This is a genomic window from Ruegeria sp. H6 (assembly GCF_056532975.1).
Map to the genome: position 1 here is coordinate 169,208 of NZ_JBQFOA010000005.1, position 54,755 is coordinate 223,962.

Genomic DNA, 54,755 nt, shown 5'->3' on the forward strand with positions numbered 1-54,755 from the left:
AATTTCCACCCGGCTGCAGAATGGTTTTGACGCGACCCGACATGGTGGCCGTTCCCGAGGTCAGGTTTGCCGTCATCTGATCGCCGCTGATGATGCTGGGCCCTTGGGTCAGCAGCACATTGCCCTTCATGTTGATGACGCCTGAATCAATCGTGTATTCGGCCCAATCCCCCTCAGCCGCATCCGGCGGGCTGACGAGGACCACGTTATCCGTGGCCTCCATCCGTTCGATGGCCGAACGTTCCTGATTGTAGATGACCAGTACGCGATCCGCGGTCAGGCGCATCTCGCCCTGGATCACGATCACATTGCCCAGAAATTCGGCCGAACCGTCCTCTTGATTGACGTTCAGCGTTTCAGACGTGACCTCGACAGGAAGGCTGGGATCGGCATTGGCAGAGCCAAAGGCCACCTGTGCCTCTTGCGCGGATGCCGCGATGGACCCAAACATCAAGGCAGTACTTACTAAGGCGACACGCAAATCAAACACAGGTTATCTTTCAACTTTCTGAGGCTCGTATATCAGCTTAACGCCGTCTGTAAAAAGAATATGGACCGGTCCGTCCGTTTTTTCAGTCCCAAACGTCATGCGACCTGCTGTAAATTCGCCGATTGGGCCGGTTCCATCAACCTGACCCGGCGTATTTCCGCGAATTTCATCCAAAGATGTGTTCAACAGGTCCGTGGTGACCTGAATGCCATCAGCGGTGGTGATGACCACATCGCCGACAAAGGTTGCGGTGCCCTTGTCAGGCCGGATCGTGCCTGAATTTGAGATCATCGTGATCTCACCACCATTGCTCAGGCCGAAACGACCCTGAATCTCGGCCGCTGTCGGGTCGGCACCGTCGCGGCCCTGATTGGCCCGGCGTGCCTCGACCCGGACCTCTTCGCCCTTGCGGGTCACACCCTTATAGTCGGGGTTGGTGATCACCTGATCGGACAGACGCTCATCAATCGCCTCGCGCGAGAACGGCACCGAGACATTGGTCTCGATACTGCGGGACAACAGGAAAACGGTCGCCAGAAGGAAGATCGCAGCAAGCGGCAACAGCACTTTGAACAGCTGAACCATGCGGGAATAGCGATCCACCTCGGCCCCCTTTATCCCAATCCGACGCGCAGACAGTCGTGTATGTGCAGAATGCCCTCGGCCCGGCCACTCGAGGCCGGGTCGATGACAAACAAGCAGGTGATCTTGGGCGTCTGCATGGTCATCAACGCAACAGCGCCTTCGGCCAATTCATCCGGGCCGATAGTGCGGGGGTTTTCGGTCATGACCTGATCGACGGTCAAATCCAGCAGACCCTTCATGTGGCGCCGCAAATCCCCGTCGGTGACGATGCCCAGCAGGCGGCCATCTTCGTCGGTGACACCGACCACACCAAAGCCCTTTTGGCTCATGACCAGCAACGCCTCGCTCATAGGGGTGCCGGTCTCAACCACAGGCGTGTCCGTATGCATCAGGTCGCGCACTTTGCTCAGCTGCGCGCCCAGCTTGCCGCCGGGGTGGAAATCGCGAAAATTCTCGGGCCGAAAATCACGGTATTTCATCAGCGCAATCGCCAGCGCGTCGCCCATCGCCAGCGTCAGCGTGGTCGAGATCGAGGGCACCATGCCAAACCCGCAAGCCTCGCCCAGCGCAGGGATCAGCAGATGCACGTCTGCCTGTTTCATAAGCGTGCTTTCGGGTTTGCTGGAGAGCCCGATCAGCGGGATGCCGAACCGGCGGGTAAAGACCAGCAGGTTCGCCAGCTCAGGCGCCTCGCCCGAATTCGAGATGGCCAGAACCACGTCGCCTTTCGACACCATACCCAGATCGCCATGGCTGGCCTCGGCCGGATGCACGAAATAGGCAGGGGTTCCGGTGCTGGCCAGCGTCGCCGCGATCTTGTGACCGATATGGCCCGACTTGCCGATGCCGCTGACAATGATGCGACCCGTGGCATTCAGGATCAGGTCAACGGCTTCGGCAAACTGCGCATCAAGGCCGTCAGCCAACACATCCAGCGCGCGGGCTTCATCGGTGATAACCTGCTTTGCCGTTTTGAGAAATGAGTCCGGATCTGTCATGAGTGTGCAAAAATATCGGTTTCGGGCCAGCCTGCGAGGTCAAGCTTCGCACGCATCGGCAAGAAGTCAAAACAGGCCTGCGCCATTTCACTGCGCCCTTCGCGGGCCAGCCGACCATCCAGCGCCTCGCGCAGCCGGTGCAGGTACAACACATCCGAGGCGGCATAATCCAACTGTGCCTCTGTCAGGTTCTCGGCACCCCAATCGCTCATCTGCTGTTGTTTCGAGATATCGACACCCAGCAACTCCTGGCACAGGTTCTTGAGGCCATGCCGATCCGTATAGGTGCGCACCAGACGGCTGGCGATCTTGGTACAATAGACCGGTGCCGCCAGTGCACCAAATGTGTGATACATCGCGGCAATATCGAACCGGCCAAAGTGAAACAGCTTTAGCACGTCGGGGTTTTCCAGCATCGCACACAGGTTCGGCGCCGCGGTCTGACCCTGTTCAACTTGCACAATGTGGCTGTTTCCGTCGCCGCCCGACATCTGGATCACACACAGGCGGTCGCGATGAGGGTTCAGACCCATGGTCTCGCAATCGATGGCGACGACAGGGCCCAGATCCAACCCGTCCGGCAGATCGCGTTTGTACAGGTGGTTCGCCACTTCGCATTCCTTTGTGCAGTTTCGACCCCGAGATAAGAGGTTTGTCGCACAAACTCAACGCCGTGCAGACATGGCCCGGCAAGGGGTGGCAATTCTTGACACATTCCGAACCGCGCGGATAGGCAGGAAGACGCGTATGTGCTGCGCGATGACCCCAACCGACCGGTCACAAAATCCGGTCCTCAGGCCCTCATATATTTGGCAGAATACCCTATGCTCAGTGTTCTTAAAAACCGAACCTACCGTCATCTCTTTCTGGCACAGATCGTGGCCCTGACCGGTACAGGGCTGGCCACAATCGCGCTGGGACTGCTGGCCTTTGATCTGGCCGGCCAAGCGGCGGGCCTTGTGCTTGGCACCGCGCTGACGATCAAGATGGTGGCCTATGTGACGGTGGCACCGCTTGCGGCTGCCTTTGCTGAACGGGTGGATCGTCGAAAGCTGCTGGTAACGCTGGATCTTGTGCGCGCCGCGGTTGCCCTGTGTCTGCCCTTTGTCACCGAGGTCTGGCAGGTCTATATTCTGATTTTCATTCTGCAATCCGCCTCTGCCGGGTTCACGCCTGCGTTTCAGGCCACCATCCCCGACGTTCTGACCGATGAGGACGACTATACCAACGCCTTGTCGCTGTCCCGTCTGGCCTATGACATGGAAAGCCTGCTCAGCCCGATGCTGGCAGCTTTGCTGTTGCTGGTGGTCAGTTTTGATACACTGTTCATCGGGACCAGCTTTGGATTTGTGGCCTCGGCGCTGTTTGTCGTCTCGGTCCTGCTGCCGTCGCCAAAACCAAGCGAGCCGCGCGGTGTCTATGACCGGACAACGCGCGGCATCCGCATCTATCTGAAAACGCCCCGGCTGCGCGGGCTTCTGGCGCTCAGCTGGGCAGCCGCGTCGCTGAGCGCGATGGTCATCGTCAACACTGTGGTCATCATTCGCAGCGACATGGCGCTGCCCGAAAGCGCGGTGGCGATTGCGCTGGCCGGATTTGGAGGCGGGTCCATGGTTGCCGCTTTTGCTCTGCCACGCATTCTGCAGCAGGTCCCGGACCGCCGGGTCATGATTTCCGGCGCTGTCTTCGCCACGGGTACCATGGGTTTTGCTGCGGTCACCTCGGCCCTGATGCCGTTATCGTTGCCGCTACTGACACTCTTCTGGGGCTGCGTCGGTTTTGGCTATTCGGCAACCTTGACCCCATCGGGGCGGCTGTTGACACGGTCGGCGCATCCCGAGGACCGCCCGGCACTGTTTGCGGCGCAGTTCACCCTGTCGCATGCCTGCTGGCTGGTGCTCTATCCGACGGCAGGGTACCTGATGACCAGCTTTGGGGCCACCACAGCACTGGGCGTCATGGCGGTGTTCGCCATGTTTGGCATCGCCTGGGTGTTTGTCGTATGGCCGCGCTCCGAGAGCCGCGACATTGCCCATGAACACCCCGATCTGCCCCGTGATCACCCACATCTGGTCGGCAAAATCCCCCATGCGCATCCGATCATCATCGACAAATTGCACCCCAGCTACCCGCGCAAGTCTTGAGCCCGGCCCGCAACCCGTCCTAAACCAAGGTAAATAACCGGAGTCCCAATGGATCAGCTGGATCGCCGTATCATTGCGGCATTGCAACATAACGCGCGCGCCTCGACAACACAGATCGCGGCGCAACTGGATGTGGCACGCACCACCGTACACGAGCGGATCAAACGTCTGGAAGAACGCGACGTGATCGCGGGTTATTCGGTCCGCTTGCGTGAAACCGAAGACGCGCCGAAGGTTCAGGTGATCGTCCTGCTGGAAGTGCAGCAAAAGGAAACGACGCGCATCATCAAGCGGCTTGAGGCCTACCCGGAGGTTAAACTGTGCCTGTCAATCAACGGCGATTTCGACCTGTTGCTTTCGGCCGAGGCCCCGCGGATCGAGGACCTCGATATCCTCGTGGATGAGTTGGCCAAGATACCCGGGGTTCTCCGCACCAACACCAGCGTCGTGTTCGGAAGGCGCATCGATCGAAACTGATCGTCGATAACAGAATGTAAACCCAATACCGGCTAGCTTGCCCGCAGAACCACAATTCTCGGGTCGGCAGAATGCCAAACCACTGTATCGTTGTTGCCCTCATCCTTCTGAACCTGTGTGCGGCCCTGCCCGCAGCGGGCTTTACCGGCGCGCCTATGGGTATTTGCGACCGGGCGGCTCGGCAGGCTGCACAACGCGAAGGCGTGCCATTGGATGTCCTGCGGGCGGTAACGCGGGTGGAAACCGGGCGCACGCAGGACGGTCGACTGGAACCCTGGCCCTGGACCATCAACGTTCGTGGCAAAGGCTATTGGTTCGCGTCCGAGGCTGAGGCGAAATCCTATGTTTTCAATATCTTCAAGGCGGGTGAGCGCAGCTTTGACATCGGGTGCTTCCAGATCAATTATCATTGGCATGGGCGGGCCTTTTCGTCGATTGACGAGATGTTCGATCCCGGCGCAAACGCCGCCTATGCCGCCCGGTTTCTGAATCAGCTTCATGCCGAGCTTGGCAATTGGACCGCAGCAGTGGGCGCCTACCATTCCCGCACGCGTGAATTGGCGCAGGCATATACCGGGCGTTATGAAACCGTTCTGGCTCAGCTTGATGGCGGCGCAGGTCCGCCTGCAACAGGGCAACTGATCCCGCTTGGGCCCACGACCTCCGGTTCCGGGACCATGGGCTCTCTGGTGCCGGTTGGTGATGCCACCGTTGCTTTCATTGCATTCAACTAGGACCTTTTACGTGCCACGCATCGACATACGAACCCTGTTCTCTCCGACAGTTCTGCTGGCTCTGGCGCTGATGACGGTCATCGTCATGATGATCCTGCCGATGCCGGCGTGGGTACTGGATGTCGGGCTTGCCACATCCTTTGCACTGGCCATCCTGATCTTCACGCTGACCCTGTTCATCGAACGGCCACTGGATTTTTCTGCGTTTCCGACGATACTGCTGGCCTCACTGATGCTGCGGCTGTCGTTGAATGTTTCGTCAACCAAGCTGATCATCGGGCAGGGGCACACGGGCACCAATGCCGCCGGTGACGTGATCGAGGGTTTTGCCCAATTCGTCATGGGCGGCAGCATCTTTCTTGGCCTTGTGGTGTTCGGCGTTCTGCTGATCGTGAACTTCATGGTCATCACCAAAGGTGCCGCCCGCATGGCCGAGGTTGGCGCGCGGTTCGCGCTGGACGGGATGCCCGGCAAGCAGCTGGCCATCGACAGCGACATGTCCGCAGGCGCCATTGACCACCAACAGGCCAAGGAACGGCGCGAGCGGGAACAGCAGGAAACAACCTTTTTTGGCTCGTTGGACGGCGCGTCCAAATTTGTCAAAGGCGACGCTGTTGCCGGGTTGCTGATCACTTTGCTGAACCTTGTCATGGGGTTGATCATGGGTGTGATCGTGCATGGAATGCCGATCCAATCCGCGTTTGAGACCTATGCGATTCTGACGGTTGGCGATGGGCTGGTTTCGCAAATTCCCGCCGTGATCATTTCGATCGCTTCGGCGTTGTTGCTGGCCCGCGGGGGCACTCAGGGCGCCACAGATAATGCCATCTTCTCGCAACTTGGACGCCACCCTGCCGCTTTGGGGACAGTGGCCATTCTGATGGTGCTTTTTGCACTGGTCCCCGGGCTGCCCTTTTTGCCCTTCATTCTGGGGGCCGGGGTCTTGGGCTACGCTGCCTACCACGTATACCGGCAGCAAAGGGCACAGGCGGAAACCCCGGAAAGCAACACCCAAGAGGACGACATTCCGACGCCACAAGCCATCGGGGACATCCTGGACCTCGACGATGTGCATCTGGAGTTCGCACCCGATCTGGTCAGCATGGTTTTGAACCCCGGCACAGGTCTGGACGCGCGGATTGCAAACATGCGCACTTATGTGGCCTCGACCTTTGGCCTCATCTTACCCGAAATCCGCCTGACCGACCGCGCCGATTTGCCCACCGGGACGTATGTCATCCGGGTTCAGGGCGTCGAACAGGCACGCGGCGTCCTGAATCCTGATCTGGTTCTTGCACTGCTGCAGGACAATCTGGATCTTCTGCCCGAAGGAACAGATGTCACCGAACCCGTCTATGGCGCACCAGCACGCTGGATACTGCCCAAAGATCAAGAGGCCGCCGCCCTCAGCGGGGCCACGATTGTTTCACCGCCCGAAATCCTCGCGACCCATCTGCTTGAGATCATCAAACAGAATTTCTCGCGCCTGTTGACGCTGAAATCCCTGCGCCAGCTGCTGTCCGAGATGACGCGCCTCAGCGATCCGATCCGGGCCGAAGCCAATCGGAAACTGCTGGACGAGCTGATCCCGGACAAGGTGCCGATTGACACGCTGCACGCGGTTCTTCGACTGCTGCTGGACGAAAAAGTATCGATCCGCAACATGGCGCTGATCCTCGAAACCGTAGCCGAAGCCCGCCTCAGCACCACCCAGCCCGAAGGCATTTGCGAACTTGTGCGCCACCGTCTGGGCTTTCAGCTAGTGTCCGAGATGAAGCGCGAAGACGGCACCATCCCCCTGGTCCAGCTTGCCCCTGAATGGGAGGATACCTTCGCCACCTATCAGATGGACACGCAAAACGCCGGTCTCGACGTGGCCCTGCCCCCGGACCTGTTCAACAAACTCGCCGATGGCGTCGCGGATACGGTCGCGCGCTCGACCGACCATGGGGTGTTTCCGGCCGTGGTCACAACCTCGCGCAGGCGCAGATTGCTGCGCACAATCATGCACGCCCGCGGCATTGCCAATCCGGTCTTCTCTTTCGAGGAAATCGGGCTGGAGGCGCGGCCTTCACTGGTTGGAACGGTGCCCGCGTGATCGCATTGTCACCAGGGCTGCTGGATCAGGTCGGGGGCGGGCTGTGGCACATGTTCATCGTGTTTCTGCGCGTAGCTGCTTTGGTTTCGCTCCTGCCAGCCTTTGGTGAGCGCAACATCCCGGTGCGGGTGAAACTGGGCGTGGCGGTGGCCTTTGCGTTGATTGTCGCGCCTGCGGTTTCAACGGGCACGACGTCACCCAGCATTCAAAACATGGTTGCGCTGATCCTGACCGAAACGCTGATTGGCCTGCTCTTTGGCATCGGCTTGCGCCTGTTTGTGCTGGCGATGCAGACGGCGGGCTCTATCGCGGCTCAGGCGACCTCGCTGTCGCAGATTCTGGGCGGGGCGGCGACCGAGCCGGTCCCGGCCATGAGCCATTTTCTGACCCTTGCCGGGCTGGCTCTTGCCGTCCTGATGGGATTGCATATCAGCGTCGCGCAGTTCCTGATCCACACCTATGCCATGATGCCAGTTGGTACGGTCCCTTCGGCACCGCATCTGCCCCAATGGGGCGTCACACAGGTGTCGCGCAGTTTCGGCCTGGCCTTTGCGCTGGCTGCTCCGTTTGTCATCGCCTCGTTGATCTACAACCTCGCGCTGGGCGTGATCAACCGTGCCATGCCGCAGCTGATGGTTGCCTTCGTCGGCGCGCCTGCCATCACCTTTGCCGGCCTGTTTCTGCTGTTTGCAGGATCACCCCTGATCCTGTCGGTCTGGTCTGACGCCCTGTTTTCCTTTTTGCAGAACCCGGTAGGCAATTAGCCATGAGCGGAGCTGACGACGACAGCGACAAGTCATTCGAGCCGACGCCCCAGAAGCTGCAAAAGGCGCGGGATAAGGGCGAGATTGCCAAATCTACTGATCTGTCGGTTGTTGCCGCCTATGCCGGACTGATGATCGCGCTGTTTGCCGCAGGTCCGTACCTGGGCACTCAATTGGGTCAGGTCTTTGCGGTTCTGCTGGACCAACCCGAAGAGCTCGCGCGCCTTGTCATCGATGGCCCTGCGGCCGGGCCTGTCGGTGGCGTGCTTGGGTCCACCTTGCCGCCTTTGGCCATCCTGTTGGCCACGCCAGCGGTGGCCGTTCTGCTCAGCCTGCTGGCGCAAAGGGCGTTGGTATTTACACCCAGCAAGCTGAAACCCAAACTGTCGCGTATTTCCGTCCTGTCGAACGCCAAAAACAAATTCGGACGCGGCGGGCTGTTCGAGTTTGCCAAGAGTTTCGTCAAACTGCTGATCTACGGCATCATCCTGACCCTGTTCCTGAAGTGGAACCTGGACGAGATCCTGTCAGCCAGCGCCGCACCTGCGCAATCATCGATTGTTTTGCTTTCCAATCTGTTGATGCGGTTTTTGTTCATCGTGATCGCAATCGCGCTGGCGATTGGGATCATCGACTACCTCTGGCAACAGGCCGAACATATTCGCAAAAACCGCATGTCCCGCAAGGAAATACAGGACGAAACCAAGGATGCCGAAGGCGACCCGCATGTCAAACAGCAGCGGCGTCAACGCGCGCAGGAAATCGCCTCGCATCAGATGATGGCCGATGTTCCCAAGGCCGATGTGGTGATCGTCAACCCGACCCATTATGCGGTGGCTTTGCAATGGTCCCGGGCGATGGGGTCGGCACCGGTCTGCGTCGCCAAAGGGGTGGATGAGGTGGCTGCCGCCATCCGGGAAAAAGCCGCCGAGGCAGGCGTGCCCTTGCATTCGGACCCTCCAACCGCGCGCGCCCTTCATGCAACCGTTGAGATCGGATCTGAGATCGCGGAAGAGCACTACAGACCCGTGGCGGCCGCGATCTGGTTCGCCGAGGCCATGCGAAAACGCGCGAAAGGGCAGATCAGATGAAACGTGATCGATTAAAGCAGCTTGAGACCCTCACCGAAGCCGTGTTCCGCAAGGAGTTTCAGACCCTCGCGCCCATATTGCAGAAAGAGGCCAACCTGACCGGACAGCTCGCAAAACTGGATGAACAGAACCTCGAAGCTCGTCACGCCGCCCAGGGTATTCGCGGCTATTCCACAACCGGAACGGATGTTTTGTGGCTGAGTTGGTCCTCGGCGACAAGACGGCAACTGAATACAGAGTTGGCTCGGGTACGGTCCCAGAAACTGACCGCGCTTGATCAGGTGCGGCAGGCCTTCGGGCGCCAGCAGGCAGTGGCAGCGTTGCTAGCGCAGAAACCGCGAAAGCGACATTGAAACCGGGCGGGTGCCGGGTTTCAGTATTAGGCTTTCGTTCGGATCAACTGTCCTGACGGTTGACGCTCATGATCAGCACGCGAGAGACATCCTCGCCCAGCTCTTTCTGAGCCACATCCAACAGGGATCTTCTGAGAACCTTCAGATTGCCCGAGGCCGTGAAAGTGCCGTCAAACCCGCCACTATTGGCGTGGTCGAAAAGCACCTGCAGGAACGCATCCCTGAGCTTTGGTTCAACCTCATAGAAAGAATCAGAAAGGCCGGGCTTGGCCTCAAGGCTCAGCGACATGGTGACGAGGGCGGCGATCTCATCATCGGTGACAACAGGAACCACGAACTGTTTGGTCAGCTTCAGATATTCCTGCGCCTTTTCGTCTTTGTCGCCCTTTTTCTTGTCTATCTTCGCCTTGGCCTTGGCCGGTTTTTCAGCTTTGGCTTCTTTTTCGCCCTGCGGCTTGCCTGTCGGCGCCAGGGCAAACCCGGCTCCGACCCCGGCAGCAAGTCCGACGCACAGAAAAACAAGTGGCAAGAGTTTCTTGATCACGTCAGCACCTCAGAACGGTAGGATCGTGTCCAGAACCTGCTGACCATAGCGCGGCTGCTGAACATCTGTGATTTGCCCGCGACCGCCATAAGACACGCGCGCCGAGGCGATCTTGTCATAGGTGATCTCGTTCTGGCGCGAGATATCTTCGGGGCGGACATAGCCCGAAACCAGCAGCTCGCGCAGTTCGAAATTCACGCGCAACTCCTGCGTTCCCGAGATCGACAACACACCGTTGGGCAGGACATCAATAACCGTGGCCGCCACGCGCAAGGTCAGCTTTTCCTTGCGCTTGACCGAGCCCTTGCCCTGGCTGTCCGAGGACGAGTCGATCGAGACCGCCTCATCCAGCGTGGCACCCGTCGGTAGCTGTTCAAGCGCGCGTTGCGGTAGGCCCAAAAGCCCCGGAATTTCAAGATTTTCCGACCCGCTTCGGGATCGCTTGGTGTCGTTGGAAATCTCGGCCTTCTCGTCGATTTCGATCACAACGGTCAGAATATCACCTTTCTTCATCGCCCGTTGATCACCCAGCAGCGAATTCTGACCGCCACTCCAGAGTGACGATTGATCGACTGCGCGTTGCGGCTGCGTATGCAGGGGCAAGCCGGGCCACAGCATCGCAACATGTTCGGGCGACTCGGTGTTGGGTGTCAGGGTGGGCGGTTTGCCAAGATGATCCAGCCGTCCGCAGGCGGACACGAAAAGGACGGACAAAACCAGGGCTTTGAATAGATGGGGCATTACTTAACCTCAATTTGGCCATCAGGGCGGATGGTTCCGGTCACGGTTGTGCGGGACGCCAGGTTCATGACGCGGATACGTTCACCCGCCGCACCCCGGCCCAGCGCCCGACCTTCGGTTGAGATGGACAGCGCGGAATGATCAAAGATCAGCGTGACCAGATCATTGCGACCGACCAGGGCCGGTGGTCCGATGCTGGCCTGCGTGATCGGTCGCCCGGGATAGAGGGCAACGCGGGCTTCCTGCCCGATAATCAGCGCAGGATCCGCCAATGCACCTTCTGCGTCAGTGGCCCGGACCTCTAGATCGCGCGCTTCGATCACCTCTTTGGCACGAATGGTTCGGGTCGGCACAACAATGTCAGCCCAAACTGTGGCGGGAAAAACCAACGATATCAAAAGTGGGATACGCATCACCGCACCTGTGTTGTCGCGCTCATCATCTGATCAACGGCCGAGATCACCTTGGCATTCATCTCGTATCCGCGCTGCGCTTCGATCAGTTCGGTGACCTCGCGCACAGCATCGACCGAGCTGTCCTCAAGATAGCCCTGTCGCAGGGTGCCCAACCCGTCTTCTCCGGGTGCCCCGACAACCGGCGCGCCAGAGGCTTCGGTTTCTTTGAACAGGTTGTTGCCGACGGCCTCTAGCCCCTTTGCATTGGAAAAACTGGCGAGGGTGAATTCACCCAGCAACTGGCCTTCGGGCGCATCGTCAAAATAGGCATAGACTTCGCCATCCGCGTTGATCGAGATGGATCGGGCATCATCTGGAATGGTGATTTCCGGCGCGACGGCAAACCCGTCTGAGGTCACGATCAACCCTTCGGCGGATCGTTTCAGGCTGCCGTCGCGGGTAAAGGCGGACTGACCGTTGGGCAGGGTCACTTCTAGATATCCGCGTCCTTCAATGGCGACATCCAGATCGCTGCCGGTTTCCGATATTGCACCCTGTTGCAGATGCACCGTCACCGCAGCGGGCCTGACACCCAACCCAAGCTGAACGCCCGTCGGCAGAACCGTACCATCCGAGGCATTCACCGATCCCGCGCGGGCCATCTGCTGATAATGCAGATCGGCGAATTCAGCCCGCCGCGCATTGTAGCCCGTGGTATTCATGTTCGCCAGGTTGTTCGAGATCGTCTCGACCCGCAGCTGCTGCGCTGTCATCCCGGTGGCGGCTATTTTGAGTGCTCGCATATCGAATTCTCCTTGTTCAGATCAGCGCATCAGGGCCTTGAGCGCACCACGGACCCGTTCATCCTCGGCCTCCAGAAAGCTCTGGCCCAGCTCATACGCGCGTTGAATTTCAACCATCCGCGTCACCTGCTCGATCGCGTTGACATTCGAACCCTCAAGAAAACGGTGCAGGACGACGGGGTTTTCGACGGGCTGCGCGTCGGCCATGGGTCGAAACCGGGTATTGCCTTCGCGCATCAGATCCTTGGGATTTTCAACCCGGTACACGCCGATCTGACCCAAAAGCTGGCCATCGACGCTCAGCGTGCCGTCGCCGCCCACATCGATGGTTTCCGCATCGGGCGGTACAAAGACGGGCGCACCGTTGCTGTCGAGAACCTGATAACCATCCAGTGTCACCAGATCGCCCTGGGCATTGGGCGAGAAACTACCCGACCGCGTCAGCCGGTTTCCGCCCGGGGTTTCGATCATGAAAAACCCATCGCCCTCAATGGCAAAATCGAACTGCCCGCCGGTTTCGGTCAAAACACCCTGCCCCAGCGCCGTGTTGCGCACTTGCGCCCGGCTCATGGACAGCGACGGATTGCCCGGCGTGTCGCGAATGAATTCGGAAAAGACAAGCCCCTGCTGCCGATACCCGGTCGTGTTTGCGTTGGCGATATTGTTCGCCACCAGCCGCATTTCATTCATCAGGCCGGTTTGGCGGGACAGGGTGACATAGGCGGTATCCATCAGCGACCTCCTGCGATCAAAGGGATGAGTGTTCCGGTGAAAAATGTGACAAGCGTTTGGGTCATGAACCCCATGGAAATCCAGAACACGATGACAATGGCGATCAGCTTGGGCACGAAGGTCAGCGTCATCTCCTGCACCGAGGTCAGGGCCTGAAACAGGCCGACCACCAGGCCCGAGACCAGCGCCACCGCCAGGATCGGGACTGAGGTGATGACCGCAACCCAAAGCGCCTGACGCACGATATCATAGAAGAGACCTTCGCTCAGCATCGCTCAGACCGGCATTCTCAGGATTTCCTGATAGGCCTCGACCACCTTGTTACGCACGATGACAGCGGTTTCGACCGCCAGTTCGGTCTGCGCCAGGGCCTGCACCAAGGCGTGCGGGTCAGCCTGCCCAACCATGGCCGTCTGCGCCATCTGTTCGCTGTGTTTCAGCGTCGCGGCAAAGTCCTGAAAACCTGCGCGCAATCCCGAGGCTGCGCCCTGGTGATCGGGATCAGCCTGCGTGGCGGTGCGGGCGCCGGCATAGTTCTGCGCGGCGGTCAGAGATCGGATATCCATTCTGGTCGTCCTTTATTTGCGAAGTAAATCCATCAGACTCGACGACATCTGCCGGGTCTGGTCGAACATCTTGAGGTTGGCCTCGTAACTGCGTTGCGCCTCGCGGGCGTCCGCGATCTCGATCATCAGATCGACGTTGGAACCGCGATAATGACCGGTGTCATCCGCCATCGGATGGGAGGGGTCGTAAATCCGGCTCAGGTCGCGACGGTCCAGCTTGACCCGCCCGGCCTGCACCATATCGCGGCCATTTTCCTTGATGGTTTCAAAAGGCACTGTCTTGCGTCGATACCCCGGGGTGTCTGCGTTCGAGATATTTTCGGACACATGGCGCAGCCTGCTGGCCTGTGCCCGCAAAGCACTGGCAGACGCGCTAAGGGAATGAGAAAAATCGCTCATCTTCGTCCCCCTTACGCGCGGCCAAGGCTGGTGCGCAGAATGCCGATAGAGGACCGATAGATCGCCAGGGCGCGGTCGTGCTGGCGCTTGACCTCCACCGCTTTGAGCATCTCTTCCTCAAGCGAAACGCCATTGCCATTCGGGTCGCCCGTGGCGTGCGCTTCGAACTCGGGCCAGGGCTGGTCACCCCGGGCAGCGCCATGCAGATGCGACGCCCGCGTGGCGGTCATTTCGGCCTGCGCGCCCGTATTTTCGAATGCTGTTTGAAAGGCCTCGATATCGCGGGGTTTGTATCCCGGCGTATCCGCATTGGCCATGTTGCGCGAGATGACAGCCTGCCTTTGCCCGGCATGGGTTGCCATTGCGTACGCTGTCTTAAAGACGTTCAGATCAGTGAACATCGGGGCTTCTCCCTCGATCAATTTCAATCAAGGCTTAACCCCGATTCCTTTAGAAAGCGTTTTCGAGACACCAGTAGGAGAATCCGCCATGACAGACCTCGACCCTTTATTGCTGAAAGGTGCATTCGACAGGCTTTCGGCCGTGCGCCACATGGGCTTGGTCGCCGGAGTGGCCAACGGTCTGATCAAAATCAGCGGCCTGTGCGGACCGGCGCGAATCGGCGATCAGCTGGTCCTGAAGCGCAAGAACGGCCCTGATTTGGCGGGAGAGGTTCTTCAGGTTGACCGCGATGTCATTCGCATGATTCCGGGCGCCGCCCCGGACGGCGTTAGCATCGGGGATCGCGTTTTCCTGCATCCTGCGCCGGTTTTCGCACCGGGGATGCACTGGCTTGGGCGCGTGGTGGACCCGTTCGGCAAACCGCTGGACGGGAAGCCCCTATTGGACGGACCGCAGACCTGCGACATCATGCAAAACCCGCCCCCCGCGATTGCACGCAAACCCCTGGGCGCGCGGATGGAAACAGGGCTTTCGGTGCTGAACACCATGCTGCCGATCGTACAAGGGCAACGCATCGGCCTGTTTGCCGGATCCGGGGTCGGGAAATCCACATTGCTGGCCAATCTGGCCAAAACCATGCAGGCGGATGCCGTTGTCGTGGCCCTGATTGGCGAACGCGGGCGCGAGGTGAATGAGTTCATCGAAAACACGTTGGGCCCTGACGGGCTGCGCCGCTCGGTCGTTGTCGCGGCCACCTCGGATCAGTCTGCGCTGGCGCGGCGACGCTGTGCCTGGGCCGCCATGACCGTGGCAGAGTTTCTGCGCGATCAGGGGCTGAATGTCCTCTATCTGGCCGACTCGGTCACGCGCTTTGCCGAGGCGCATCGTGAGATTGCGGTTGCCACAGGCGAATCGCCCGCGTTGCGCGGGTATCCCCCATCGGTCACGCCACTGATCGCCAACCTGTGTGAACGCGCGGGCCCCGGAACCGCGGATCAGGGGGACATCACCGCGGTGTTCAGCGTGTTGGTTGCCGGGTCGGATATGGACGAACCCGTGGCCGATATCCTGCGCGGGGTGCTGGATGGGCACATCGTTCTCAGCCGCGAGATTGCCGAGCGCGGGCGCTTTCCGGCGATTGACCTCAGTCGCTCGGTCTCGCGCAGCTTGCCAAATGCCGCGACCGAGGCCGAGAACCTCATGATCGCCGAGGCGCGCAAGCTGGTGGGCAGCTACGAGCAATCCGAAGTCATGATCAAGGCCGGCCTGTACGCGGAAGGGTCCGATCCTGTGCTGGACCAGGCGGTGCGCGTTCACGACGACCTTGATGGATTTTTCGGAAAGGCCGAGCCCGAGGGCATCAAGAACAGCTTTGATCGCTTGTCCCTGATCCTGCGCCGCGCCAGTGCAGGCCTGCCGCGCTAGCCGAAAATCCGTACAGTTTTAGGTGTTAAAGCCCCTTTAAGACCTCGCCTGCTACTCCGTTAGTCGGGTGAACTAAAGGTGGTGGAGATGGGTGCGCAATCCAATGCGGCGCCAATCATCATCAAGAAGAAACGTGTATCTGGTGGCGATGGTCACCACGGCGGCGCGTGGAAAGTGGCGTATGCCGACTTTGTCACGGCCATGATGGCGTTCTTCATGTTGATGTGGCTGCTGAATGCAACGACCGAAAAGCAACGCAAAGGGCTGGCGGATTATTTCTCGCCGACAATACCTGTCAATCCGGTGTCGGGCGGTGGGGATGGGGCGTTTGGCGGCGACAACATGTTTTCGGAAAAAACCATGGTGATGAACGGATCGGGTGCCAGCCGCCGCTCTCCGACCGAAGCCAAGCAGGCGCGCGGCTCGACCGGTGTGGATGCCGATGGTGGCGAAGCGCAGGACTTTTCCACGCTGCAGGCCCATCTTTTGGGCCGGACGGGTGAGAGCATGGTGTCGGAAAAGATGCTCCAGCACATTGTCACGCGGGTCACCGACAAGGGTCTGGTGGTTGAGCTGTTCGATACCGATACACAGCCCTTGTTCGAATCGCAGACCAACAAGCCCACTCCGATGATGCGGGCGCTGGTGCTGCTTGTTGCACGCTCCTCGGATGTTGTGACCAACGCCATCGCAGTCGAAGGTCACGTCGCGGCATCGCCCGTGGTTCTTGCCCGCAACCCAAGCTGGGATTTGTCGACCTCACGCGCGCAAGCTGTGCGTCAGATGCTGCAAAACAAGGGGGTTGAGGCTTTGAGGCTGGACCGCGTGGTTGGTCATGCCGACCGGGAACTGACGGCAGAAAATCCAATGTCCGCACGCAACAATCGCATCGAGATTGTGTTCCTACGCACGCCCTAAATCGAAAAGGATAGGTTGGATTTTACCTGTTAGCGCGCTGTTAAGGCCCGGCGCGTTAGCTGTTGCCTCAACGACTGACGCAACAAAAGGGCGCGCCGATGACCATTTCCTCGTCTCTGAATGCCGGTGTGGCTGCACTGAAGGCGAACGCCAACAGGCTGGCCACCATTTCCGACAATATCGCGAATTCTTCGACATTCGGGTACAAGCGGGTTGAAACCGATTTTCATTCCATGGTCACGTCCGGCCAGGGTGGCAGCTATTCGGCGGGTGGTGTCAGAACCACTAGTCAGCGGCTCATCGATCAGCGCGGCTCGCTGGTGACAACGAACAATTCGACAGATCTGGCCGTGCGTGGGCGGGGCATGTTGCCGGTACGCTCCAGCTCACAAATCGGGTCGACATCGAATGAGATGCTGCTGACCACCACCGGATCGTTCCGCACTAACGATCAGGGCTATCTGGTCACCGAATCCGGTCTTGTTCTGCTGGGGTGGCCCGCCAACGCAGATGGCACGATCCCCAGTGTGCCGCGTGACACACCCGCCGCATTGGAACCGGTCCAGCTCAGCGTGAATAAGCTTTCAGGATCGCCCACAACCGAAATGAACCTGCGCATGAACCTGCCGGCCACCGCCACGGATGCAGGCGCACCGGGCGATTCACAGCCCTTGTCGGTCGAGTATTTCGATAACCTCGGGAAATCCGAAGAAGTGGATATCGAACTGGTCCCGACCGTACCTGCCACTGGCTCAAGCAACGAATGGACTTTGGTCTTGCGGGACTCGGCCTCGGGCGGGGCGGTGATTGGCGAATACACATTGACCTTCACCGACAGCCGGACTGCGGGGGGAACGCTGGCAAGTGTCACCCCGGTTTCAGGCGGGGCTTATGATCCGGTCACGGGGAGTTTTGTGGTCAATGTCGCTGGCGGCCCGCTTGAGGTGAATATCGGGCAGATCGGCGATTCCGACGGCATTACTCAGCTATCTGATACGTTTGCGCCCGTTTCCATCACGCGCGACGGATCGGCGGTTGGTACGATGACCAGCGTTCAGGTCGACGAAAAAGGCTATGTCTACGCCTTTTATGACACCGGCGTCAGCCGCCTGATGTACCAAGTGCCACTGGCTGATGTACCCAATCCAAACGGGCTGACCGCATTGGACAGCCAGACCTATGCGCCATCACGCGAAAGCGGCACGTTTTTCCTGTGGGATGCAGGTGAAGGGCCAACCGGCGACCTGATTTCTTTTGCCCGAGAAGAATCGACAACAGATGTCGCGACCGAGCTCACATCGATGATCCAGACCCAGCGCGCCTATTCCTCAAGCGCCAAGGTGATCCAGACGGTGGACGAGATGTTGCAGGAAACCACCAACATCAAACGCTGACACAACAGCTGAGGACCTGAAAGGAGATCAGCGATGAACATGTCGACAGCCCTGAATAACGCAATCGGGGGTCTGGGTGCGGCCAGCCGCGGGGCGGCAGTGGTATCCAAAAACATAGCCAACGTGCTGACCCCGGGCTATGCCAGACGGTCGCTGGAGCTGACCACAAACGTGATTTCGGGTCATGGCGTGCGCGTTGTTGGTGTCACCCGGCACCAGGACCCGGTTCTGGTTGCCAACCGTCGTGCCACAGATGCGGATTTGGCAGCTGCATCAACGACCTCGCAATTCCACACAAAATTCGAGGCATTGGTGGGGACGGGCGATGATCCAAGCTCGATCGCCGCGCGTCTTTCTCAATTCGAAAGCAGCTTGATCACCGCGGCCAGCCTACCGGATTCTATTGAACGGCTGGATCAGGCCACGCGCGCGGCCAAGGATCTGGCGACGTCGCTGAATACAGCGTCGGAAGGATTGCGGCAGCTTCGGTCCGATTCGGATCGGTCAATCGGCCGGCTGGTGGGCTCGTTGAACCAAACGCTGGCAGATATCGAAGCGGTGAACACCAAGATACCCTCGGTCCAGAATTCCGGCGGCGACATCGGCGCGTTGATGGATCAACGACAAGTGTTGATCGACCAACTCAACCAAATTGTGCCGGTCAACGTCATCGCCCGCGACAACAATCAGGTCTCGATCTATTCGGACGGTGGTCTGATCATGCTCGAAGACACGGCGGCCGAGTTTTCGTTTGACACCACGGGTGATACGAAACCGCATATGACGGTTGCCAACGGGCTGTTGTCTGGTCTGACCATGAACGGCAACCCTGTCCGGGTCAGCGGCGATTTCGCGCAGATACGCGGTGGTGAGCTGGCCGCGCAATTCGAAATTCGCGACGACCTGTCCCTATCTGCGCAGGCAGAGCTGGATACGGTCGCAGCGGACCTGATCGAACGGTTCGAAACGCCGGGATTGGACCCAACGGCCTTGCCCACGGATCCCGGCGTGTTCACCGATGATGGCAATCGCTTTGACCCCACGACCCGCGTCGGGGTTGCGTCTCGGATAGAACTTAATGGCATCGCTGACCCATCAGCGGGGGGCAACAGTTGGACCTTCCGGACCGGTCTGGGCGCTCTGGCATCGGGCGACCCTGGCGACGCAACGCAATTGCAGGCCTTTGGGGCCATTCTGGAACAGGCCCGACCGATCAGCGGCGCAAGCCTGGGCGCGGGCAACATGCGCGCCTCCGAACTGTTTGAGGCGCTCGCGTCGCGTGCCGGTTCAAACGCCCATGTGGCCGAGACAAGACAGGCTTTCGCTGCCAGTTCTCAGATCGAGATGGAGCGCATCCTCGCCGAAGACGGCGTCGACAGCGATGCTGAACTACAGCGCATGATCCAGATCGAACAGGCCTATGCCGCGAATGCTCGGATCATCTCGGTCGTGGACGAACTTATGGACACTTTGCTGAGGCTTTAAGAATGACCTTGAACTCAATCGGCGATCTTGCCCGCGGTCTGACGCTCAGAACCCGCAGCACGGAAATCAAAACCCAGATCGAAGGCCTCTCCTATGAAATGTCGACCGGCAAAGTTCGCGACGTCGCCGATCATTTGCACGGGGACTATTCCCATTTGCTGGGGCTGGAACACAATCTGGAACGTCTGGACGCGTTCAGGACCGCAACGGCAGAGGCAAAACTGTTCGCCGATGCCATGCAGCTGAGTCTAGAGACGTTTTCCGATTCGGTTTCCGATGTGTCCGGATCGCTATTGGCCTTTGGCACAGCCAATCAAACCGTGACCCATGATCAGGCATCGGTGCGCGCCCGGAATGAGCTGGATACAATGGTGTCCGCCCTGAACACCCGAGCGGGGGGGCGCAGCCTGTTTGGTGGCACAGCCACAGATGTCAGCCCGCTGGCTTCGGCGGACACCTTGCTGGGCGCGCTCCGTACCGAAGTGGCGGGTTTGCCAACCATTTCCGATATTCGTCAGGCCGCCGAGGATTGGTTCAATGATCCCGCGGGATTTGATGCGGCGATCTACAATGGCTCTGCCAATGCTCTCGCACCAATGCAAATTTCGGAAAACGAACGCGTCGACATGTCGATCTCGGCAATTGATCCGGCATTGAAGGCCGCGATGCGGGACGTTGCGCTGGCCGCATTGGCATCGGACCCGGCATTGAACATTCCAGAAAATCAACGCAGCGGCCTGTTCAAAGAGCTGGGCGTTGCCCTGGCCAATAGCGACAATGAAACCGTCAAACTGCGGGCCCAAGTCGGAACTGCCGAGGCCCGTATCGCACAGGCCGAGACACGCAATGCAGCCGCACGCACAACATCAGAATACGCCCGCAACACGTTGATTGCCGCCGATCCTTACGAAACTGCCGCGCAGCTGCAGACCGTGCAGTTCCAATTGGAAAGCCTCTACTCGGTAACCGTTCGAAACGCTGGCCTGTCTTTGGTGAACTTCCTGTGATGAAAATTCTGATCTTTGTATTTGCGCTGCTGCCAGGTTTGGCATTCGCCGGGACAATCCGGTTGAAGGACCTCGTGGATTTTGACGGCGTGCGCGGCAATGACCTTGTCGGATACGGTCTTGTTGTTGGCCTGAATGGCACCGGTGACGGCCTGCGCAACTCACCTTTTACTGAAGAGATCATGTCCAACATCCTCGAACGTCTGGGCGTGAACGTTAATGGAGAGGATTTTCGCCCCAAAAACGTCGCTGCCGTTCTGGTCACGGCGGCACTGCCACCCTTTTCAAGGGTCGGCAGTCAGATCGATGTCACCGTGTCTGCGATCGGCGACAGCAAAAGCCTTTTGGGAGGCACTCTGGTGATGACGCCGCTGAACGCGGCTGATGGTCAGATATATGCCGTCGCACAAGGCACGGTGCTGGCAGGCGGCGCTGTGGCCGAGGGCGAGGCAGCAACGGTGGTGCGCGGCGTTCCAACCTCGGGCGTGATCCCCTCGGGCGCGCGAGTGGAGCGAGAGATCGATTTCGACCTGTCCGCCCTGACCCAACTGCGATTGGCCTTACGCGAGCCTGATTTTACAACGGCCGGTCGTATTGAGGTGGCCATAAATACCGAATTCAACCGCGCCGTCGCGATCATGCGCGATTCAGGGACGGTTGAACTCAACATTGCCGCGACTCAAGCTATTTCGACCGCTCACGCCATCGGACGCATTGAAAACATTCTGGTCGAGCCCGAAAGCAAAGCCAGGGTGGTCGTCGATCAACGCTCTGGCACCATCGTCATGGGGCAGGATGTCCGCATTTCGCGCGTCGCCGTTTCGCAGGGCAACCTGACCCTGACGGTTGAAGAAGCGCCGGTAGCCGTTCAACCAAATCCCTTTGCCCGGGGTGAGACGGTCGTCGTTCCCCGCACATTTGCTGGCATCGAGGAAGAGGAAGGGACCGGCCTAGCCGAAATCCCCGAAGCGACCACATTGTCCGAAGTGGTCGCCGGTTTGAACGCGCTGGGCGTTTCACCCCGCGACATGATCGACATCCTGAAGACGATCAAAGCGGCGGGCGCCCTTCATGCGGAGTTTGTGGTCAGGTAAGGGGTCAGGACCAAAAAAGACTGACCCTTAACCGCCTTCTTATTTGGATTTCCAGCTATCCAGCCAACGCCGAAAACGGCCACGGCGCTCTTCGATCGCGTCGCCGGCGGCATAAAACCCGTCCTCGACATTTTCGAGCATCGGGTCAATCCGCTTTTTCCGGAACCTGCGCCACCGGACCCAGATCGCCCAGACGATGGCAAAGAATACCGTCAGGAAAATGATGTTGAACCAGGGGATCAGACGCACATCCGGGCTGTCGACCGCGCGTACCGACACCACGTTGGGGAAGATCGACATCAGCTGATTGCGCCAGCCATAATGGCGCAGCACCACCCATTGAGGATCCGCCTCAGTCGACACGAGGTTGGTCAGCTCTGCCTGAAGGTTCGAACTGTCGAGCTTGAAATAGGGCGGCCAGCCCCAACCGGTGTCTTCGTTGCGATAAACGCGCGGTTTTCCATTTGGGCGGAAGGTTTCGACAAAGCGCACATCGCGGTTGACGGTAAGCGCGCCCTCTTGCCCGGTATCCTGCTGCGCCCAGAAAATCGAGTTCTCACCGAAATCGACCCGCCGAACCTCGGTCTTGACGACCCGAACGACATCCTGTTGCGGCAGGGTGTACTCCAACACCGCGGCCACCAGACCCCAGAACAAAATGATGAACGACCATTTTACATAGACCATCTATCCGGCCCTCATTTGAAATTTGTAATGTAGATCAGCACGGCGATTGCCCCCAGCGGAATGACATAGACGCCCAACAGCAACTTCTTGCGAAACGAACTGTCGTATTGCCGCATCCCGCGCTGTAGAAAAGCGTCTCGATCGCCATTCAGACCTTTCTTTTCCCAATGCGCGATGAGTTTGCGCCGCCGGACCAGACGGGAATAGATCGAAAGCGCAACATAGATCACGGTCAATACGACCAACAGCGGGATCAGAAAACGGATTGCAACGATCATCTAACGCCTCCCGACTGCGCCCCATGGACCGACCCGCGCAACCATTGCGTCGCTGATGCGATCCTCACCACTCATATCCGGTTCCCGCCCAAACAGCGCCGCACGGGCACCGGCCTTGTCCACCTGATACTCGCGCGCAAGGAAGTCGGCAACATAGGCCTTTTTGCTTTCAGGCCAGCGCGCATAGGTGCTGTAGAACAGCTCCTTGTGGCAGATGAACATCTGACGCGGGTCCAGCGGGGCAAGCTCGGCCAGCAGCATGTTGACCAGATCGCGATTGGGCGTATCCGCCGCGCGCAAAGTATAGAAATAGGCCGGGTGATCCGAGGTGATCCGCGGCCAGGACCCGCCATCCGTCGCCCAACGCAGCAATTCGGACAGCCCATGATATGCATCGGACAGCCGGTCGGCGTGGTTTCGCGCCAGCCGCCGCATGTCCCCCCGGTCGAGCCCGGTCAGATCCACCCCCGCATCTGCCGCAGCGGCAACGGTCAGGAAATCCATCTTCTGTTGCAGGATGGCGACCGAGTCCACGCCCCGTGCCTCGACAATGGTTTCAACCAGCCCGTTCAGCCCCAGGAATTTGGCGATGCGATTGCGCTGCTTCAGGTCGAACACATATTCAAAGGGCAGATCCTCGGGCCGGTCCCCAACACAAATCACCGCCGGATGGTCGACATCGGGAAACAGGTACAACCCACCAAAATGCGCCGTCCAGAAATTGCGGTGATCGAAGACGGTATGCTGCAAACGCACCGGGTTGCGCGTCACATCGCCCGTGTCCCGGGCCGTCTCGATCATCTGCGCGATCAGCACGTCATCGAACCAGGCATCCTCTTCGGTTTTGAACCGCTCGACCATACCAGCCAATTGCGTGGCCTTGCGCAGCGTTCCGCCTGCAGTGTCGGCCTCAATCTCGATCTTGCGCAGGTTCAGCAGATCGCGCGGCGTTGTGAGTTTGAAGACCGAATTCACCAGCTCTCCGGCCACCGCATCCGTGGCGGTCAGGGCAAACAACTGCGCCTCATTCATCTCGATGAATTCCCGCAGAATATCGCGCGAGGTCGAGAATTTCACGTTCAGCAGGGGTGCGCGTTTCTGCTCGGTCGTCAGCAGGATGAACTGCCGGTTGACCCCATTGGGATTGAGGTAGAGCGGGTCGTCCAGTTCCTGCCCGATCTCAGGCGAATAGCCCGAGATATCGACATGGAAATCCGCCAATCCCGTGGTTTTGCCCGCCAGATGCTGCAACGCGCGGTTATACCGCTCGACCAAGGCCGGGCTGGAGATGTGGACGAGATTGCCAAACATCAGGCCTTTTTCGATGAGGCGGATCATTTTATAAATCCATGTCCTGAGCCTGTTCTAAGTCGGACTTTAGGCGATCCCACTCAGTCTTTAGTATTGTCTGCGAAATTTTGTCAAACTGCCTCAGTTTGCTGGCTTTCTCCTTCGTTTGACCTTTACGGTTTTTCTCCAAAATTTCGGTAAAGCACTCCTTCAGCTCTTTAGTTTCATCTTCGTTGGGATTTAACATAAGGAAAATTCGACGGAACTTTATTAGCACCTCCCTATGGTTGATCGTTTTGGCATCCGAAAGTGACAGCTCTGCTTGAAGTTCGACGATTTCGTCTCTTAGTTCTTCAATCCACTTAAGTCTAAACTCTGACATCTGCAGGCTGGCCTGAATTCTCCGGCTGTATCTCTCGCGCTCCTCGGCTGATTTGTTCGAAATTCTTGTCGAAAGGATAGCAAGACTGGAAACCAAAAACACTGTACCTAAAGACAAAAGTGTACCGCTGTAAGTAGACACCAGCAATTCGATGCGAGTTAAAATAGACCCTTCAAATGCGGAAAGCGAAAGCAGCAAAACTGGGAGTAGTGCGGCAACCGCCAAGAGAAAGAAAAACGTACCAAGTATCACTTACCCTTTGCCCTCCAGATTCAGCCGTTTGGACTCTTCTAACCGACCTATCTCGCGCACCGCGTTCTCAATAGCGGCCACGCCGCTCTTGTCAGGGTAGAGAAATCCGTTGACGGTCTGGTTGTTCGTTCGCTGCGACACGTTTCTTATCCCCATCTCTTAAACCGACCAACAACCACAACCGCCAACACCAGCAACGGCAACGCAAATGCCCGCGCGGTGATCTGCAGGTTGAACCCGATGTAAGATACCATACTGCCTTCGAACAGGATCAGGGACTCCTCCCAAGAGGTGCCCTCAAACCCGCTGCCTGCGTTCACACCGAACTGGGTGAGAAACAGTACCGCCACCGCGCCCAAAAAGCCGAACACGCCCCAGCGCAGAGGTAGGATCAGGCCCAATACAAGCGCAATGCCAGTAATCGCGTAGACGAGCATTATCCCTTGCCCTCCAGATACCGCCGCTTGGCCTCTTCCATCCGGCCCATCTCGCGGACGGCGTTTTCGATGGCGACCTCGTCGCTCTTGTCGGCATAGCGGAACTCGCTGTCGGCGTAGCGGTTGATCTCTTGCATCACCATTTCCACCGTGATCGGCTGGCGCAGGTCCTCGATCATCGCCTTCTTGGTGTCGTAGTCGCGGAACAGGAACAGGTCGGGGTTCTCCATCCATTCGTCGGGCAGTTCGAAATCCATCGCGCGGACCTTGACCGCGTCGGTGATGTTCTTGATCGCGCGGCCGGTGAAACGCTCATCCGCCTGTTGGATCGCCTTGAGGTAAGTGCCCAGCTTGGCAATCGTATCCATATGGCCGATCTCACCCGAGACCCGGTCATAGACCTGCAACAACGCGTCCTCATGCGGGCGGGCGTGGCTTTCGAAACTGGCCGCGACGGCCTTTTTGATCTCCTGCGCGGCGTAGGCTTCGTGTTCGCCCAGCGGAATGTCGTGGTTGCGGCCCATCAGCAGGTGCAGGATGTCGATATAATCCTCGCGCGTTTGCGGCCCGTCCACAAGGAACCGCGCGCCCGCCCGCTGGCGTAGGGCGTCGTCCACATTCTCGGGGTAGTTCGAGAACATGCCGAAGGTGCAGTTGCCGCGCACAACGGTGTTGGCGCCCGCAAAGCTCTCCATCAGCACAGCTGTTATCTCAAGCTGCCCGGCTGACGACTGCCGGTCGCCACGTTTACCCGCCAGTTGGTCGATATCGTCGATGGTGCCAAAGCCGATGACCGAGGGATCAATGATCGTGTTGATAAAGGCCTTGGCGTTTTGGCCGGACTTGCCCTGATAGCTGTCGATATTGTCGGTGCTCAGGTTCTGATAGCGAAACGGATAGCCCGCGTTCTGGCAATAATCGTTGATCAGCCCGGCCATCATCTGGATCAGGGTCGTCTTGCCGGTCCCCGGTTTACCGTCGCCCATGAAGGTAAAGATAAACCCGCCAAGCTCGGCAAACGGGTTCAGGCGGCGGTCGAAATCGTAGGCCATCACCATCTTGGCCAGCTTCATGGCCTGATACTTGGCGATATGGTTGCCGACCACCTCATTCGGCTTTTTGAACGTCATGGTCAGGGTGGTCGACTTGGCCTTGGAGGTCGGTTCAAACCCCCGGATGGTCAGATCATCGGCCTCAATATGCCAGGCAGCGTTCTGGAACGGGGCCAGATGGCCCGCCGATTGGGCGCGCAGCGCAGCCTTGTCCATCAACTGCTCGGCATAGGCACCGACCGCCGCTATCAAATGCGCATCGTCGGGCGCGTGTTTGGCCAGCGACTGGTCCAACTCCCACAGCGCGCCGTGCAGAGCCAACTGGCCATTGTCGGTCAGAACTTCTTCTATCTCACCGATATCCACGGTGGTTTCACCCAAATGCGAAGACATCAGATAGGCCAGCGCATTGCCAAGCACATGCAAGGTGATCAGCGCCTCCGCCGTCAGCAGGTCAGAGAACTCTGACTTGCGCGCGACGGGCAAATCGCCGGCCAGATTGGCGCGCTTGAGATCTGCCAAAGGGGTCTGTTCCGCATAAGCCTCGGCCACAGCCAACGCAATCGCAATCGCCCGGCGAATGCCTTGCTGCGTGGTCGCCTGAGGCGGAGAGACCAGCGTGTCGCCATCATCCGATGCCTCAATCCGCTCAACCAGATGCACCCCGTCCGCCCGCGCCGTGCGCCGGGTCACCAAACCAGGCGTGGTTGACCGGAACCGCCGCCCGGATGACACACCAGGAGACCGTTCAACCGCAGCCTCAACCGCCTTGGCAATCCGCGGCGCATGTTCAAACCCGTTCAACAAAGCTGTCGCCGCCGGATAATGTTTGCGAATATCCGCCTCGCGCAATTCCATCTGATCTGACGTCAAACTCATCTCAAAAACCGCCCATGCTTCATCTTTTCAAAAATACTCTCGCCGAAGGCGATATTAATAGCGCAACACCTGCCCTGTCTTGCTGACCACGAATTTGCGCACATCACCAAAGCCCGGCGGGTTGCGCTCGGCCAGCACCTGAAACGGGCGCTGCGGCAGGATGATCGAGCGCTGGGTGCGTGTTGCCCCGGTCTGGGCTCCCTGCCCGCCGAACGGGTCCAAGGTGAAAACCTCACGCTCTACGGTCGAGAACCATCCGGCGCGCTCTTCGATTACCTCTTCGCTTTCCAGCTCTTCGGTCGTCCAGGCCAGCGCCCAATCCTGTCCTTCGGGCGACTGCGCATCCTCCAGCACGCGCCGCAACGGCCCGGATTGTTCCGTATAGGCCGAGGAATACATCGGCCCCACATGGATGCGGCGCAAATGCTTGGGGTGCAGGTCGTCGAAATCCTGATCGAAGCCCTTGGCGATGGTCACCAGCTTCAACCCGCCCAAAGACTGCGCCATCAGATGCGCCTGCACCTCGGGCCAGCGACGCTGATCCTTGGGCAGGGCAGTCTTGCCGCTGTCCTCCAACTGCATCAGGTAGATGACCGGCAGGTTGATTTGGCTGTCATAGACCGCCCAATGGATCATGAACCTGCGCCGCTCGCCCTCATTCCCGATCCAATGACATTCGGGATCGTTGCGGGCCCAGAATAGCTGACCCTTCAGCAATTCCTCGTAATAGAGCCTTTGAGACAGTGCAAATTGCAGCTTGGTGGGGATTTCCTGATCCCCGATGATCGTGCGCACCATGTCGGTTTTCAGGTCGTCTTCCGAGGGCATATTCGCCAGATGCACCTGCGCTTGCTGTGCGTCGTTGGCCATCGTCAGCAGCTCGGCCGCCACCGGAAACCCGCTGTCGCGTTTGTCCATGGCAAGGCTGCCAAAGAACCGCCCCGTATCGCGCCCGACCAGCAGGTATTTCATGGATAGCGCGCGGAAGGTGTAGAGCAGCCCCGAGAGGTAGCGCGACACGATCCGCACCTCTTGCTTGCTGATCGCGCCCTCTGCCTCCATCGTCGCGGCCACGCGCAGGAGGTGAACGGTTATCACCTCGAATTTACGAAAATAGCGGCGCGAGGCGAAGGTGTCGGTCAGGCCGACATGGTCTTGGGCGGGGTTAACGTCACTCATTACTGTTCACGTTCGTTTGCAATTGGCGCTTCTGTTTTTTTAACAATACAAGTGACCACAAAACGGTTCCCGCTCCGACCAGCAAACTCGGCGTTCCGAGCAGATACGCCAAGTGATATGACACCCGCGCTAACAACATCCCTATGTTGCCTTGGGCAAATAGAAGACCTGATAGAAAAGCTGCAATGATTGGCCAAATAAGCAAGGCAAAACCAAGCCAAAGAGTTTTCTTGGTTCTGCCTATCTTGTTTTGCTCATCCACCATACAAATTCTTATCATGCTTCTCAACAATCGAGGCGAACCGGCGGGCAAAGCGTTCATCCGCCTTGGCCTTTTTCTCCAGCACGTCGCGGGCAAAGACCATGTGATCCTCATGCGCCTCAAGCATGTCTGCCATCTTCTGGTTGGTCGCAGTACCAATAGCGGCCATGGCGGTTTGCGCCTCTTGGTCCGTCTGCACGCCGATCTCGTTGATGCGGTGGGCCACGTCCTGCTGCTGCGCGGTTTTCAGCGATTTGGTCAGGGCGTCATACAGCACCACGCGCTGTTGCGTGTCTGTTTGCAGCTTGTTGATCAGCACCATCTGCGTCGCCGCCTGGTTCTGCAGTGAATCGACCCAGGTCTTGCCCTTTTCGATATAGCGCTCCAGCGTCTGGCTTTTGGCCAGCTTGACCTGCTCTTCCTGAACCTTGGCGTTGTATTGCTTGTTCAGCTCGGCCAGTTCGGTCTCTAACTGGGTGCGCGCGGCGGCGTCCTGTTCGACGCTGATCTTGTTCTCAAGCGTGATAATCGTCGGGTCCATGCCCTGAATCTCAGCCCGCAATGCCTCGAGCTCGGCCACGGTCGCCTCACGGTCATCCAGCGTGACGGTCAGGTTGTCCTCGACCTTGACGCGTTGTTCTTCCAGAACCGACAGCTGCCCTTCCAGCAGCTTCACGATCACGTCGGATTTGGCGATCAGGTCCTGCAGCTTGTCGTCGATATTGGCGGTGCGCATACGCTCCTGCCGCATGGACTCGGACTTGCCCTTGGCGAAAATGCCAACGAAGGACTCCCACCCGGTTTTTGACCGCATCTCGTCGAAATCCTTGGAAAACGCGTTGGTGACGTCGTCCAGCCCCATGATCAGTTCGGCGATGTTGGCGTTCATCACCTCGGTATGGGCGTGCACGTCCTCCAAAGTGGCGTTTTCGATATCGATATCCGCCTCGGCAGTGCCGATTTTGGCACGCGCAGCCTCAATCCGCGAGGTCAGCCCCTCGATCTGCGATTGGCTTTCACGCACTTTCGCCTGAGTTTCCTGAATCAACGCATCAAACTGCTGGTTCGACATCTGCTATCCCTTTTTTTGTTTATGTACCCAATAGATAGGCAATGTTACGCCTTTTTACATCCCCTTGGGCCTTAAAATCCTGCAAAGATTGGCAAAATCGGGGGCAAAAAGATAGGTGCCGTGCGTGGAAAGATCATTTCGCGTTCCGGTTGCAACGCTTTGGTCACGTTGTCACCAAACTGAATCAAAACCGTCATCTTGGCGTGATGATCCCCGTCCATCCCACTTGCGTCCAAGTGAGAGAGGATACTTACCGATGTCATTGCGCTTTGTCTGCCTGACATCTGCCCTTGCCCTGACCGCCGGTCAGGCAGCGGCAGAGATGAACTTCAACCGAATTGCGTCTTTCCCGGTCGTCAAAAACATGGCCGAAGGGGCCGATACCAACCGCAAAACCTCGCCCGAGATCATCGCGGCAACTGCGGATGGCATGACGCTGGTCTATACCGACAGCCCGATGGGTGTGATCGGCATGGTGGATATCACCGACCCTGCGAATCCGGCCCCTTTGGGCGCGATGGAGGTGGGGGGTGAGCCGACATCCGTGGGCATCGTCGGCGCGACCGCTTTTGTGGGTGTGAACACCTCGGAAAGCTACACCGCGCCGTCGGGCAAGCTGATCTCGGTTGATATCGCGGGCAAGGCCGAGACCGGCGCCTGTGATCTGGGTGGTCAGCCCGACAGTGTCGCAATTGCCCCCGATGGCAGCTTTGTCGCCGTGGCGATTGAAAACGAGCGCGATGAGGACCTGAATGACGGCATCATCCCGCAACTGCCCGCGGGTGAGTTGGCGCTGGTGCCGCTGAGCGACGGAGCGCTGGATTGTGCGGGCAGGAAGATGGCCTCGTTGACCGGTTTGGCAGACGTTGCACCGACTGACCCCGAGCCTGAATTCGTCGACATCAACGACCTTGGCGAAACTGTCGTGACCTTGCAGGAAAACAACCACATCGCAGTTGTCGACAAGGACGGCAACGTCATCAGCCATTTCTCAGCGGGCGCGGTGGATCTGGAAGGCATCGACTCCACGGATGAACGCGGCGCGCTGATCTTTACCGAAAGCCAACCGGGCCGCCTGCGCGAACCGGACGCAGTGAAGTGGATCGACGACACCCACTTCGCCACCGCCAACGAAGGCGATTATCAAGGCGGTTCGCGCGGTTGGACGATCTTTCACAAGGACGGCACCGTTGTTTACGAAAACGGCACTGATTTCGAGAAAGCCATCATCCAGATTGGCCACTACCCCGACAAACGCTCGGACGCCAAAGGGGTTGAGCCGGAAAGCGTGACCGCTGCCACGTTCGGTGGCACGCCGATGATCTTTGTCGGGGCCGAACGCGCCTCGGTCGTTGGGGTCTATGACGCCACCGACCCGGCGAACCCGGTTCTGAAACAGCTGCTGCCCTCGGGTGTTGGCCCAGAAGGATATGTTGCGATCCCCGAACGCAACCTGCTGATTTCGGCCAACGAAAAGGACCTGATCGAAGATGGTGGCCCGCGGGCGCATGTGTCGATCTTTGAGTATCAGGACGCCCCGGCCACCTATCCGCATCTGACTTCGGCAGGTGCTGATGAGCTGATTGGATGGGGTGCCCTGTCCGGGTTGGTCGCTGACTCGGACGGCATGATCTATGCGGTGAATGACAGCTTTTACGGCTTTCAGCCCTCGATCTTCAAGATTGATCCCAGCCAGCAACCCGCCCGCATCGTTGACGTGATCCGCATCCATCGTCAGGACGGCAATCCGGCGCAAAAGCTGGATCTGGAAGGCATCACGCTGGACGGCAAGGGTGGGTTTTACGTCGCTTCCGAGGGTCGCACGGACCGGGTTATCCCGCACGCGATCTATCACGTTGGCGGGGATGGTCTGATCGAGGACCGCAAAGGTGAAATTGGCTTGCCACCAGAACTGATGGCCGTTGAAAAGCGCTTTGGCTTTGAAGGCATTACAAAGGTCGACAATACCTTGTGGATGGCCGTGCAGCGCGAATGGAGCGATGATCCGGCGAACCACGTCAAACTGGTGGCTTACAATCTGGAAAGCGGTGAGTGGGGTGCTGTGCACTATCCCAAAGCGCAGCCTGACACCGGCTGGGTCGGCCTGTCGGAAATCGTGGCCTTCGGCGATCATATCTATGTCATCGAGCGCGACAATCAGCATGACCACCGCGCCGTGACCAAAAAGGTCTATCGCATCCCGCTGTCCGAGATGACCCCGGCCCCCTTGGGCGGCCCGCTGCCCGTCGTCAGCAAGCAAGAGGTTCGCGACCTGCTGCCCGACCTGACCTCGACCGGCGGTTATGTTCTGGACAAGATCGAAGGTCTTGCCATCCTGCCCTCGGGCGAGGCGTTTGTGATGACCGACAATGACGGTGTCGACGATGCCTCGGGCGAGACAATGTTCTGGTCCATCGGTTCGGTCACCGCTGGGAACTAAAACCTGCCCCCAAAAACAAATGGCACCGCGCAATTCCTGCGCGGCGCTATATTTTTGGATTGTGTGCCCTTGTCAGTAGCAGGCCGACTGGCCGGCATACATTCCAAGCCCGGCACCGGCCGCGGTGGCCAGCGTTTTGCCGGTTCCGCCCCCAAAGCGGTTGCCAACAACACCACCAAGGGCAGCACCACCCAAGACACCTGCAGCACAGCGTGCATCGTGTTGAACTTGCGCCTGGGTCGCGGTCGTCGGCGCGCCACATGCGGCCAGAACCAATGTGCCGACAAGCAGGCAAGATACAGTTAACTTCTTCATGTCAGTTTCCTTCCAATCACTCGTACTATTTGCCTTTGGTCCTGAGGCAAGTCGCCCACAGAACCTCGACACGAACCTGCGCGAAACAGCACAGAACAGGCTCTAACCAGGGGAACAACGCCCCGCGTCTGGAGGTACGCGGGGCGCGTAGTGTGCGATAGACCTGAGAGGCAGGGCTATCGCGGTATGATCGACAAGCCTCAGTTCACGGCTTTGGCGTCGACCACGTCCTTTTCGATCGCATTGGCCGAAGAGATCTCGATCCGGCGCGGTTTAAGGGCCTCGGGCACCTCGCGCTTCAGATCGATATTCAGCATGCCGTTTTCGTGGCTGGCGCCGGTGACGCGCACGTGATCAGCCAAGGCAAAGCGGCGCTCGAACGCACGGGTGGCGATGCCACGGTGCAGATAGCTGCGATCCTTGTCCTCGGCGGCCTTTTTACCGGCGACGATCAGGGCATTTTCCTTCACTTCAACCGACAGGTCGGCTTCGGCAAAGCCGGCGACTGCAACAGAGATGCGGTAGGTGTCGGCATCGGTTTTTTCGATGTTGTAGGGCGGGTATGTGGGCTGCGCCACATCGTTTGTCAGAACGCGATCCATCATGTCGGCAATCTGGTCAAAGCCAATAGTGGCGCGGTGAAGCGGTGCAAAGTCAAAGCTACGCATGTGTCGTTATCCTCATTCAGAGCGATTTACGAAATGTGCCCTCCGTTCGGACGGGCGGTGAGTTGCATCGGACCCCGTTCGCGGCGATCCGATACAGTTCACATGGGTAGCGTTTCGATGCAGTTCAAGACCCGTCGACACTGATGAACTTGGCGCCGGATTTCGACTTTTCGGACCCCGGCTGTATGCGGCGGATACTGGCTTTTGGCCCGGTCTTGTCACGACGCAATATGGTTTTGAGTTCAGAGACTATTTCGGGCAATTCCATGCCCCAACCAACCTTGCGGCGCCCATCGAAGCTAACGGCGGAGACCACCGAGAGGATCTGCCATCGCGGCCCTTTCCTGGCCAGAATGGCCGATCCAGAAGACCCAAAGGTCACGTCGCAGTTGAATGCGATCAGGTCCTGGCCGCGTTGCAGGATTTCACAAGACCGCTGACGGGTTATCGCCTCTTCTCGTCCCTGTCCGTAGGACGCTATGCTGATTTCGTTGCCCGAAATACGGCCATCGAAGAACGCGAACGGATTTGCAACCGTATAGGGGATCGGTTCATCCAGACGCATCAGCGCGACATCGACCCGAACGCGCGGGCCGGACACCGGCGCATTGGCGACAAAGTCGGGGTGCGCCGCAATTTGTATGACTTTGCGATCTGCCAAGGATTTCCCGTCGCTCAGACCTGCGCGAAAGGTCAACTCACCCGGCGGGTAAGGCTTGCCGGTGGACTTGTCCAACGCGCAATGCGCCGCGGTCAGAACCAGATCCTGCGCGATCAGGGTTCCTGTGCAAAACCCGCCACCGTCAAAGTCGAGACGGCCAACAGCCTCCCAGCCAATCAGGTCATCGCGATCCGTCAGGCGACGCTTGCCGCTGTTTTGCGCCAAGGTCGAAGTCCCAATAATAGAGACACATATAGCCAGTAACGAAACAAAACGGATCATGGTTTCAAAAACCTCGCACCTACATTTTTGCCCATATTGGCACCCGCACCCGAAGAGACCAATCCGCGCCCTGCGGACAGTTCCGAGCGCAACAATTGCAGTGACTCGTCCAACGTCGTTCCCAGCGCCACACGTTTGCCATCCAGTTCCGCCATGGCGGCGACGACGGAAACGATGCGGGGCCGATCCCCCTCAAGAGAGAAAACCGGCGCACCGGACGAGCCCAAGTTGACGTCACAGGACATGATCAAAATGCCGGATTGGTCGGCAATGACCGAGCAAACCTCTTGCAACGAAGGGGCCTCGGACCGGTCCTGGGCGTAAGACACGACGCCGACAACCTCGTCCAAGCTGGGATGTTGACCGGTTTCAAACGGTATGACCGAGGTGTTGCGGATCGGTTGCCACAGCTCGATCAACCCGATGTCATTGCGCACGCGGTTTTGCGAGTCGTCGCGTTGGAATTTGTACTCTGGATGCGTGACTGTTTGACGTGCGATGCGATAGGCCGACGCGTGACCCAGCCGCCACCCTGCCAGAAACTCGATCCGGGCGGGATCAATCCGCTTGCGGGTCGCTTTGTCAAAAAGGCAATGCGCCGCGGTCAGTACCAGCGTGGGCGAAATCAGCGCGCCAGTGCAAAATCCGGCACCATCTATGTTCAGGCGCCCGACCGCCATCCACTGGCGCCCCGCATCCGTCGTATCCAGGCTTTTCAGCCCGGTGTCCTGCGCCGCTGCAGCAAACGGTAATAAACCCAGAACCAGGGCAATGATCCAACTACGCACGCGGCTCTCCGATGGAAGTATCGAAAGCTGACGTTACGCAGGACCTTGGGCAAAAATAGGGCAAGTTGCGCCGAATTCGGCCCGACGCCGCGGGGCTGAGGAGATTTTACAACAGCATCAACGCAGGATCGGCACCGCCGGATCAGCGCCTCTTTGTAGCGCAGGTGGCACCGGCCCGCCGTTCGCCCAATCAAGCAGTTCGATAGTGTGAACGACCGGAACCTGCGTACCAGACCCGATCTGGATCATGCAGCCGATATTTCCCGCAGCAATGATATCGGGGGTCCGCGCCTCAAGCGTCCGCACCTTGCGATCTTTCAGCTTGGCCGAGATCGCAGGCTGCATCAGGTTATAGGTCCCGGCGCTTCCACAACATAAATGACCGTCAGCAGGCTCTAACACAGTGAACCCTGCTGATTTCAACAGGTCCTTCGGATGGCTTTTGATCTTCTGCCCATGCTGTAGGGAACAGGCGGCGTGATATGCGACGTTCAGGTTTTTTGCGTCGCCTTCGGGCAAATCGAGCCGCACCAAAAGTTCAGAGATATCCATCGCAATCGCCGAAACCCGTGCCGCATCATCGGCCAGGACGTCGTTGCGGAACATGTGGCCATAGTCTTTGACCGTTGTGCCGCACCCTGAGGTGTTAATGACAACGGCATCCAGACCATCGCCATCCATCTCGCGCGTCCAGGCCCTGATATTTGCCGCAGCGGTTGCATGGCTTTCTTCGGTTTTTCCCATGTGGTGGGTCAACGCCCCGCAGCACCCGGCCCCTTCGGCCACGACCACTTCGCACCCAAACCGGGTCAACAGCCGGATTGTGGCGTCGTTGATGTCGGTGTTCAGCGCCTTCTGCGCGCAGCCGGTCATCAACGCAACGCGCATCTTGCGCGAACCCTTCGGGGCAAAGCTTTGCGGATCATCGTTGCGACTTACAGGCGGGATGTGTTTCGGGGCCATGTCCAGCATCGCCCGCAACCGGGCGTCCGGCATCAGAAACCGAAACGGACGCCCCAGCTTCGCCCCGATCAAAGCCCAGCGAAATCGCATCGGATAAGGCAGGATCCGCGCCAATATCCACCGCAGCGCACGGTCCGAGAAGGGGCGCTTGTATTTCGCCTCGATATACTCACGCGCATGATCGACCAGGTGCATGTAATGAACACCGGAAGGGCAAGTGGTCATGCAAGCCAGGCATGAGAGACATCGGTCAATATGCTTGACGGTCTTCTCATCGGGCACACGCTCATTTTCAAGCATGTCCTTGATCAGGTAGATGCGCCCGCGCGGGCTGTCCAACTCATCCCCCAGGACCTGATAGGTGGGGCATGTTGCCGTGCAGAACCCACAATGTACGCAGTTTCTCAGGATTTCATTGGACCTTTTAATGGCCGGGTCCTGCAGCTGCTTTTCGGTGAATGTCGTCTGCATCGCGCTACCCCATCAGTCCCGGATTGAACAACGCCCGAGGATCAAATTTCTGCCGAAGACCCTGTGTCAGAGCCGAAATTGCAGCGTTTTCCGGTTGAAACCGGCCCAGTTTCTTAAACGTCTCTGACCCGGCCCGCACCAGGGTTGCATGCCCTTCTACCCCTGCCAAAGCGGCCCGCAGGTCTGTCCCGTCAGGGACCAAGGCCCAGATCAGCCCGCCACCCCAGTCAAACATCAGGTCCTGCACGCCGATACGTTCTGAAACCGCAAGAGCGTCGCCGGGTTTGACCGAAAGCCGCCAAACATCCCCCTCCCGTTCAGCAAATGCCGATACATCGCGAATGCGCTGCCACAGGTCATCCGAATTCTCGACACCCTCCGCTGCGCCAAACTCCGTCAGTTCGTCCTGCAAGCGCGCCTGCCGATACGCAACCGAATCCGCAAACCCCTCTATCCGCAACCAGACGCACCCGTCCTGCGGATCATAGGCAGCGCCCGAAACCTCGAACGGAGAGTTCAGGGCCTTGGACATTGCGGCAACCGCCTGGCCAAGCCCCGATACGCGCAAGCCCAACGTCGCTTTCGCCTCGGGTTTGGGCAGCACTTTGAACGACACTTCGGTCAATGCACCCAAAGTGCCCCAACTGCCTGCCATCAGTTTGACCAGATCATAACCAGTCACGTTCTTCATGACGCGGCCACCGTTCTTGATGATGCGGCCCTGACCATCGACATACCGCACCCCCAGCAGGAAATCCCGGCACGCCCCGGCCTGAATGCGCCGTGGACCCGAGATATTGGCCGCCACGACGCCCCCAATGGTCGGAACACCCCGGGTTCCCAGCAATACGCGATGATCCATCGGTTCAAAGGGCAATTGTTGCCCCTCGGCGGCCAAAGCGGCCTCGATCTCGGCAACCGGTGTTCCGGCCTTGGCAACCAGGGTCAATGCTCCGGGTTCGTACAAGGTGATGCCGGACAGGCCGGCTGTGCACAATTCCGACGCAGGCCCTGACACGCCGCGCGTCCCACCGCCAACAATGCGCACCGGACTGTCCAGCCCCGCCACCAGATCCGCCAGTTCGGCTTCTGTCTCAGGTCTCATCTGCTTCATCTTTTTCCAAATACTCCGGGGGTAAGGGGGCAGAGCCCCTTTATTGCGCCGCCATCCTGCGCGCCTCGGATACGCCCAAGGGGAACACTTTCGCCGGGTTCAGCAACCAGGCGGGATCGAACACATCCTTGACCGCCATCTGCGCCTCAAGGTCTTCGGGCGCATATTGATGGCTCATCAGATCGCGCTTTTCGATCCCTACGCCATGCTCGCCGGTCAGGCACCCGCCCGCATCGACACATAGTTTCAGGATATCCGCGCCAAAGGCCTCGCATTTCTCAAGGTCGCCGGGTTTGTTGGCATCAAACAGGATCAGAGGATGCATGTTCCCGTCCCCGGCATGGAACACATTGCCCACGGGCAGGCCGTAGTCCTCGCTCATCTCGCCGATACGTCGCAGCACCATCGGCAGGGACGAAACCGGGATCGTGCCGTCCAGACACATATAGTCGTTCATCTGACCCATCGCGCCGAACGCGGATTTGCGGCCCAACCAGATCCGGGCGCTTTCATCCGCCGATTGGCTTTCCCGCAACTCAACCGGGTTGTGACGTTTGGCGATCTCGACGATCTTTGCCAGTTGGCTGTCAATCTCTGCGTCCGAGCCTTCAACCTCGACAATCAACAGGGCTTCGCAATCCGGATATCCGGCATGGGCAAAATTCTCGCACGCTTGAATGCACAACCGATCCATGAACTCGATCGCGACCGGTAAAATACCCGATTTGATAATGTCAGAGACGCATTCACCCGCCACGGCATTGTCGTCAAAGCCCATCAGAACCGGCCGGGCCCCTTCCGGTTTGCGCAAGATGCGCAAGGTTGCTTCGGTCACGACCCCAAGCTGACCTTCGGAGCCACAAATAACGCCCAGCAGGTCCAGGCCGCCCGCATCCAGATGCGCTCCGCCCAGCTCGACCACGGTGCCGTCCATCATGACCATGGTGACGCCCAGCAGGTTGTTCGTGGTCACGCCGTATTTCAGGCAATGCGCCCCGCCCGAATTCATCGCGATGTTACCCGCAATCGCGCAGGCCAACTGCGATGACGGATCAGGGGCATAGAAAAAATCCTGCTCTTCTACCGCGCCGGTTACACTCAGATTGGTGCGCCCGGTCTGAACCTTGATAAACCGGTTGTCATAATCGACCTCCAGCACGTCATTCATGCGCGCCACACCCAGGATCACGCAATCCGCAGTCGGCAAGGCCCCACCGGCAAGAGACGTTCCGGCACCGCGCGGAACGACAGGCACGCCCTCTTCGTGGCAGATGCGCAGAACGTCCGACACCTCTTGGGTGGTCGATGGCAACACCGCCAGCATCGGCGGGCATTTATAAGCGGTCAACGCGTCACATTCATAAGCGCGTGTCTCGGCCTGATCTTCAATCACCGCATCAGGCGGCAGAACGCGCTGCAAACGCGCGGCGACCGCCTGTTTGCGCGCCAGAACGGCAGGGTTTGGCTGAGGCATTTCCATCGCTGATCCTCCAATTTGGTAAAATAATATTACCAATTTCGACATCTGGCAAGTTCACAGATCAGGACGTACTGTCGCGCCATGACATGGATTGACCGAGCTCAGCTTTTTTCGCCTGCTGACTTTGTGGCTGTCGCCATCTTGTTGGGCGCCTGGCTATGGATCGGATGGCGGATCGAAAACGCCCCGCCACGCAGGCGATCCGTTTCAATGGTGATGGATGACTTCCGCCGTGACTGGATGCGCGAAATGGTAACCCGGCAGCCGCGCATGTTTGACGCTCAGGTCGTGGCGGCGATGCGGCAAGGCAGCACCTTTTTTGCCTCGACCGCGATGATTGCCATCGGCGGCGGGCTGGCCCTGCTGGGCAACACGGAACGCTTGGCAGGCGTCGCCCAGGATCTTGCCATCGGCAGCGCACCCGCCGTGGTGTGGGAGATCAAGATACTGATCGTAATCCTTTTTCTGGCCAATGCCTTTCTGAAATACGTTTGGGCACATCGCCTGTTCGGATATTGTGCCGTTCTGATGGCCGCCGTGCCAAACGATCCCGAAGATCCGTTGGCTTATCCGCGTGCCGCACAGGCCGCCGAGATCTGCGTCACCGCCGCACGCAGCTTCAATCGCGCATTGCGCGCAACCTATTTCGCCCTTGCATCGCTGGCCTGGATACTGGGCCCGATCGCATTGATTCTGGGCACGGCGATCACCTTCGGGGTACTGTACAGGCGCGAATTTGCCTCGCGCTCGCGCGCCGTTCTGATGACCCAGGCCCCTGACACAAAGACGTGATCCCCATGCCGCACAACAACTTCTACATTCAGACCATGCGATATGTGATTCTCTCGGCCTTTCTGGCCAGCCCCGCCTTTGCCGACCCGCCGACGATCGAAAATGTCGTGGCCAAGTCAAACGGTAGCACGTGGCGATTCGACGTCACGATCCGCCACGCCGATACCGGATGGGACGACTATGCCGACGGTTGGCGCGTGCTGGATATGGACGGGAATGAGCTGGGCATGCGTGTCCTGCACCACCCCCATGTCGATGAGCAGCCCTTTATGCGATCCTTAAGCGGCGTCGCGATCCCGGATGGCACGACGCAAGTACAAGTGCAGGCGCGCGAGAATGTCGGCGGCTGGAGTGACACCACCACGGTTGTGACGCTGAAGTAGGCCTCAGAAAATTCCCATTCCCAGACCCGCGCCCAGCGCCGCACCAATCTCGCGGCATTGGTCAAGCTGCGCGTCCGGTATGGTCTTTTGGGCTTGGATGGCTTCGGGCGTCTGGGCATGGGTGCATATGATCAGCGGCGGCTGCACCTCTTTCAGCCGCCAACCTGTTGCAATCCGCGCCACCTGCCGCGCGGCATTCTCTCCATCCGATCCGGCACAGATCATCTGCGCATAAGGGCGGCCTTCGATCCGGCCCAAAATCGGATAATACGTGCGGTCAAAAAATTCCTTCATCAGGCCCGAAATCGCCGCCAGGTTTTCCGGCGCGCAAAAGATATAGCCATCTGCGGTCAGCAGATCCTCGGGGCCTGCGTCATCGGCAGGTTTCAAAACAACCTCGACCTCATCACGCGCAGCATCCGCCGCCGCTTCGGCCATCTGCTGGCTCCCACCCGTGCGCGAATGAAATACGATCAAAAGCTGCGTCATGTTTCAGACCCGGTGATAAGGGCCGCCTGACAGGATGGTTGCGGCCCGATAAAGTTGCTCGGCCAGCATCACACGGACCAGCATATGAGGCCAGACCATCGACCCGAACGAGATGGAAAAATCAGCCTCAGCCCGCAGATCAGGGTCTATTCCGTCCGCCCCGCCGATGATCAGCGCCAGATCCTGCCGCCCGGCATCGCGCCAATTGCCCAGTTTCTTGGCAAAATCGGGTGACGACATGACCCGCCCGCGCTCGTCCAGCGTGCAGATCACCGCCCCCTTGGGCAGCGCCTTGCGCAACAGCGCGGCCTCGGTCCTCATCCCTGCGTTTTTCTTGTCTTCAACCTCGATCACGCGCGCAGGCCCAAGGCCCAGGCCGCGCCCGGTCCGGTCAAATCTGGTCAGGTAGTCATCAAGCAGGGACTTTTCGGGTCCGGCGCGCAATCGCCCGACCGCAACTATGCTGATCCGCATATCTCTCTCGCCCCCGGCCTTTCAATACAGGCCGGGATAGCGCCTCAGTTGGCCGAGGCGCTGCCGCCCTGGGGCAGCCACATCTTTTCCAGCTGGTAGAATTCGCGCACTTCGGGGCGGAAGATATGAACGACCACGTCGCCCGTATCGATCAGCACCCAGTCGCCGGCATCCTTGCCTTCGACCTTCGAGGTGAAGCCGAATTCCTGCTTGATGCGATCCGTCAGCTTTTCCGCCATGGCCGAGACCTGACGGGTCGACCGACCCGAGGCAATCACCATGTGATCCGCGACCGAGGACTTGCCTTGCAGGTTGATCTGCACGACGTCTTCGGCCTTGTCATCGGAAAGTGAGGAAAGGATACGTTCAAGCAGCTTGTCGCTGATGGACTGAGAGTGGGCCATCACTGAGGCCCCTTCATCGGCGGGCAAACCCGCCTGGGTATGTAGAGACAGGACATAGTCCTCCTTTGCTGAGCGCCGCAAATCCCCGGCGCCGGGGTATTATTAAGGTAACAAGGGGAATGCAACATTTCAATGAAGGCGCGGTTTGAGGCCCTCGCAACCGTTCACTCTTTGTCAAGCTGTTGCCTGTCTGCGTCTGCGGATGCATCCCCCAGAACGCGCACTTCGCGTTGTGGGAACGGGATAGAAATACCTTCGGCCTGGAACGCATCCCAAAGGGCAAGAAAGACATTGCCCCGGATATTGGTCAGCCCCTTGGTCGGATCGCTGATCCAGAACCGCAGCACATAGTCTACGCTGCTGTCGCCAAACCCGGTGATATGGCACACGGGTTCATGCTTGCCCCCGCTCAGAACGCGGGTGACCGATTTCACCGCCCGGATCGCGGTGGCCCGGACCTTGTGCGGGTCGTCAAAATAGCTGGTGCCAAAATCCAGATCGAGCCGCACGAACTTGTCGGAATGCGACCAGTTCACCACTTGATTGGTGATCAGGTCCTCGTTCGGGATCAGATATTCGCGCCCATCCCGCGTGACGACCGAGACATAGCGCGCGCCCAGCGCGTTGATCCATCCGAACGTGTCCCCCAGCGAGATCACGTCACCCGGTTTAATCGACCGGTCCATCAGGATGATGATCCCCGAAATCAGGTTCGAGACGACCTTTTGCAGCCCGAACCCGATGCCGACACCAATTGCCCCCGACAACAGCGCGATACCAGTCAGGTCAAAACCCAGCGTACGGATCGCCGCCATAAAGACCGCACCATACAGCAGAACCTGAATGCCCTTGGCCAGCAGCACCTGCATAGATGGCGTGATGTCGTCGTTGTTCCTGAGCCCGCGTTCGGCCGCGCGGGTGCCGACCCGGGCCAGCGTTAACAGCACTCCGATCAGCAAAACCGCCTTGATGATCCCCAGGGCCGAGATGTGCAGGTCCCCGATGGAAATGGCCACGCCATCCAGGAAATTGGCCACATCATCGGTCAATGCCAGTGCAATCAGCGTTGCATAGACCCACATGGACCACTTGAAGATCTGCCGCAGGGTCCGATTGCGCACCAGACGCGACACCAGCGCAATGGCCAGCCATGCGGCGGCCAGCGTGGCAATCACTCCGATGATGTAACTGCGCGAGGGCCAAGTGATGTGCTGCATCAGCAGATACAGGCCCCAGGACAAAAGAACGAAATAGACCAAAGTCAGGCGGCGCATCAGTTGGATCAGGATGCGCAGCCGCCATTTGGGCCATCCGCTGCGGGACCTGGCCCAGGCCTCCCACCGGCCTTGCGTCATCAGGCGAAGCAGAAAGGCCAGCGCCCAAAGCACCACGATGATGATCAACTGATACTGACGCCATCCGGGTGTGACGATCAGATCGATCAGGCGCCCAAATTGCGAGGAAAACGCCGCCGTCATGTTGGCATACAGCTCTGATAGAGTATCCGGCAGCAGGTCCTGGTTCATAGCTGTCAGATTGGCCATACCGGCGCGGTGATGCAAGCCCGCCGCCGGAAGGACCTTGATTGACGGCAAACCCCGTTATATCTGGTGCGCATGAGACTCAATGTGGCCCAAGAACAGAACCTGGAAGATCGCGCGCGCCTGCGCGAACGGTTCTTTGGGGCTGCCCGCACGGTTCTGGCCCGCCTATCCGCGGCCTAAGCCACCTCGCCAGCTATTTCTCATTACATACGGGAGAGGACCGATGTCCCCCAAAACACTCTATGACAAGATCTGGGATGCCCATGTCGCGCATGAAGCCGATGATGGCACCTGTTTGCTCTATATCGACCGCCATCTGGTGCACGAAGTGACCAGCCCGCAGGCGTTCGAAGGGCTGCGCATGGCAGGCCGCAAAGTGCGTGCGCCGGAAAAGACCATCGCCGTGCCGGATCACAACGTGCCCACCACGGCCGACCGCGTGAACGGGATCGAAAACCCGGAATCGCGTATTCAGGTCGAAGCGCTGGACAAGAACGCCAAGGATTTTGGCATTCACTATTACCCCGTGCATGACGTCCGTCAGGGCATCGTCCACATCGTCGGCCCCGAACAGGGCTGGACCCTGCCCGGCATGACCGTTGTCTGCGGCGACAGCCACACCGCCACCCACGGCGCGTTCGGTGCGCTGGCCCACGGTATCGGTACGTCCGAGGTTGAGCATGTTCTGGCCACGCAGACCCTGATCCAGAAGAAGTCCAAGAACATGAAGGTGGAGATCACCGGCAAATTGCAGCCGGGGGTGACCGCCAAGGATATCACTCTGGCCGTGATTGGTGAGACCGGCACGGCGGGCGGCACCGGCTATGTCATCGAATACTGTGGCGAAGCGATCCGTGACCTTTCGATGGAAGGCCGCATGACCGTCTGCAATATGGCGATCGAAGGCGGTGCCCGCGCCGGCCTGATCGCGCCGGACGAGACCACGTTCGATTATGTCAAAGGCCGCCCCCATGCGCCAAAAGGCGCCCAGTGGGAAGCGGCGATGGACTGGTGGAAAACGCTCTATACCGACGAGGGTGCGCATTTCGACAAGGTCATCACTCTGCGTGGCGAGGATATCGCGCCGGTTGTCACCTGGGGCACCAGCCCCGAGGACGTGCTGCCGATTACGGCCTCAGTACCGCATCCTGACGATTTCGAAGGCGGCAAGGTCGACGCGGCCCGCCGGTCCATCGAATACATGGGCCTGGAGGCCGGTCAGAAACTGAGCGATGTGGAGATCGACACTGTCTTTATCGGCTCTTGCACCAATGGCCGGATCGAAGATCTGCGCGCCGCGGCTGCGATCTTGAAAGGCAAAAAGATCAAGGACGGCATGCGCGCAATGGTCGTGCCCGGCTCGGGCCTTGTGCGTGCGCAGGCCGAAGAAGAAGGTCTGGCCGAAATCTTCAAGGATGCCGGTTTTGAATGGCGTCTGGCAGGATGTTCCATGTGTCTGGCGATGAACCCTGACCAGTTGCAACCGGGCGAGCGCTGTGCCGCGACCTCGAACCGCAACTTTGAAGGCCGACAGGGACGCGGTGGACGCACCCACCTGCTGAGCCCCGCGATGGCTGCCGCAGCGGCGATCACGGGACGGCTTACAGACGTCCGTGAATTGATGTAAGGTCCGCTCATATCTAGATATTTGAGGGATTGAACAAATGAGTGACTGGATCAAATGGCTGCTGCTGGGACTTCTGTCCATAGCGTTTGGCGTTTTCGTACTGGGCGCACCAGTGGTGGCGTCCGTCGCAGTGACCGTGGTGACCGGCGTGCTGTTGCTGATCGCGGGTGCATTGCAGATCGTCGGCGGGTTCACGGTTGAAGGCGCTGGCAACAAAATCCTGTCGCTCATCATGGGTGCGGTCATGTTGTTTCTGGGCTGGTCCTTTCTGGATCACCCGCTGCAGGGCACGCTGACACTGGCGACCGTGATGCTGATCCTGTTCATGGCAGGCGGCATCGCGCGGGTCATCCTGTCGTTCCAGATGAAGGGAACGCAGTTTTTCTGGCCCACGATGATCTCGGGCATCTTGTCGATCATCCTCGCCGGTATCATCTGGACCTATGTGGGCAAGGAACCGGCGGCTCTGCTGAGCATTCTGGGGATCTTCCTGGGCATTGAGATGCTGTTCAATGGGTTCGGATTGGTCTTCATGGCGTTCTTCGTCAAGAACGCACCCAAAGACGAAATGAAAGAAGCTTAAACGCGAGGCACGGGCGCGGCCCTACCCCGCAGGAGTGTAGACATGGAAAAGTTCGAAAAAGTCCACGGGGTGGCCGCCCCAATGCCGCTGATCAATATCGACACTGATATGATCATCCCCAAAGTGCACCTGAAAACCATCAAACGGTCCGGCCTGGGCGTCGTGCTGTTTGACGAGATGCGCTATCACGACCATGGCGGCGAGAATGAAGAGTTCGTGCTGAACAAACCTGCCTATCGCCAGACTGAGATCCTGGTCGCGGGCGATAATTTCGGCTGCGGCTCGTCCCGCGAACACGCGCCTTGGGCGATCAAGGATTTTGGCATCAAGGTTGTGATCTCGACCAGCTTTGCCGACATCTTCTTCAACAACTGCTTCAAGAACGGCATCCTGCCCATTGTGGTCGAGGATGAACACCACGCGATCCTGATGGAAGACGCGCATAAGGGCGAAAACGCCCGTATGACTGTGCATCTGGAAGATCAGCAGATCACCACCTCGGATGGGGTGGTCATCGCGTTCGACATCGATCCGCACCGCAAGCACTGCTTGCTGAACGGTCTGGACGATATCGGCCTGACGATGGAAAAAGACCACCACATCGACAAATTCGAGGATCACGCGAGTCAGGCCCGCCCCTGGGTATGATTCTGGGGACGATTCTGTGGATACTCAACCTAACGGGGTCGCAAGCGCGGCCCCGTTCGCATTCTTGGGGTTGTTCATTAAGCAACCACAACATGTAGATTCTGTGCCTTATTGCGCGGCAAATCTGCGCCAGAAATGATGCAAAGCCGCACCAGTGTTGCCATCATTTTGCCCAAAATTGAGTGTTTTCTGCGCCTTGGCTTGAGCGGTAAGTTCAATGCCGCCACTGTGGACGGTACTTGAGGCATCCGTCTATACAAAGAGCGGCGGGCACAAGTTGGAACCAAGTTGGCAAAGAATCGACTGGTCCGGTTTGGAAAAGGGTTCGGATAGTGATTGCACGCACAACGGGGGCGGCAATACGTGGATTATTGGTCGCACTCATGGTGCTGACCCCTGCGTTGTACCTCCCTGCATCGACGTTAGATGGGACCGAGATTGTCGTCTTTTTGGCGATCCTCGCGTTTATCCTGACGTTCTCCGAATACAACTCTGCCTTCCCAAGCTTTATCGAATTTCGCGACGCACCCCCTGTCAACAGGCTCCGGTTTGTCTGTCTGATGTCGATGGTCACGTTCCTGACGCTGATCTGCAAAAACGTTTACGCCCCCACCCCCCTCAGCAGCTTGATCTACTCGATTGGTCTGACTGTCGCTTCGGTGTCCGACTTCCCCTATTCACCGGTGCGGCTGATTGTTCTGATGCTCCCCTCTGATGCACCTGCCCCGCTGATCGAGCTGGTCAGAATTGCCGCCGGCTTTGCCATCATGATCGCGCTCGTCACCATAGCCAGCTTTGCCTATGCGGTGAAATGGCGGGGTTGGCCCACTGGCAACGGCGCATTTAATGTCTGGACGAACCTCCCCCTCTTCGATCCGACAAAAGGCGGCGACGTTGTCGCACGGCTGCAGCGTGACGGGCGCCTGAACATCTCAATCGGGATTTTGCTGCCATTCCTGATCCCGGCGCTGATCAAACTGATGTCGTCGTTCTTTACCCCATTGGCCATGACCGACCCCCAAACGCTTATCTGGACGCTCAGCGCCTGGGCGTTTCTGCCGGCCAGCATGATCATGCGCGGCATGGCGACCCTGCGGATTGCCGGGCTGATTGTCGAGAAACGCCGCGCCTATTCCACTGCCGAGGCCGCTCAGACCGCATGATCCGCCTTCTGCTTTTGCTGCTGCTGCCATTCGCGGCGCAGGCAGAGACGATACGCGTGGCCACATTCAACACCGAACTCAGCCGGGAAGGTCCCGGTTTGCTGCTGCGGGACATCCAAAAGGGTGATCCGCAGGTGGCCAGTGTGGCCAAGGTCCTGACCACCGTCCGGCCCGACATTGTCGCCTTGCAAGGCATCGACTGGGATCTTGAAGGACAGGCACTTGGGGCTTTGGTTCAGGCCCTGGCACAGGACGGGCTGCGGTATCCGTTCCAGTTTGCAGGCCAACCCAATTCCGGCATCGAGACCGAATTGGACCTTGACGGGGATGGAAAGCTTGGCGGGCCCGGAGATGCGCAGGGGTGGGGTCGGTTTACCGGCCAAAACGGCATCGCGATCCTGTCGCGTCATCCGATTTTAGAGAATGAGATCCGGTCATTCTCGGACCTGCTATGGATGGATCTGCCTGGGGCGACCTTGCCCCAAAAAGACAATGCGCCCTTCCTGACCCCGCAGGCGATGGCTCTTCAACGCCTGTCTTCGACCGCCCATTGGGTCATTCCCATCGCAGCGCCCTTAGGCCGGATGGACGTGATGACCTTTCACGCCGCCCCGCCCGTGTTTGATGGCCCCGAAGATCGAAACGGCCTGCGCAACGCAGACGAGATACGGCTTTGGAGCCTGCTCATGGACGGTGCATTGGGCTCTGCACCAACCCGACGTTTCGTGATTGCAGGGGATGCCAATAATGATCCGCATCAGGGTGAGGGTCTGAAACCCGCAATCCATGCGCTTTTGGCCGACCCGCGCCTGCAGGACCCACAGCCATTGGCCCCGGATGGATCATCGGCAACGGTGTCCTGGAAAGGCGTCGGGGAATTGCGGGTCGACTACGTCCTGCCCTCAGCTGATTGGAAGGTCGCGGGTGCAGGTGTGTACTGGCCCGATGACGGGCCAGACTCAGCGGCGGCAACGGCCAGCCGCCACCGCCTGGTCTGGGTCGATCTGACCAACGACTAAGGGCCTACAATGCTCCGGTATAGGTGCCGCGCGGGGGATAGTTGTTCTCTTGCGAGAACCTGATCCCACCCACGATGTCAGACATGGCGGGGCGCGCAAAGGGCGTCGTCTGCTGCCACGCAAAATAAAGCGTCCGGTCAGGCGCGATGTAGAAATGGCCTGGCTCTGCAAACAGCGCAGGCTCGGCGCTGCCTGCGCGCGCCTCAGAGATCAGCAAGCCCCAGGCATCCCGCGCTTGAGCCATCGATAGGCCGTACCCGACCTTCAGACACGACACACCGGCCTTTTCGACGGTCTGGGCCGCACGTTCGGCCGTGTCGGTGCTGATCATGATCACCTCGATCCCCAGCTTGGCAAAGTCATCCAGCGCTGCTTCGACCTCGGCCATCTGACGGATGCAGATCGGGCAATGCAGGCCGCGATACTGAATCACCAATGTCCCGTTGTCGCCCGCGTCGGCGTCCAGATCAAAGCTGCCACCGCCAACGGTTTCGATTTTCAGTTCAGGAACGGGATTTCCCGGTATCAACATGTGTTTTCCTCGTGTTTCAGCAGGATCATCTCATTGACCCTTTGCGGCCCAGACGCTAGGGCCTGTGCAACAAAACGCAAGGAGACTGTCGATGTCCAACCCCTCGCTCCTCATCCTGCCCGGAGACGGAATTGGCCCGGAAGTTATGGCCGAAGTGCGCAAAATTATTAACTGGTTCGGCGACAATCGCGGCCTTCACTTTGACGTGAGCGAGGACCTTGTGGGCGGCGCGGCCTATGACGCGCATGGCAAGCCGCTGTCGGACGAAACCATGGCCAAGGCGCAAGAGGTTGACGCTGTGTTGCTGGGTGCTGTTGGCGGCCCCAAATACGACGACCTGGATTTCAGCCTCAAGCCCGAGCGCGGCTTGCTGCGCCTGCGCAAGGAAATGGACCTGTATTCAAACCTGCGCCCCGCGCAGTGCTTTGACGCGCTGGCCGATTTCTCGTCGCTGAAAAAGGACATCGTCGCCGGTCTGGACATCATGATCGTGCGCGAGCTGACTTCGGGCGTCTATTTCGGCGAGCCGCGCGGCATCTTCGAAGAAGGCAATGAACGCGTGGGCATCAACACCCAGCGCTATACCGAATCCGAAATCGAACGCGCCGCACGCTCGGCCTTTGAACTGGCGATGCGCCGGAACAAAAAGGTCTGCTCGATGGAGAAGGCCAATGTGATGGAATCGGGCATCCTGTGGCGCGAAGTCGTTGAGCGCGTGGGGCAGGACTACCCCGAGGTCGAGCTGTCGCATATGTATGCCGATAACGGCGCCATGCAGCTGGTCCGCGCGCCGAAACAGTTCGACGTGATCGTGACCGACAACCTGTTTGGCGACATCCTGTCGGATTGCGCCGCGATGCTGACGGGCTCGCTGGGCATGCTGCCCTCGGCCAGCCTGGGTGCCCCGATGGCCAACGGTCGACCCAAGGCAATGTACGAGCCGGTTCACGGGTCCGCCCCGGATATTACCGGTCAGGGCAAAGCGAACCCGATCGCCTGTATCCTCAGCTTTGCGATGGCTCTGCGCTATAGCTTCGATCAGGGGGCCGAGGCCGACCGGCTGGAAGCCGCGATCGAGAAGGTGCTGGCCGATGGCGTACGCACGGCTGACCTGCTGGCAGAAGAAGGTGTTCAGCCCGTATCCACATCCGAGATGGGCGACATCATTGTCACCGCTTTGAACGAAACCCTTTGATGGGTCTTTGCGGGCGGCACGCCATGTGTCGCCCGTTTCTCTTTCAGGCTTAGTTGCCGAAGATACTGTTCAACAGATTGTTGATGTCCTGCGCAAACCCCCCACCGCGTTTCTGACGCCGCGGCTGTGAGGGTCGTGCGGTTTGAACCGGTGGATCCGGGGCCAGCATCGGCAGCGGCGTGGGTGTCATCCCTTCGGTCACGCGCAACATCGTCTCTTTCCAGATCTCGGCAGGCAATCCGCCGCCGGTGACTCCGGACAAAGGTGTGTTGTCGTCATAGCCCATCCAGACGCCCGTCACGTAGTCGGCGGTGAACCCGATGAACCAGGCATCGCGCGCCGCCTGTGTCGTGCCCGTCTTGCCCGCAACCTGCCACCCCGGCAGTTGCGCTCGCGCGCCGGTGCCTTCTGACACCACACGCTCCATCATCCAGGTCAGCTGCTTGGCCGCCTTATCGTTGATCACCCGCTCGCCGATCCCAGTGGTCGTCACCATGACCGGGGTTTCGTCGCCCAACAGTTTCAACTCGGTAAGACCATAGGGATCAACAGCAGAGCCGCCGTTCAGAATGCCCGCATAGGCCCCGGTCATCTCGATCAGGGTACTCTCCGATGCGCCCAGCGCCAGTGCCGGACCCTGCGCCAGATCGCTGGCGATACCGAAGCCGGTGGCCACTGTGCGCACGTTGTCGAGCCCCGAGATTTCAGCCACTTTCACGGCCGGGATGTTCAAAGAGTTCTTGAGCGCGTCCGCCAACGTCACCCGCCCATAGAACTTGTTGGTATAGTTCTTGGGGCACCACTGGCCAGACCCAGGGATATCCACGCAGTAAGGTTCATCCATCACCGTATCCAACGGCGAATAGCCCAACTCAAGTGCGGTGGCATAGACAAAAGGCTTGAAAGACGAACCAGTCTGGCGCAGCGCCTGCGTCGCTCGGTTGAAGGCACCTGAAACGCGCGTCTTGCGCCCGCCCACCATGGCGCGCACCGCGCCATCCGCAGACATGACAACGATGGCGGCCTGTGCCTTGGACCCTTCGCGCACTTTCTCCTGGAAAATGAACTGCAGCGCCTCTTCGGCTGAGGTTTGCAGCCGCTGATCCAGCGTTGTACGGATCACCACATCCTCGGTGGTGTTGCGGGTAAAGAACTCGGGCCCGCTGGCCATGACCCAATCGGCGAAATACCCGCCCGCCCGCGCAGCGGCGGCCTCGGACAGTTCCGCCGGGCGGCTGCGGGCTTCGCTGGCCTGGGCGGAACTCAGATAGCCTTGATCCTCCATCAACCCGACCACAAGGCGCGCGCGGTCCTGCGACCGTTGCAGGCTGTTGGTTGGCGCATAGCGGGTCGGGGCCACCAGCAGACCGGCCAGCATCGCGGCCTCGGCCGGGCTGACCTCAGCCGCGGATTTGCCGAAATACCGCTGGCTGGCCGCTTCGAACCCACGAGCACCGGCGCCCAGGAACGCGCGGTTCAGATAGATGGTGAGAATTTCATCCTTGGAGTACTTAACCTCCATCGCCATCGCATAGATGGCTTCTTTCCCCTTGCGCCACAGCGACCCTTTTCGGCAATCGGCCTCATATGCCGCCTCAGACTCCCAGTCTTCGGGCACATAGGGAACGCCCAGACACAACAGCTTGGCAGTTTGCTGTGTGATGGTCGACCCGCCGTGCCCTGACAGCGGGCCTCGCCCTTCGCGCAGGTTGATGCGCACGGCGCTGGCAACACCGCGCGGGCTGACGCCGAAATGGCGATAGAACCGCTTGTCCTCGGTCGCGATGACCGCGTGTTTGAGATGTGGCGACACGGTATCTGCGGTGATCACACCGCCGAATTGATCGCCCCGCCAGGCAAAGACTTTGCCATCACGATCCAGCAGCGTCACCGACCCGCGCGCACGGCCATCCAGCAGGGCATCCACATCGGGCAGCGTGGAATAGACCACGCCAATCGCGATCGCCAGCAACAGGGCGGCAATTGCCCCCAAACGCCATGTCAGGCCCCAAAACAGCCGGAACAGCCAGCGAAAGAACCGCCGGATGAACCCACCGCCGCCACCGCCCGAGGTGCGGCGTGTCTTCTTTCTGGCAGTTTTGCGGGTCGCTGTTTTGCGGGCGGTCGACTTTTTGCCCGCAGGCTTGGCCGCCCGCTTGGTCGCCGTAGGTTTACGCCCCTTCGACGGGTATCGCTTATCCGCAACCAAAGGTGTCTTGCGGCGCTTGGACTCAGTCATGCTCAAACTCTGCCCGATTATGCTTTTGTCGCACCATACCGTGATGATACCGGTATGTAGAGGTCAGAAATTCCTGAATTGCGCTTGCATCTTCTGTCTATTTTTTAATCGAAGAGCGCCATTTGTGCAAAAATTGTGCAATTTCGTCTGAATTTCCCCTGTCATCCAATCCCGAATCCGTTCCCTTGGGCAGGTTCACACGCTCTTTTTCTGCAGGTGCAAACAAGCCGGTGCATCCGGGGAAGCAGAGGGGACAGACGTGAAACTGATCATTGCGACAATCAAGCCGTTCAAGCTGGAGGAGGTGCGCGAAGCACTGACCGAAGCAGGCGTGCGCGGCATGATGGTGACCGAAATCAAGGGCTTCGGCTCGCAATCCGGTCACACGGAAATTTATCGCGGGGCGGAATATGCCGTGAATTTCGTTCCCAAAATCAAACTCGAAATCGTGGTGCCTGCCACCATGGTCGACCAGATCGTTGAAACGATCTCGACCACTGCCAAGACCGGCAAGATCGGTGACGGCAAGATTTTTGTTCTCGATGTCGAGCAGGCCCTGCGCGTGCGGACCGGGGAAACCAACGAGGAAGCGCTGTAAGGCGCTCATCCGCAAAAGGACGAACACCAAATGAGACTCAATCGCATTCTTCCCACAGCAGCCGTGCTGATCGCCTTTCCGGCGGCTGCTTTCGCCAATGATCCGCCGTCGTCGATGGAGGATGTAGGCTATATCTTCACCACTTTGCTGTTTTTGATGGCAGGGTTTCTGGTCTTCTTCATGGCGGCAGGCTTTGCCATGCTCGAAGGCGGTCTGGTGCGCTCCAAGAACGTGGCCATGCAGATGATCAAGAACATCGCGCTGTTTTCCCTTGCTGCGATCATGTACTGGCTGGTCGGCTTCAACACCATGTATCCGGGCGACTTCAATGGGTTCTTTGCCCTTGGCGGCCCAACAGTGCTTGATCCGGTCGGCATCCCGTCCGAGGAAGCGGCGCTGGATTATGCCTCAATCGGATCGGATTTCTTCTTCCAGCTGGTCTTTGTCGCGGCAACCGCCTCGATCGTGTCCGGTGCCGTGGCCGAACGGATCAAGCTGTGGCCGTTCCTGATCTTTGTGATCGTTCTGACCGGCATCCTCTACCCGATTTCGGGGTCGTGGAAGTGGGGCGGCGGCTGGCTTGATGGCATGGGTTTTGCCGACTTTGCCGGTTCGACCGTTGTCCACTCGGTCGGGGGTTGGGCCGCGCTGGCAGGCTGTCTGATCCTTGGCCCGCGGATCGGCAAGTACAAGGACGGCAAGGTTCACCCGATGCCCGGTTCGAACCTGGCGCTGGCCACTTTGGGGACGTTCATCCTGTGGCTGGGCTGGTTCGGTTTCAACGGCGGCTCGCAACTGGCGATGGGCACCGTGGGCGACGTATCCGACGTATCGCGCATCTTTGCCAACACCAACATGGCCGCAGCCTCTGGTGCTGTTGCAGCCCTGATCCTGACGCAGGTTCTGTACAAAAAGCCTGACCTGACCATGGTCCTGAACGGCGCACTGGCCGGTCTGGTGTCGATCACCGCCGAACCGCTGGCCCCGACCCTGTTTGGCGCGCTTTGGATCGGTGCAGTTGGCGGCATCATCGTGGTCTTTGCGGTGCCGATGCTGGACAAGTTCAAGATCGATGACGTGGTTGGCGCCATCCCGGTGCACCTGTTCGCCGGTATCTGGGGCACCATCGCCGTGATCTTTTATGGCGAAGCCTCGCTGGGCACGCAGCTGCTGGGCATTATCGCCTACGGAGTCTTCACCTTTGTCGGCGCGCTGATCCTGTGGACGATCCTCAAATCCACCCTGGGCATCCGCGTCAGCGAAGAGGATGAGATCAACGGTCTGGATATGGCCGAGCTGGGTATGGAAGCCTATCCGGAATTCTCAAAAGGCTAGGCTATTCGGCCTTGAAACAACAAACCCGGGCGGTTTCGCCCGGGTTTTTTTGTGTTCCAAAGTTCGGCGGTGTCGTCAGACGCCAACCTTGATGATCGCATTCGCCAGAACCGGAACTGAGTTCGCATTCAGACCAGCGATGTTCAGGCGGCTGTCGCCGACCATATAGATACCGTGATCGTCACGCAGCTTTTTCACCAGCTCGGGTGCGGCCCCCAGGCGCGAGAACATGCCGCGGTGTTGCGCGATAAAACCAAACCGGTCGGATCCGCTCAGCCGTTGCAACTCGTCCGCCAATTGCTGACGCAGGCCGAGCATCGACAAGCGAACCTCTTCCAATTCGGCCTGCCAATCGGCGCGCAGCGCGTCATCGGTCAGGATCGTGGTTACGACCCGCGCGCCGTGATCGGGCGGGAAGGAATAGTTCTGGCGGTTCAGGAAGGCCAGCGTTGACTGGTTCAGCGCCGTCTGCGCCGCATCATCGCTGATCGCCATCAGAAGGCCGGTACGCTCACGGTACACGCCAAAATTCTTCGAGCAGGACGCCGCGATCAGGCAGCGCTTGACCGACGAGGCCACCAGACGGGTTGCCTGCGCGTCTTCCTCAAGCCCGTCGCCAAAGCCTTGATAGGCAATGTCGATCATCGCGACGAGGCCAAGCTCGTTGATGATTTTCACGACCTCTTGCCATTGCACCATGTTAAGGTTGGCGCCAGTCGGGTTGTGACAGCAGCCATGCAGCAGCACAACGTCGCCCGGTTTGGCAGTTTTCAGGTCTTCGATCATGCCATCGAAATCGACGCCACGGGTTTCGCCGTCGAAATAGCGATACTGTACTGTCTCCATGCCCAGATAGTTCAGGATCGACAGGTGGTTCGGCCATGTCGGGTTCGACACGAACACGCGAGCCGACGGGTTGGCCATGCGGATCATCTCGAACGCTTGCCGGCACGCGCCAGTACCGCCGGGTGTTGCCACGGCCGCGATATTGCCGCGGGGCACAGCAGTTCCAAGGATCAGGTCGATCATCGCATCGGCATAGGCCGGATCACCGGCCAAACCGGTATAGGCCTTGGTCTCCTGCTCTTCCAGGATGCGCTTTTCGGCGGCTTTCACGGCGCGCATCACCGGGGTGACAC

The 54,755-nt window shown here is 59.1% G+C and carries 61 protein-coding genes (2 of these 61 running past the window's edge); 25 read left to right on the forward strand and 36 right to left on the reverse strand.

Features of this window, described 5'->3' with window-relative positions:
• The 4 genes in view from ACR0AG_RS11630 to ACR0AG_RS11645 are tightly spaced (at most 42 nt apart) and all read right to left on the reverse strand, a layout consistent with a single transcriptional unit that may run on beyond the window.
• On the reverse strand, nt 1-451 hold the 5' portion of the coding sequence (locus tag ACR0AG_RS11630) for an LptA/OstA family protein (RefSeq protein ID WP_480838968.1). 2 nt of this gene lie to the left of the window's left edge; only the first 451 of its 453 coding nucleotides appear in the window; it begins with the start codon at nt 449-451; the stop codon is cut by the window's left edge — 1 of its three bases falls inside, at nt 1.
• Between the two features lie 42 nt (nt 452-493).
• Nucleotides 494-1,093: an LPS export ABC transporter periplasmic protein LptC gene (lptC, locus tag ACR0AG_RS11635; protein ID WP_480838970.1), complete on the reverse strand. Its 600-nt coding sequence runs from the start codon at nt 1,091-1,093 to the stop codon at nt 494-496.
• An 11-nt stretch (nt 1,094-1,104) separates the two neighbouring features.
• Nucleotides 1,105-2,073, reverse strand: coding sequence for a KpsF/GutQ family sugar-phosphate isomerase (locus ACR0AG_RS11640; RefSeq protein WP_480838972.1), 969 nt, complete (start codon nt 2,071-2,073; stop codon nt 1,105-1,107).
• The gene (locus ACR0AG_RS11645) at nt 2,070-2,684 is read right to left on the reverse strand and encodes a ribonuclease D (protein ID WP_480838974.1); all 615 of its coding nucleotides are present in this window, start codon (nt 2,682-2,684) and stop codon (nt 2,070-2,072) included. The genes ACR0AG_RS11640 and ACR0AG_RS11645 overlap by 4 nt, the downstream gene beginning before the upstream one ends.
• 213 nt (nt 2,685-2,897) lie before the next feature.
• On the opposite strand from ACR0AG_RS11645, the gene ACR0AG_RS11650 reads away from it, so the two are divergent.
• The 7 genes from ACR0AG_RS11650 (at nt 2,898) to ACR0AG_RS11680 (ending at nt 9,734) form a co-directional block, all read left to right on the forward strand.
• Complete coding sequence (locus tag ACR0AG_RS11650) at nt 2,898-4,217, forward strand: MFS transporter (RefSeq protein ID WP_480838976.1); 1,320 nt, start codon at nt 2,898-2,900, stop codon at nt 4,215-4,217.
• A gap of 48 nt (nt 4,218-4,265) precedes the next feature.
• On the forward strand, nt 4,266-4,694 hold the full coding sequence (locus tag ACR0AG_RS11655) for an Lrp/AsnC family transcriptional regulator (protein ID WP_480838978.1): 429 nt from the start codon (nt 4,266-4,268) through the stop codon (nt 4,692-4,694).
• Nucleotides 4,695-4,765: 71 nt separating this feature from the next.
• A complete protein-coding gene (locus ACR0AG_RS11660; RefSeq protein ID WP_480838980.1) occupies nt 4,766-5,428 on the forward strand; it encodes a transglycosylase SLT domain-containing protein in 663 nt (220 codons plus the stop codon).
• A 70-nt stretch (nt 5,429-5,498) separates the two neighbouring features.
• Entirely contained in the window at nt 5,499-7,526 is a 2,028-nt protein-coding gene (gene flhA, locus ACR0AG_RS11665) for a flagellar biosynthesis protein FlhA (protein ID WP_480839116.1), read from the forward strand.
• A complete protein-coding gene (locus ACR0AG_RS11670) occupies nt 7,523-8,290 on the forward strand; it encodes a flagellar biosynthetic protein FliR (protein ID WP_480838982.1) in 768 nt (255 codons plus the stop codon). Before flhA ends, ACR0AG_RS11670 begins: the two co-directional genes overlap by 4 nt.
• A gap of 2 nt (nt 8,291-8,292) precedes the next feature.
• Complete coding sequence (gene flhB / locus ACR0AG_RS11675) at nt 8,293-9,381, forward strand: flagellar type III secretion system protein FlhB (RefSeq protein WP_480838984.1); 1,089 nt, start codon at nt 8,293-8,295, stop codon at nt 9,379-9,381.
• Entirely contained in the window at nt 9,378-9,734 is a 357-nt protein-coding gene (locus ACR0AG_RS11680) for a hypothetical protein (RefSeq protein WP_480838986.1), read from the forward strand. The genes flhB and ACR0AG_RS11680 overlap by 4 nt, the downstream gene beginning before the upstream one ends.
• A 43-nt stretch (nt 9,735-9,777) precedes the next feature.
• Here the strand turns inward: ACR0AG_RS11680 and ACR0AG_RS11685 are convergent, their stop codons facing one another.
• Genes ACR0AG_RS11685 through ACR0AG_RS11725 form a run of 9 tightly spaced genes read right to left on the reverse strand, consistent with a single transcriptional unit; the run spans nt 9,778 to nt 14,315 of the window.
• Nucleotides 9,778-10,278 (reverse strand): flagellar basal body-associated protein FliL, encoded by a 501-nt coding sequence (locus tag ACR0AG_RS11685; RefSeq protein ID WP_480838988.1) that lies wholly within the window; start codon nt 10,276-10,278, stop codon nt 9,778-9,780.
• A 9-nt stretch (nt 10,279-10,287) separates the two neighbouring features.
• On the reverse strand, nt 10,288-11,019 hold the full coding sequence (flgH, locus tag ACR0AG_RS11690) for a flagellar basal body L-ring protein FlgH (protein ID WP_480838990.1): 732 nt from the start codon (nt 11,017-11,019) through the stop codon (nt 10,288-10,290).
• Entirely contained in the window at nt 11,019-11,432 is a 414-nt protein-coding gene (flgA, locus tag ACR0AG_RS11695) for a flagellar basal body P-ring formation chaperone FlgA (protein ID WP_480838992.1), read from the reverse strand. The genes flgH and flgA overlap by 1 nt, the downstream gene beginning before the upstream one ends.
• Nucleotides 11,432-12,217 carry a flagellar basal-body rod protein FlgG gene (flgG, locus tag ACR0AG_RS11700; RefSeq protein WP_480838994.1) on the reverse strand — a complete coding sequence of 262 codons (786 nt, stop codon included), beginning with the start codon at nt 12,215-12,217 and terminating at the stop codon, nt 11,432-11,434. The genes flgA and flgG overlap by 1 nt, the downstream gene beginning before the upstream one ends.
• Nucleotides 12,218-12,238: 21 nt before the next feature.
• Entirely contained in the window at nt 12,239-12,949 is a 711-nt protein-coding gene (locus ACR0AG_RS11705) for a flagellar hook-basal body complex protein (protein WP_480838996.1), read from the reverse strand.
• Nucleotides 12,949-13,221, reverse strand: coding sequence for a flagellar biosynthetic protein FliQ (locus tag ACR0AG_RS11710; RefSeq protein WP_480838998.1), 273 nt, complete (start codon nt 13,219-13,221; stop codon nt 12,949-12,951). The genes ACR0AG_RS11705 and ACR0AG_RS11710 overlap by 1 nt, the downstream gene beginning before the upstream one ends.
• 3 nt (nt 13,222-13,224) lie before the next feature.
• On the reverse strand, nt 13,225-13,515 hold the full coding sequence (gene fliE / locus ACR0AG_RS11715; RefSeq protein ID WP_480839000.1) for a flagellar hook-basal body complex protein FliE: 291 nt from the start codon (nt 13,513-13,515) through the stop codon (nt 13,225-13,227).
• 12 nt (nt 13,516-13,527) lie between these two features.
• On the reverse strand, nt 13,528-13,914 hold the full coding sequence (gene flgC / locus ACR0AG_RS11720; protein ID WP_480839002.1) for a flagellar basal body rod protein FlgC: 387 nt from the start codon (nt 13,912-13,914) through the stop codon (nt 13,528-13,530).
• Between the two features lie 11 nt (nt 13,915-13,925).
• The gene (locus tag ACR0AG_RS11725) at nt 13,926-14,315 is read right to left on the reverse strand and encodes a FlgB family protein (protein ID WP_480839004.1); all 390 of its coding nucleotides are present in this window, start codon (nt 14,313-14,315) and stop codon (nt 13,926-13,928) included.
• 88 nt (nt 14,316-14,403) lie between these two features.
• Between ACR0AG_RS11725 and ACR0AG_RS11730 the strand changes: the two genes are divergently transcribed.
• The 6 genes from ACR0AG_RS11730 to ACR0AG_RS11755 all read left to right on the forward strand — a co-directional run bounded on the left by ACR0AG_RS11730 (nt 14,404) and on the right by ACR0AG_RS11755 (nt 21,639).
• Complete coding sequence (locus tag ACR0AG_RS11730; RefSeq protein WP_480839006.1) at nt 14,404-15,741, forward strand: FliI/YscN family ATPase; 1,338 nt, start codon at nt 14,404-14,406, stop codon at nt 15,739-15,741.
• A gap of 87 nt (nt 15,742-15,828) precedes the next feature.
• Complete coding sequence (locus ACR0AG_RS11735; RefSeq protein ID WP_480839008.1) at nt 15,829-16,659, forward strand: flagellar motor protein MotB; 831 nt, start codon at nt 15,829-15,831, stop codon at nt 16,657-16,659.
• 98 nt (nt 16,660-16,757) lie between these two features.
• Nucleotides 16,758-18,053, forward strand: coding sequence for a flagellar hook protein FlgE (locus tag ACR0AG_RS11740; protein ID WP_480839010.1), 1,296 nt, complete (start codon nt 16,758-16,760; stop codon nt 18,051-18,053).
• Between the two features lie 33 nt (nt 18,054-18,086).
• Complete coding sequence (gene flgK, locus ACR0AG_RS11745) at nt 18,087-19,538, forward strand: flagellar hook-associated protein FlgK (RefSeq protein ID WP_480839012.1); 1,452 nt, start codon at nt 18,087-18,089, stop codon at nt 19,536-19,538.
• Nucleotides 19,539-19,540: 2 nt separating this feature from the next.
• Nucleotides 19,541-20,545: a flagellin gene (locus ACR0AG_RS11750; protein ID WP_480839014.1), complete on the forward strand. Its 1,005-nt coding sequence runs from the start codon at nt 19,541-19,543 to the stop codon at nt 20,543-20,545.
• Nucleotides 20,545-21,639: a flagellar basal body P-ring protein FlgI gene (locus tag ACR0AG_RS11755; protein WP_480839016.1), complete on the forward strand. Its 1,095-nt coding sequence runs from the start codon at nt 20,545-20,547 to the stop codon at nt 21,637-21,639. Before ACR0AG_RS11750 ends, ACR0AG_RS11755 begins: the two co-directional genes overlap by 1 nt.
• A 39-nt stretch (nt 21,640-21,678) precedes the next feature.
• On the opposite strand, the gene ACR0AG_RS11760 is transcribed toward ACR0AG_RS11755, so the two are convergent.
• From ACR0AG_RS11760 to ACR0AG_RS11800, 9 genes are all read right to left on the reverse strand, one after another.
• Nucleotides 21,679-22,326: a DUF1523 family protein gene (locus ACR0AG_RS11760; RefSeq protein WP_480839018.1), complete on the reverse strand. Its 648-nt coding sequence runs from the start codon at nt 22,324-22,326 to the stop codon at nt 21,679-21,681.
• Between the two features lie 11 nt (nt 22,327-22,337).
• Nucleotides 22,338-22,604, reverse strand: coding sequence for a hypothetical protein (locus tag ACR0AG_RS11765; protein ID WP_480839020.1), 267 nt, complete (start codon nt 22,602-22,604; stop codon nt 22,338-22,340).
• A complete protein-coding gene (locus ACR0AG_RS11770; protein ID WP_480839022.1) occupies nt 22,605-23,942 on the reverse strand; it encodes a DUF6638 family protein in 1,338 nt (445 codons plus the stop codon).
• 1 nt (nt 23,943) lies between these two features.
• Nucleotides 23,944-24,528, reverse strand: coding sequence for a hypothetical protein (locus ACR0AG_RS11775; RefSeq protein ID WP_480839024.1), 585 nt, complete (start codon nt 24,526-24,528; stop codon nt 23,944-23,946).
• 146 nt (nt 24,529-24,674) lie between these two features.
• The gene (locus ACR0AG_RS11780; protein WP_480839026.1) at nt 24,675-24,965 is read right to left on the reverse strand and encodes a hypothetical protein; all 291 of its coding nucleotides are present in this window, start codon (nt 24,963-24,965) and stop codon (nt 24,675-24,677) included.
• On the reverse strand, nt 24,965-26,896 hold the full coding sequence (locus ACR0AG_RS11785) for an AAA family ATPase (protein ID WP_480839028.1): 1,932 nt from the start codon (nt 26,894-26,896) through the stop codon (nt 24,965-24,967). The genes ACR0AG_RS11780 and ACR0AG_RS11785 overlap by 1 nt, the downstream gene beginning before the upstream one ends.
• A 54-nt stretch (nt 26,897-26,950) precedes the next feature.
• Nucleotides 26,951-28,075 carry a hypothetical protein gene (locus ACR0AG_RS11790; protein ID WP_480839030.1) on the reverse strand — a complete coding sequence of 375 codons (1,125 nt, stop codon included), beginning with the start codon at nt 28,073-28,075 and terminating at the stop codon, nt 26,951-26,953.
• Entirely contained in the window at nt 28,068-28,340 is a 273-nt protein-coding gene (locus ACR0AG_RS11795; RefSeq protein ID WP_480839032.1) for a hypothetical protein, read from the reverse strand. The genes ACR0AG_RS11790 and ACR0AG_RS11795 overlap by 8 nt, the downstream gene beginning before the upstream one ends.
• Complete coding sequence (locus ACR0AG_RS11800; protein ID WP_480839034.1) at nt 28,330-29,409, reverse strand: hypothetical protein; 1,080 nt, start codon at nt 29,407-29,409, stop codon at nt 28,330-28,332. Before ACR0AG_RS11800 ends, ACR0AG_RS11795 begins: the two co-directional genes overlap by 11 nt.
• Nucleotides 29,410-29,665: 256 nt before the next feature.
• Here ACR0AG_RS11800 and ACR0AG_RS11805 point away from each other — a divergent pair, with 256 nt between their 5' ends.
• Nucleotides 29,666-31,849, forward strand: coding sequence for an esterase-like activity of phytase family protein (locus tag ACR0AG_RS11805; protein WP_480839037.1), 2,184 nt, complete (start codon nt 29,666-29,668; stop codon nt 31,847-31,849).
• A 72-nt stretch (nt 31,850-31,921) separates the two neighbouring features.
• Here ACR0AG_RS11805 and ACR0AG_RS11810 read toward each other — a convergent pair whose 3' ends face one another.
• The 7 genes from ACR0AG_RS11810 to ACR0AG_RS11840 all read right to left on the reverse strand — a co-directional run bounded on the left by ACR0AG_RS11810 (nt 31,922) and on the right by ACR0AG_RS11840 (nt 38,591).
• A complete protein-coding gene (locus tag ACR0AG_RS11810; RefSeq protein ID WP_170575120.1) occupies nt 31,922-32,164 on the reverse strand; it encodes a glycine zipper 2TM domain-containing protein in 243 nt (80 codons plus the stop codon).
• Between the two features lie 200 nt (nt 32,165-32,364).
• Entirely contained in the window at nt 32,365-32,832 is a 468-nt protein-coding gene (locus ACR0AG_RS11815; protein ID WP_480839039.1) for an Hsp20 family protein, read from the reverse strand.
• A gap of 124 nt (nt 32,833-32,956) precedes the next feature.
• Nucleotides 32,957-33,718: a trypsin-like serine peptidase gene (locus tag ACR0AG_RS11820; protein ID WP_480839041.1), complete on the reverse strand. Its 762-nt coding sequence runs from the start codon at nt 33,716-33,718 to the stop codon at nt 32,957-32,959.
• Nucleotides 33,719-33,771: 53 nt separating this feature from the next.
• Nucleotides 33,772-34,563: a trypsin-like serine peptidase gene (locus ACR0AG_RS11825; RefSeq protein WP_480839043.1), complete on the reverse strand. Its 792-nt coding sequence runs from the start codon at nt 34,561-34,563 to the stop codon at nt 33,772-33,774.
• Nucleotides 34,564-34,680: 117 nt separating this feature from the next.
• Nucleotides 34,681-35,997, reverse strand: a complete 1,317-nt coding sequence (gene glcF / locus ACR0AG_RS11830; RefSeq protein WP_480839045.1) for a glycolate oxidase subunit GlcF — start codon at nt 35,995-35,997, stop codon at nt 34,681-34,683.
• A 4-nt stretch (nt 35,998-36,001) separates the two neighbouring features.
• Nucleotides 36,002-37,102, reverse strand: a complete 1,101-nt coding sequence (locus tag ACR0AG_RS11835; RefSeq protein ID WP_480839047.1) for an FAD-binding protein — start codon at nt 37,100-37,102, stop codon at nt 36,002-36,004.
• A gap of 49 nt (nt 37,103-37,151) precedes the next feature.
• Nucleotides 37,152-38,591: an FAD-linked oxidase C-terminal domain-containing protein gene (locus ACR0AG_RS11840; protein ID WP_480839049.1), complete on the reverse strand. Its 1,440-nt coding sequence runs from the start codon at nt 38,589-38,591 to the stop codon at nt 37,152-37,154.
• Nucleotides 38,592-38,672: 81 nt separating this feature from the next.
• Between ACR0AG_RS11840 and ACR0AG_RS11845 the strand changes: the two genes are divergently transcribed.
• Together ACR0AG_RS11845 and ACR0AG_RS11850 are read left to right on the forward strand one after the other, a co-directional pair.
• Nucleotides 38,673-39,383 (forward strand): DUF599 domain-containing protein, encoded by a 711-nt coding sequence (locus ACR0AG_RS11845; RefSeq protein WP_480839051.1) that lies wholly within the window; start codon nt 38,673-38,675, stop codon nt 39,381-39,383.
• Between the two features lie 35 nt (nt 39,384-39,418).
• Entirely contained in the window at nt 39,419-39,766 is a 348-nt protein-coding gene (locus tag ACR0AG_RS11850; RefSeq protein ID WP_480839118.1) for a hypothetical protein, read from the forward strand.
• A 3-nt stretch (nt 39,767-39,769) separates the two neighbouring features.
• Here ACR0AG_RS11850 and ACR0AG_RS11855 read toward each other — a convergent pair whose 3' ends face one another.
• From ACR0AG_RS11855 to ACR0AG_RS11870, 4 genes are all read right to left on the reverse strand, one after another.
• Nucleotides 39,770-40,255, reverse strand: a complete 486-nt coding sequence (locus ACR0AG_RS11855) for a flavodoxin family protein (protein ID WP_480839053.1) — start codon at nt 40,253-40,255, stop codon at nt 39,770-39,772.
• A gap of 3 nt (nt 40,256-40,258) precedes the next feature.
• Nucleotides 40,259-40,729 carry a 23S rRNA (pseudouridine(1915)-N(3))-methyltransferase RlmH gene (gene rlmH / locus ACR0AG_RS11860; protein ID WP_480839055.1) on the reverse strand — a complete coding sequence of 157 codons (471 nt, stop codon included), beginning with the start codon at nt 40,727-40,729 and terminating at the stop codon, nt 40,259-40,261.
• Between the two features lie 44 nt (nt 40,730-40,773).
• Nucleotides 40,774-41,133 (reverse strand): ribosome silencing factor, encoded by a 360-nt coding sequence (rsfS, locus tag ACR0AG_RS11865; RefSeq protein WP_039541351.1) that lies wholly within the window; start codon nt 41,131-41,133, stop codon nt 40,774-40,776.
• A gap of 164 nt (nt 41,134-41,297) precedes the next feature.
• On the reverse strand, nt 41,298-42,659 hold the full coding sequence (locus ACR0AG_RS11870; RefSeq protein ID WP_480839057.1) for a mechanosensitive ion channel family protein: 1,362 nt from the start codon (nt 42,657-42,659) through the stop codon (nt 41,298-41,300).
• Between the two features lie 90 nt (nt 42,660-42,749).
• Between ACR0AG_RS11870 and ACR0AG_RS11875 the strand changes: the two genes are divergently transcribed.
• The 6 genes from ACR0AG_RS11875 (at nt 42,750) to ACR0AG_RS11900 (ending at nt 47,717) form a co-directional block, all read left to right on the forward strand.
• On the forward strand, nt 42,750-42,857 hold the full coding sequence (locus ACR0AG_RS11875) for an isopropylmalate isomerase (protein ID WP_082025160.1): 108 nt from the start codon (nt 42,750-42,752) through the stop codon (nt 42,855-42,857).
• Between the two features lie 43 nt (nt 42,858-42,900).
• Entirely contained in the window at nt 42,901-44,304 is a 1,404-nt protein-coding gene (gene leuC / locus ACR0AG_RS11880) for a 3-isopropylmalate dehydratase large subunit (RefSeq protein WP_480839060.1), read from the forward strand.
• A 37-nt stretch (nt 44,305-44,341) separates the two neighbouring features.
• A complete protein-coding gene (locus ACR0AG_RS11885) occupies nt 44,342-44,887 on the forward strand; it encodes an HdeD family acid-resistance protein (RefSeq protein ID WP_480839062.1) in 546 nt (181 codons plus the stop codon).
• A 42-nt stretch (nt 44,888-44,929) separates the two neighbouring features.
• Nucleotides 44,930-45,535 carry a 3-isopropylmalate dehydratase small subunit gene (gene leuD / locus ACR0AG_RS11890; RefSeq protein WP_480839064.1) on the forward strand — a complete coding sequence of 202 codons (606 nt, stop codon included), beginning with the start codon at nt 44,930-44,932 and terminating at the stop codon, nt 45,533-45,535.
• Between the two features lie 332 nt (nt 45,536-45,867).
• Entirely contained in the window at nt 45,868-46,698 is an 831-nt protein-coding gene (locus tag ACR0AG_RS11895; protein ID WP_480839066.1) for a hypothetical protein, read from the forward strand.
• Entirely contained in the window at nt 46,695-47,717 is a 1,023-nt protein-coding gene (locus tag ACR0AG_RS11900; RefSeq protein ID WP_480839068.1) for an endonuclease/exonuclease/phosphatase family protein, read from the forward strand. Before ACR0AG_RS11895 ends, ACR0AG_RS11900 begins: the two co-directional genes overlap by 4 nt.
• A 4-nt stretch (nt 47,718-47,721) precedes the next feature.
• On the opposite strand, the gene ACR0AG_RS11905 is transcribed toward ACR0AG_RS11900, so the two are convergent.
• The gene (locus ACR0AG_RS11905; RefSeq protein ID WP_480839070.1) at nt 47,722-48,249 is read right to left on the reverse strand and encodes a peroxiredoxin-like family protein; all 528 of its coding nucleotides are present in this window, start codon (nt 48,247-48,249) and stop codon (nt 47,722-47,724) included.
• Nucleotides 48,250-48,340: 91 nt separating this feature from the next.
• On the opposite strand from ACR0AG_RS11905, the gene leuB reads away from it, so the two are divergent.
• Nucleotides 48,341-49,444, forward strand: a complete 1,104-nt coding sequence (leuB, locus tag ACR0AG_RS11910) for a 3-isopropylmalate dehydrogenase (protein WP_480839072.1) — start codon at nt 48,341-48,343, stop codon at nt 49,442-49,444.
• Between the two features lie 49 nt (nt 49,445-49,493).
• Here leuB and ACR0AG_RS11915 read toward each other — a convergent pair whose 3' ends face one another.
• Nucleotides 49,494-51,683 (reverse strand): transglycosylase domain-containing protein, encoded by a 2,190-nt coding sequence (locus ACR0AG_RS11915; RefSeq protein WP_480839074.1) that lies wholly within the window; start codon nt 51,681-51,683, stop codon nt 49,494-49,496.
• Nucleotides 51,684-51,942: 259 nt separating this feature from the next.
• Here ACR0AG_RS11915 and ACR0AG_RS11920 point away from each other — a divergent pair, with 259 nt between their 5' ends.
• Nucleotides 51,943-52,281 (forward strand): P-II family nitrogen regulator, encoded by a 339-nt coding sequence (locus ACR0AG_RS11920; RefSeq protein WP_480839076.1) that lies wholly within the window; start codon nt 51,943-51,945, stop codon nt 52,279-52,281.
• 30 nt (nt 52,282-52,311) lie between these two features.
• Nucleotides 52,312-53,616, forward strand: coding sequence for an ammonium transporter (locus tag ACR0AG_RS11925; RefSeq protein ID WP_480839078.1), 1,305 nt, complete (start codon nt 52,312-52,314; stop codon nt 53,614-53,616).
• 75 nt (nt 53,617-53,691) lie between these two features.
• Here ACR0AG_RS11925 and ACR0AG_RS11930 read toward each other — a convergent pair whose 3' ends face one another.
• Nucleotides 53,692-54,755, reverse strand: the 3' portion of a protein-coding gene (locus ACR0AG_RS11930) for an amino acid aminotransferase (RefSeq protein WP_480839080.1). The gene runs 121 nt beyond the window's last position; 1,064 of the gene's 1,185 nt are visible here — the last part of the coding sequence; its start codon lies off the right edge, out of view; its stop codon occupies nt 53,692-53,694.

What these genes read in the sequence shown, in the direction of transcription:
- ACR0AG_RS11740 (WP_480839010.1), top strand. Translation starts at nt 16,758, where the DNA reads ATGACCATTTCCTCGTCTCTGAATGCCGGTGTGGCTGCACTGAAGGCG.
- flgA (WP_480838992.1), bottom strand. Translation starts at nt 11,432, where the DNA reads ATGCGTATCCCACTTTTGATATCGTTGGTTTTTCCCGCCACAGTTTGG.
- ACR0AG_RS11710 (WP_480838998.1), bottom strand. Translation starts at nt 13,221, where the DNA reads ATGCTGAGCGAAGGTCTCTTCTATGATATCGTGCGTCAGGCGCTTTGG.
- ACR0AG_RS11640 (WP_480838972.1), bottom strand. Translation starts at nt 2,073, where the DNA reads ATGACAGATCCGGACTCATTTCTCAAAACGGCAAAGCAGGTTATCACC.
- flgH (WP_480838990.1), bottom strand. Translation starts at nt 11,019, where the DNA reads ATGCCCCATCTATTCAAAGCCCTGGTTTTGTCCGTCCTTTTCGTGTCC.
- ACR0AG_RS11765 (WP_480839020.1), bottom strand. Translation starts at nt 22,604, where the DNA reads ATGATCGTTGCAATCCGTTTTCTGATCCCGCTGTTGGTCGTATTGACC.
- ACR0AG_RS11790 (WP_480839030.1), bottom strand. Translation starts at nt 28,075, where the DNA reads ATGAGTGACGTTAACCCCGCCCAAGACCATGTCGGCCTGACCGACACC.
- rlmH (WP_480839055.1), bottom strand. Translation starts at nt 40,729, where the DNA reads ATGCGGATCAGCATAGTTGCGGTCGGGCGATTGCGCGCCGGACCCGAA.
- ACR0AG_RS11805 (WP_480839037.1), top strand. Translation starts at nt 29,666, where the DNA reads ATGTCATTGCGCTTTGTCTGCCTGACATCTGCCCTTGCCCTGACCGCC.
- ACR0AG_RS11780 (WP_480839026.1), bottom strand. Translation starts at nt 24,965, where the DNA reads ATGCTCGTCTACGCGATTACTGGCATTGCGCTTGTATTGGGCCTGATC.
- flhB (WP_480838984.1), top strand. Translation starts at nt 8,293, where the DNA reads ATGAGCGGAGCTGACGACGACAGCGACAAGTCATTCGAGCCGACGCCC.
- ACR0AG_RS11810 (WP_170575120.1), bottom strand. Translation starts at nt 32,164, where the DNA reads ATGAAGAAGTTAACTGTATCTTGCCTGCTTGTCGGCACATTGGTTCTG.
- ACR0AG_RS11770 (WP_480839022.1), bottom strand. Translation starts at nt 23,942, where the DNA reads ATGATCCGCCTCATCGAAAAAGGCCTGATGTTTGGCAATCTCGTCCAC.
- ACR0AG_RS11655 (WP_480838978.1), top strand. Translation starts at nt 4,266, where the DNA reads ATGGATCAGCTGGATCGCCGTATCATTGCGGCATTGCAACATAACGCG.
- leuC (WP_480839060.1), top strand. Translation starts at nt 42,901, where the DNA reads ATGTCCCCCAAAACACTCTATGACAAGATCTGGGATGCCCATGTCGCG.
- glcF (WP_480839045.1), bottom strand. Translation starts at nt 35,997, where the DNA reads ATGCAGACGACATTCACCGAAAAGCAGCTGCAGGACCCGGCCATTAAA.
- rsfS (WP_039541351.1), bottom strand. Translation starts at nt 41,133, where the DNA reads ATGGCCCACTCTCAGTCCATCAGCGACAAGCTGCTTGAACGTATCCTT.
- ACR0AG_RS11660 (WP_480838980.1), top strand. Translation starts at nt 4,766, where the DNA reads ATGCCAAACCACTGTATCGTTGTTGCCCTCATCCTTCTGAACCTGTGT.
- ACR0AG_RS11680 (WP_480838986.1), top strand. Translation starts at nt 9,378, where the DNA reads ATGAAACGTGATCGATTAAAGCAGCTTGAGACCCTCACCGAAGCCGTG.
- ACR0AG_RS11885 (WP_480839062.1), top strand. Translation starts at nt 44,342, where the DNA reads ATGAGTGACTGGATCAAATGGCTGCTGCTGGGACTTCTGTCCATAGCG.
- flgC (WP_480839002.1), bottom strand. Translation starts at nt 13,914, where the DNA reads ATGAGCGATTTTTCTCATTCCCTTAGCGCGTCTGCCAGTGCTTTGCGG.
- flhA (WP_480839116.1), top strand. Translation starts at nt 5,499, where the DNA reads ATGACGGTCATCGTCATGATGATCCTGCCGATGCCGGCGTGGGTACTG.
- ACR0AG_RS11705 (WP_480838996.1), bottom strand. Translation starts at nt 12,949, where the DNA reads ATGGATACCGCCTATGTCACCCTGTCCCGCCAAACCGGCCTGATGAAT.
- ACR0AG_RS11855 (WP_480839053.1), bottom strand. Translation starts at nt 40,255, where the DNA reads ATGACGCAGCTTTTGATCGTATTTCATTCGCGCACGGGTGGGAGCCAG.
- ACR0AG_RS11795 (WP_480839032.1), bottom strand. Translation starts at nt 28,340, where the DNA reads ATGGTGGATGAGCAAAACAAGATAGGCAGAACCAAGAAAACTCTTTGG.
- ACR0AG_RS11900 (WP_480839068.1), top strand. Translation starts at nt 46,695, where the DNA reads ATGATCCGCCTTCTGCTTTTGCTGCTGCTGCCATTCGCGGCGCAGGCA.
- ACR0AG_RS11840 (WP_480839049.1), bottom strand. Translation starts at nt 38,591, where the DNA reads ATGGAAATGCCTCAGCCAAACCCTGCCGTTCTGGCGCGCAAACAGGCG.
- leuD (WP_480839064.1), top strand. Translation starts at nt 44,930, where the DNA reads ATGGAAAAGTTCGAAAAAGTCCACGGGGTGGCCGCCCCAATGCCGCTG.
- ACR0AG_RS11870 (WP_480839057.1), bottom strand. Translation starts at nt 42,659, where the DNA reads ATGAACCAGGACCTGCTGCCGGATACTCTATCAGAGCTGTATGCCAAC.
- ACR0AG_RS11650 (WP_480838976.1), top strand. Translation starts at nt 2,898, where the DNA reads ATGCTCAGTGTTCTTAAAAACCGAACCTACCGTCATCTCTTTCTGGCA.
- ACR0AG_RS11915 (WP_480839074.1), bottom strand. Translation starts at nt 51,683, where the DNA reads ATGACTGAGTCCAAGCGCCGCAAGACACCTTTGGTTGCGGATAAGCGA.
- ACR0AG_RS11755 (WP_480839016.1), top strand. Translation starts at nt 20,545, where the DNA reads ATGAAAATTCTGATCTTTGTATTTGCGCTGCTGCCAGGTTTGGCATTC.
- ACR0AG_RS11735 (WP_480839008.1), top strand. Translation starts at nt 15,829, where the DNA reads ATGGGTGCGCAATCCAATGCGGCGCCAATCATCATCAAGAAGAAACGT.
- ACR0AG_RS11875 (WP_082025160.1), top strand. Translation starts at nt 42,750, where the DNA reads ATGAGACTCAATGTGGCCCAAGAACAGAACCTGGAAGATCGCGCGCGC.
- fliE (WP_480839000.1), bottom strand. Translation starts at nt 13,515, where the DNA reads ATGGATATCCGATCTCTGACCGCCGCGCAGAACTATGCCGGCGCCCGC.
- ACR0AG_RS11845 (WP_480839051.1), top strand. Translation starts at nt 38,673, where the DNA reads ATGACATGGATTGACCGAGCTCAGCTTTTTTCGCCTGCTGACTTTGTG.
- ACR0AG_RS11925 (WP_480839078.1), top strand. Translation starts at nt 52,312, where the DNA reads ATGAGACTCAATCGCATTCTTCCCACAGCAGCCGTGCTGATCGCCTTT.
- leuB (WP_480839072.1), top strand. Translation starts at nt 48,341, where the DNA reads ATGTCCAACCCCTCGCTCCTCATCCTGCCCGGAGACGGAATTGGCCCG.
- ACR0AG_RS11850 (WP_480839118.1), top strand. Translation starts at nt 39,419, where the DNA reads ATGCGATATGTGATTCTCTCGGCCTTTCTGGCCAGCCCCGCCTTTGCC.
- ACR0AG_RS11785 (WP_480839028.1), bottom strand. Translation starts at nt 26,896, where the DNA reads ATGAGTTTGACGTCAGATCAGATGGAATTGCGCGAGGCGGATATTCGC.
- ACR0AG_RS11835 (WP_480839047.1), bottom strand. Translation starts at nt 37,102, where the DNA reads ATGAGACCTGAGACAGAAGCCGAACTGGCGGATCTGGTGGCGGGGCTG.
- ACR0AG_RS11725 (WP_480839004.1), bottom strand. Translation starts at nt 14,315, where the DNA reads ATGTTCACTGATCTGAACGTCTTTAAGACAGCGTACGCAATGGCAACC.
- ACR0AG_RS11730 (WP_480839006.1), top strand. Translation starts at nt 14,404, where the DNA reads ATGACAGACCTCGACCCTTTATTGCTGAAAGGTGCATTCGACAGGCTT.
- flgG (WP_480838994.1), bottom strand. Translation starts at nt 12,217, where the DNA reads ATGCGAGCACTCAAAATAGCCGCCACCGGGATGACAGCGCAGCAGCTG.
- ACR0AG_RS11760 (WP_480839018.1), bottom strand. Translation starts at nt 22,326, where the DNA reads ATGGTCTATGTAAAATGGTCGTTCATCATTTTGTTCTGGGGTCTGGTG.
- flgK (WP_480839012.1), top strand. Translation starts at nt 18,087, where the DNA reads ATGAACATGTCGACAGCCCTGAATAACGCAATCGGGGGTCTGGGTGCG.
- ACR0AG_RS11800 (WP_480839034.1), bottom strand. Translation starts at nt 29,409, where the DNA reads ATGTCGAACCAGCAGTTTGATGCGTTGATTCAGGAAACTCAGGCGAAA.
- ACR0AG_RS11905 (WP_480839070.1), bottom strand. Translation starts at nt 48,249, where the DNA reads ATGTTGATACCGGGAAATCCCGTTCCTGAACTGAAAATCGAAACCGTT.
- ACR0AG_RS11750 (WP_480839014.1), top strand. Translation starts at nt 19,541, where the DNA reads ATGACCTTGAACTCAATCGGCGATCTTGCCCGCGGTCTGACGCTCAGA.
- ACR0AG_RS11815 (WP_480839039.1), bottom strand. Translation starts at nt 32,832, where the DNA reads ATGCGTAGCTTTGACTTTGCACCGCTTCACCGCGCCACTATTGGCTTT.